51 protein-coding genes and 1 pseudogene (1 of these 52 only partly in view) are annotated in these 56,736 nt (G+C 69.6%); 32 read left to right on the top strand and 20 right to left on the bottom strand.

The window, feature by feature from the left end:
* Nucleotides 1-105 precede the first annotated feature (105 nt).
* Complete coding sequence (locus tag K6T50_RS00005; protein WP_222607412.1) at nt 106-1,659, top strand: replication factor C large subunit; 1,554 nt, start codon at nt 106-108, stop codon at nt 1,657-1,659.
* Nucleotides 1,660-1,740: 81 nt separating this feature from the next.
* Nucleotides 1,741-2,796: a zinc-dependent alcohol dehydrogenase family protein gene (locus K6T50_RS00010; protein WP_222607413.1), complete on the top strand. Its 1,056-nt coding sequence runs from the start codon at nt 1,741-1,743 to the stop codon at nt 2,794-2,796.
* 28 nt (nt 2,797-2,824) lie between these two features.
* On the opposite strand, the gene K6T50_RS00015 is transcribed toward K6T50_RS00010, so the two are convergent.
* From K6T50_RS00015 to K6T50_RS00035, 5 genes are all read right to left on the bottom strand, one after another.
* On the bottom strand, nt 2,825-3,553 hold the full coding sequence (locus K6T50_RS00015; protein ID WP_222607414.1) for an amino acid ABC transporter ATP-binding protein: 729 nt from the start codon (nt 3,551-3,553) through the stop codon (nt 2,825-2,827).
* Complete coding sequence (locus tag K6T50_RS00020) at nt 3,553-4,389, bottom strand: amino acid ABC transporter permease (RefSeq protein WP_222607415.1); 837 nt, start codon at nt 4,387-4,389, stop codon at nt 3,553-3,555. The genes K6T50_RS00015 and K6T50_RS00020 overlap by 1 nt, the downstream gene beginning before the upstream one ends.
* Nucleotides 4,390-4,392: 3 nt before the next feature.
* Nucleotides 4,393-5,202 carry a basic amino acid ABC transporter substrate-binding protein gene (locus K6T50_RS00025; RefSeq protein ID WP_222607416.1) on the bottom strand — a complete coding sequence of 270 codons (810 nt, stop codon included), beginning with the start codon at nt 5,200-5,202 and terminating at the stop codon, nt 4,393-4,395.
* A 147-nt stretch (nt 5,203-5,349) separates the two neighbouring features.
* Nucleotides 5,350-6,225, bottom strand: a complete 876-nt coding sequence (locus K6T50_RS00030) for a COX15/CtaA family protein (RefSeq protein ID WP_222607417.1) — start codon at nt 6,223-6,225, stop codon at nt 5,350-5,352.
* Between the two features lie 90 nt (nt 6,226-6,315).
* On the bottom strand, nt 6,316-7,404 hold the full coding sequence (locus K6T50_RS00035) for a tubulin/FtsZ family protein (protein ID WP_222607418.1): 1,089 nt from the start codon (nt 7,402-7,404) through the stop codon (nt 6,316-6,318).
* 149 nt (nt 7,405-7,553) lie between these two features.
* Between K6T50_RS00035 and K6T50_RS00040 the strand changes: the two genes are divergently transcribed.
* The 12 genes from K6T50_RS00040 to K6T50_RS00095 are packed head-to-tail and all read left to right on the top strand — an operon-like array spanning nt 7,554 to nt 21,544.
* Complete coding sequence (locus K6T50_RS00040; protein ID WP_222607419.1) at nt 7,554-8,216, top strand: DUF7310 family coiled-coil domain-containing protein; 663 nt, start codon at nt 7,554-7,556, stop codon at nt 8,214-8,216.
* Nucleotides 8,213-8,944 (top strand): DUF7311 family protein, encoded by a 732-nt coding sequence (locus K6T50_RS00045; protein WP_222608950.1) that lies wholly within the window; start codon nt 8,213-8,215, stop codon nt 8,942-8,944. Before K6T50_RS00040 ends, K6T50_RS00045 begins: the two co-directional genes overlap by 4 nt.
* On the top strand, nt 8,941-10,827 hold the full coding sequence (locus K6T50_RS00050) for an ATPase, T2SS/T4P/T4SS family (protein ID WP_222607420.1): 1,887 nt from the start codon (nt 8,941-8,943) through the stop codon (nt 10,825-10,827). The genes K6T50_RS00045 and K6T50_RS00050 overlap by 4 nt, the downstream gene beginning before the upstream one ends.
* Before the next feature lie 41 nt (nt 10,828-10,868).
* The gene (locus tag K6T50_RS00055; RefSeq protein WP_222607421.1) at nt 10,869-12,674 is read left to right on the top strand and encodes a type II secretion system protein; all 1,806 of its coding nucleotides are present in this window, start codon (nt 10,869-10,871) and stop codon (nt 12,672-12,674) included.
* Nucleotides 12,675-12,718: 44 nt separating this feature from the next.
* Nucleotides 12,719-13,213, top strand: coding sequence for a DUF7283 family protein (locus tag K6T50_RS00060; protein ID WP_222607422.1), 495 nt, complete (start codon nt 12,719-12,721; stop codon nt 13,211-13,213).
* Complete coding sequence (locus K6T50_RS00065; protein ID WP_222607423.1) at nt 13,188-13,598, top strand: DUF7285 family protein; 411 nt, start codon at nt 13,188-13,190, stop codon at nt 13,596-13,598. Before K6T50_RS00060 ends, K6T50_RS00065 begins: the two co-directional genes overlap by 26 nt.
* Nucleotides 13,595-14,572, top strand: coding sequence for a DUF7284 family protein (locus K6T50_RS00070; protein ID WP_425601408.1), 978 nt, complete (start codon nt 13,595-13,597; stop codon nt 14,570-14,572). Before K6T50_RS00065 ends, K6T50_RS00070 begins: the two co-directional genes overlap by 4 nt.
* Nucleotides 14,569-17,826: a DUF7286 family protein gene (locus K6T50_RS00075; protein ID WP_222607425.1), complete on the top strand. Its 3,258-nt coding sequence runs from the start codon at nt 14,569-14,571 to the stop codon at nt 17,824-17,826. The genes K6T50_RS00070 and K6T50_RS00075 overlap by 4 nt, the downstream gene beginning before the upstream one ends.
* A 34-nt stretch (nt 17,827-17,860) precedes the next feature.
* Complete coding sequence (locus K6T50_RS00080; RefSeq protein WP_222607426.1) at nt 17,861-18,295, top strand: DUF5791 family protein; 435 nt, start codon at nt 17,861-17,863, stop codon at nt 18,293-18,295.
* Nucleotides 18,296-18,313: 18 nt separating this feature from the next.
* Complete coding sequence (locus tag K6T50_RS00085) at nt 18,314-19,204, top strand: SDR family oxidoreductase (protein ID WP_222607427.1); 891 nt, start codon at nt 18,314-18,316, stop codon at nt 19,202-19,204.
* A 17-nt stretch (nt 19,205-19,221) separates the two neighbouring features.
* Entirely contained in the window at nt 19,222-20,412 is a 1,191-nt protein-coding gene (locus tag K6T50_RS00090) for a DHH family phosphoesterase (protein ID WP_425601389.1), read from the top strand.
* 31 nt (nt 20,413-20,443) lie between these two features.
* Nucleotides 20,444-21,544: an aldo/keto reductase gene (locus tag K6T50_RS00095; protein WP_222607429.1), complete on the top strand. Its 1,101-nt coding sequence runs from the start codon at nt 20,444-20,446 to the stop codon at nt 21,542-21,544.
* 123 nt (nt 21,545-21,667) lie between these two features.
* On the opposite strand, the gene K6T50_RS00100 is transcribed toward K6T50_RS00095, so the two are convergent.
* Complete coding sequence (locus K6T50_RS00100; RefSeq protein ID WP_222607430.1) at nt 21,668-21,838, bottom strand: HVO_0758 family zinc finger protein; 171 nt, start codon at nt 21,836-21,838, stop codon at nt 21,668-21,670.
* Nucleotides 21,839-21,966: 128 nt separating this feature from the next.
* On the opposite strand from K6T50_RS00100, the gene K6T50_RS00105 reads away from it, so the two are divergent.
* Together K6T50_RS00105 and K6T50_RS00110 are read left to right on the top strand one after the other, a co-directional pair.
* Nucleotides 21,967-23,142 (top strand): MFS transporter, encoded by a 1,176-nt coding sequence (locus K6T50_RS00105; RefSeq protein ID WP_222607431.1) that lies wholly within the window; start codon nt 21,967-21,969, stop codon nt 23,140-23,142.
* Nucleotides 23,143-23,237: 95 nt separating this feature from the next.
* Nucleotides 23,238-24,137 (top strand): VOC family protein, encoded by a 900-nt coding sequence (locus tag K6T50_RS00110; RefSeq protein ID WP_222607432.1) that lies wholly within the window; start codon nt 23,238-23,240, stop codon nt 24,135-24,137.
* Between the two features lie 197 nt (nt 24,138-24,334).
* Here the strand turns inward: K6T50_RS00110 and metG are convergent, their stop codons facing one another.
* A complete protein-coding gene (gene metG, locus K6T50_RS00115) occupies nt 24,335-26,446 on the bottom strand; it encodes a methionine--tRNA ligase (RefSeq protein ID WP_222607433.1) in 2,112 nt (703 codons plus the stop codon).
* Between the two features lie 300 nt (nt 26,447-26,746).
* Here metG and K6T50_RS00120 point away from each other — a divergent pair, with 300 nt between their 5' ends.
* Together K6T50_RS00120 and ddfA are read left to right on the top strand one after the other, a co-directional pair.
* Entirely contained in the window at nt 26,747-27,217 is a 471-nt protein-coding gene (locus tag K6T50_RS00120; RefSeq protein WP_222607434.1) for a YbaK/EbsC family protein, read from the top strand.
* Nucleotides 27,218-27,326: 109 nt separating this feature from the next.
* Nucleotides 27,327-27,611, top strand: coding sequence for a DdfA family disk-determining factor (gene ddfA / locus K6T50_RS00125; protein WP_222607435.1), 285 nt, complete (start codon nt 27,327-27,329; stop codon nt 27,609-27,611).
* 32 nt (nt 27,612-27,643) lie between these two features.
* Here ddfA and K6T50_RS00130 read toward each other — a convergent pair whose 3' ends face one another.
* Entirely contained in the window at nt 27,644-28,333 is a 690-nt protein-coding gene (locus K6T50_RS00130) for a helix-turn-helix domain-containing protein (protein ID WP_222607436.1), read from the bottom strand.
* A 244-nt stretch (nt 28,334-28,577) separates the two neighbouring features.
* Between K6T50_RS00130 and K6T50_RS00135 the strand changes: the two genes are divergently transcribed.
* The 3 genes from K6T50_RS00135 to K6T50_RS00145 all read left to right on the top strand — a co-directional run bounded on the left by K6T50_RS00135 (nt 28,578) and on the right by K6T50_RS00145 (nt 30,589).
* Nucleotides 28,578-28,868, top strand: coding sequence for a DUF7964 domain-containing protein (locus K6T50_RS00135; RefSeq protein WP_222607437.1), 291 nt, complete (start codon nt 28,578-28,580; stop codon nt 28,866-28,868).
* Nucleotides 28,869-28,983: 115 nt separating this feature from the next.
* The gene (locus tag K6T50_RS00140) at nt 28,984-29,340 is read left to right on the top strand and encodes a winged helix-turn-helix transcriptional regulator (RefSeq protein ID WP_222607438.1); all 357 of its coding nucleotides are present in this window, start codon (nt 28,984-28,986) and stop codon (nt 29,338-29,340) included.
* Nucleotides 29,341-29,428: 88 nt separating this feature from the next.
* Entirely contained in the window at nt 29,429-30,589 is a 1,161-nt protein-coding gene (locus K6T50_RS00145; RefSeq protein WP_222607439.1) for a DNA-methyltransferase, read from the top strand.
* Nucleotides 30,590-30,613: 24 nt separating this feature from the next.
* Here K6T50_RS00145 and K6T50_RS00150 read toward each other — a convergent pair whose 3' ends face one another.
* The 3 genes from K6T50_RS00150 to ppsA all read right to left on the bottom strand — a co-directional run bounded on the left by K6T50_RS00150 (nt 30,614) and on the right by ppsA (nt 35,007).
* The gene (locus K6T50_RS00150) at nt 30,614-31,162 is read right to left on the bottom strand and encodes a YqaA family protein (protein WP_225935426.1); all 549 of its coding nucleotides are present in this window, start codon (nt 31,160-31,162) and stop codon (nt 30,614-30,616) included.
* A 225-nt stretch (nt 31,163-31,387) separates the two neighbouring features.
* Complete coding sequence (mfnA, locus tag K6T50_RS00155) at nt 31,388-32,545, bottom strand: tyrosine decarboxylase MfnA (RefSeq protein WP_222607440.1); 1,158 nt, start codon at nt 32,543-32,545, stop codon at nt 31,388-31,390.
* A 119-nt stretch (nt 32,546-32,664) separates the two neighbouring features.
* The gene (gene ppsA / locus K6T50_RS00160) at nt 32,665-35,007 is read right to left on the bottom strand and encodes a phosphoenolpyruvate synthase (RefSeq protein WP_222607441.1); all 2,343 of its coding nucleotides are present in this window, start codon (nt 35,005-35,007) and stop codon (nt 32,665-32,667) included.
* Between the two features lie 290 nt (nt 35,008-35,297).
* On the opposite strand from ppsA, the gene K6T50_RS00165 reads away from it, so the two are divergent.
* Nucleotides 35,298-35,819, top strand: coding sequence for a hypothetical protein (locus tag K6T50_RS00165; protein WP_222607442.1), 522 nt, complete (start codon nt 35,298-35,300; stop codon nt 35,817-35,819).
* 117 nt (nt 35,820-35,936) lie between these two features.
* Here K6T50_RS00165 and K6T50_RS00170 read toward each other — a convergent pair whose 3' ends face one another.
* Together K6T50_RS00170 and K6T50_RS00175 are read right to left on the bottom strand one after the other, a co-directional pair.
* Complete coding sequence (locus tag K6T50_RS00170) at nt 35,937-36,926, bottom strand: PhzF family phenazine biosynthesis protein (protein ID WP_222607443.1); 990 nt, start codon at nt 36,924-36,926, stop codon at nt 35,937-35,939.
* Nucleotides 36,927-37,070: 144 nt separating this feature from the next.
* Nucleotides 37,071-37,586 (bottom strand): nucleoside deaminase, encoded by a 516-nt coding sequence (locus tag K6T50_RS00175; protein ID WP_222607444.1) that lies wholly within the window; start codon nt 37,584-37,586, stop codon nt 37,071-37,073.
* 211 nt (nt 37,587-37,797) lie between these two features.
* On the opposite strand from K6T50_RS00175, the gene K6T50_RS00180 reads away from it, so the two are divergent.
* A complete protein-coding gene (locus tag K6T50_RS00180) occupies nt 37,798-38,295 on the top strand; it encodes a LabA-like NYN domain-containing protein (protein WP_222607445.1) in 498 nt (165 codons plus the stop codon).
* A complete protein-coding gene (locus tag K6T50_RS00185; protein ID WP_222607446.1) occupies nt 38,292-38,765 on the top strand; it encodes a PUA domain-containing protein in 474 nt (157 codons plus the stop codon). Before K6T50_RS00180 ends, K6T50_RS00185 begins: the two co-directional genes overlap by 4 nt.
* A 172-nt stretch (nt 38,766-38,937) precedes the next feature.
* Here K6T50_RS00185 and K6T50_RS00190 read toward each other — a convergent pair whose 3' ends face one another.
* Together K6T50_RS00190 and K6T50_RS00195 are read right to left on the bottom strand one after the other, a co-directional pair.
* On the bottom strand, nt 38,938-39,798 hold the full coding sequence (locus K6T50_RS00190; RefSeq protein WP_222607447.1) for a presenilin family intramembrane aspartyl protease PSH: 861 nt from the start codon (nt 39,796-39,798) through the stop codon (nt 38,938-38,940).
* Nucleotides 39,795-40,718 (bottom strand): presenilin family intramembrane aspartyl protease PSH, encoded by a 924-nt coding sequence (locus K6T50_RS00195; protein WP_222607448.1) that lies wholly within the window; start codon nt 40,716-40,718, stop codon nt 39,795-39,797. The genes K6T50_RS00190 and K6T50_RS00195 overlap by 4 nt, the downstream gene beginning before the upstream one ends.
* Before the next feature lie 289 nt (nt 40,719-41,007).
* On the opposite strand from K6T50_RS00195, the gene K6T50_RS00200 reads away from it, so the two are divergent.
* The 5 genes from K6T50_RS00200 to K6T50_RS00220 all read left to right on the top strand — a co-directional run bounded on the left by K6T50_RS00200 (nt 41,008) and on the right by K6T50_RS00220 (nt 47,893).
* Complete coding sequence (locus K6T50_RS00200; RefSeq protein WP_222607449.1) at nt 41,008-41,334, top strand: DUF7518 family protein; 327 nt, start codon at nt 41,008-41,010, stop codon at nt 41,332-41,334.
* Between the two features lie 83 nt (nt 41,335-41,417).
* A complete protein-coding gene (gene smc / locus K6T50_RS00205; RefSeq protein WP_222607450.1) occupies nt 41,418-45,005 on the top strand; it encodes a chromosome segregation protein SMC in 3,588 nt (1,195 codons plus the stop codon).
* Nucleotides 44,962-45,858, top strand: a complete 897-nt coding sequence (locus K6T50_RS00210) for a segregation/condensation protein A (RefSeq protein WP_425601390.1) — start codon at nt 44,962-44,964, stop codon at nt 45,856-45,858. The genes smc and K6T50_RS00210 overlap by 44 nt, the downstream gene beginning before the upstream one ends.
* 739 nt (nt 45,859-46,597) lie before the next feature.
* A complete protein-coding gene (locus tag K6T50_RS19225) occupies nt 46,598-47,065 on the top strand; it encodes an AAC(3) family N-acetyltransferase (protein WP_425601391.1) in 468 nt (155 codons plus the stop codon).
* A 183-nt stretch (nt 47,066-47,248) separates the two neighbouring features.
* Nucleotides 47,249-47,893: a DsbA family protein gene (locus K6T50_RS00220; protein ID WP_222607453.1), complete on the top strand. Its 645-nt coding sequence runs from the start codon at nt 47,249-47,251 to the stop codon at nt 47,891-47,893.
* Between the two features lie 239 nt (nt 47,894-48,132).
* Here K6T50_RS00220 and K6T50_RS00225 read toward each other — a convergent pair whose 3' ends face one another.
* Nucleotides 48,133-49,602, bottom strand: coding sequence for a hypothetical protein (locus tag K6T50_RS00225; RefSeq protein ID WP_222607454.1), 1,470 nt, complete (start codon nt 49,600-49,602; stop codon nt 48,133-48,135).
* 103 nt (nt 49,603-49,705) lie between these two features.
* On the opposite strand from K6T50_RS00225, the gene K6T50_RS00230 reads away from it, so the two are divergent.
* Complete coding sequence (locus K6T50_RS00230) at nt 49,706-50,941, top strand: FG-GAP-like repeat-containing protein (protein WP_222607455.1); 1,236 nt, start codon at nt 49,706-49,708, stop codon at nt 50,939-50,941.
* A gap of 921 nt (nt 50,942-51,862) precedes the next feature.
* On the opposite strand, the gene K6T50_RS00235 is transcribed toward K6T50_RS00230, so the two are convergent.
* Complete coding sequence (locus K6T50_RS00235; protein ID WP_222607456.1) at nt 51,863-53,047, bottom strand: trans-sulfuration enzyme family protein; 1,185 nt, start codon at nt 53,045-53,047, stop codon at nt 51,863-51,865.
* 204 nt (nt 53,048-53,251) lie between these two features.
* On the opposite strand from K6T50_RS00235, the pseudogene K6T50_RS00240 reads away from it, so the two are divergent.
* Nucleotides 53,252-53,572: pseudogene (locus tag K6T50_RS00240) on the top strand (antibiotic biosynthesis monooxygenase family protein).
* Nucleotides 53,573-53,636: 64 nt separating this feature from the next.
* Here the strand turns inward: K6T50_RS00240 and K6T50_RS00245 are convergent.
* The gene (locus K6T50_RS00245) at nt 53,637-54,071 is read right to left on the bottom strand and encodes a universal stress protein (RefSeq protein ID WP_222607457.1); all 435 of its coding nucleotides are present in this window, start codon (nt 54,069-54,071) and stop codon (nt 53,637-53,639) included.
* A gap of 95 nt (nt 54,072-54,166) precedes the next feature.
* On the opposite strand from K6T50_RS00245, the gene K6T50_RS00250 reads away from it, so the two are divergent.
* Nucleotides 54,167-55,156 (top strand): DUF8130 domain-containing protein, encoded by a 990-nt coding sequence (locus K6T50_RS00250; protein ID WP_222607458.1) that lies wholly within the window; start codon nt 54,167-54,169, stop codon nt 55,154-55,156.
* A gap of 99 nt (nt 55,157-55,255) precedes the next feature.
* Here K6T50_RS00250 and K6T50_RS00255 read toward each other — a convergent pair whose 3' ends face one another.
* Nucleotides 55,256-55,753 carry a hypothetical protein gene (locus K6T50_RS00255; RefSeq protein WP_222607459.1) on the bottom strand — a complete coding sequence of 166 codons (498 nt, stop codon included), beginning with the start codon at nt 55,751-55,753 and terminating at the stop codon, nt 55,256-55,258.
* A 181-nt stretch (nt 55,754-55,934) separates the two neighbouring features.
* Nucleotides 55,935-56,736, bottom strand: partial view of an S-methyl-5'-thioadenosine phosphorylase gene (mtnP, locus tag K6T50_RS00260; protein WP_222607460.1) — the 3' portion only. The gene runs 77 nt beyond the window's last position; only the last 802 of its 879 coding nucleotides appear in the window; its start codon lies off the right edge, out of view — the gene reads right to left on this strand; it ends in the stop codon at nt 55,935-55,937.

The following is a 56,736-nucleotide window of genomic DNA, read 5'->3' on the forward strand; positions in this document are numbered from 1 at the left end:
GGCATCGAACCGGGTCCCGCGGCCGCGACCGCCCACCGGGGAGATATCACGGCGGTGTCGACGCCGTCCACAATCACTATACGCGGCTCGCTCCTCCCCCCGGTAATGACCGACTGGACGGAGCGGTACCGCCCGTCGTCGCTCTCGGAGCTCCGGGGCAACGACAAGGCGGTGAAGGGGGTCCGCGAGTGGGCCGACACGTGGGACGACCACCGCGAGGCGCTCGTCCTCCACGGCTCGCCCGGGGTCGGGAAGACCTCCGCGGCGCACGCGCTGGCGGCCGACATGGGCTGGGAGACCGTCGAGTTGAACGCCTCCGATCAGCGCACCGCCGACGTGATCGAGCGGTACGCCGGCCGCGCGGCGAACAACGCCACCCTCGGCGGGTCCGCCGGCGGCGACGACACCGGCGGCCGCCAGCTCGTCATCCTCGACGAGGCCGACAACATCCACGGCAACCACGACCGCGGGGGCAAGAGCGCCGTCACCTCGCTGGTGAAGGACGCCGGCCAACCGGTGATCCTCATCGCCAACGAGTACTACGACATGAGCCGCGGGCTGCGCAACGCGACGCAGGACATCGAGTTCCGCGACGTGGGCAAGCGCTCCATCGTGCCCGTCCTCCGTGACATCTGCCGCAAGGAGGGGATCGAGTTCGACTCGGACGCGCTCGACCGCATCGCCGAGCGCAACAGCGGCGACCTCCGCGGCGCCGTCAACGACCTCCAGGCCGTCGCGGACGGGACGGACCACCTCACGCTGGAGGACGTGATCACCGGCGATCGCGACCGCTCGATGGGCGTGTTCCCGTTCCTCGACCTCGTCCTGAAGGAGACCGAGTCCGCCCGCGAGGCGCTCCAGTCCAGCTACGACGTGGACGAGACGCCCGACGACCTGACGAAGTGGATCGAGGACAACATGCTGAAGGTTTACGACGCGGCGGAGGCGACCCGCGCGTACGACCACCTCGCCGACGCCGACGTGTGGCTCGGGCGAGTGTGGGCCAGCCAGAACTACTCCTACTGGCGCTACGCCGGCGACAACCTCTCGGCGGGCGTCGCCGCCGCCCGCGACGGGACGAAGGGCGGGTGGACGCGCTGGGGCCGCCCGCAGTTCTACCACTCCACCTCGAACACGAGCGACGAGGTCGTCCGCGCCATCGCCGAGCGCGGCGGCTTCTCGATGGACACCGCCCGCCGCGCCGTGCTCCCGTACCTCCAGGCGATGACGCACCACTGCAAGCCTCGGGAGCTGACGGTCGAGATGGCCGCCGCCTACGAGTTCGAGGCGGAGCACGTCTCCTTTGTCACCGGCTCCGGGGAGACGACGAACAAGGTGCAGTCCATCGTCGAGGACGCCGAGGACCTGCGCGCCGAGCGCATGGAGGACCACTCCGGGGGCGCGTTCGCCGGGATCGCACCGAGCACGGAGGCCGAGGAGCGTGAGGACGACGACGCGGAGGGCGCGAACGAGGGCGACGACAGCCAGACGAGTCTCGCGGACGCCGGCGGATCGGCGGATTCCGGCGAGTCGGCCGAGGCGGCCGCCGGCGACATCGGCGACGACGCGGGCGACGACGCGGACGAGGACACCCGCAATGTGGACCCGGAGGCCGCCGAGGAGGACGACGGGCAGTCCGGGCTCTCGGACTTCATGTGACCCGCCCGGGGGACTGACGCGTCCGCTCCGCTGCTCGCCGGGACACACCGACTTTTGACCCCCGTCCACGAATCCCGGCACATGCAAGCGGCCGTCCTCCGCGAGTACGGCGAACCTCTCGACGTGACCGACGTACTCGAACCGGATCTCGAACCCCACGGCGTCGTCGTCGACGTGGAGGCCTGTGGCATCTGTCGCTCCGACTGGCACGCGTGGATGGGCCACGGCGAGTGGGCCGACGACCAGGTCCCCCTCGACTACGTGCTCGGTCACGAGCCCGCGGGCACCGTCGTCGCGGTCGGCGACCGCGTCGCCTCCGTCGAGGAGGGCGACCGCGTGGCCGTCCCGTTCAACCTCGGCTGCGGCGCCTGTCCCGAGTGCGTGAACGGCCACGGGAACACCTGCCTCGACGGCCGTGCGCTGGGGTTCGAGCGCGCGGCGCCGGGCGCGTTCGCCGAGCGCGTCCACCTCCTGCACGCCGACTACAACGCCATGCGCCTGCCGGAGGGCGTCGCGCCCCGGGACGTGGCGGCGCTCGGCTGCCGGTTCATGACGGCGTACCACGCGCTGGAGCACCGCGCTCACGTCGGCGCGGGGGAGTGGGTCGCCGTCCACGGCTGCGGCGGCGTCGGGCTCTCGGCGGTGCAGGTCGCCGACGCGCTCGGCGCACGTGTGATCGCCGTCGACGTTGACGACGACGCCCTCTCGCGAGCGGAGGCCGCCGGCGCCGACGAGACCGTCCGCGGCGACGCGGTCGACGTGCCGAGCGAGGTCGAGGCGATCACCGGCCGCGGTGCACACGTCTCGATGGACGCGCTCGGGCGGGCGGAGACGTGTCGCAACTCCGTCGCCTGCCTCCGCGAGCGCGGCACGCACGTGCAGGTCGGGCTGACGACCGACGCCGAGAAGGGCGAGGTGTCGCTGCCGACGGACGCGATGACGCGCTGGGAGGTCGACTTCCTCGGGTCGCGCGGGATGCCGCCGACGCGATACGACGAGCTGCTCGGGCTGCTGGAGGCCGGCGACCTCGATCCCAGCGTGCTCGTCGGCCGCGAGGTCGGACTGGACGAGGTACCGGAGCGGCTCGCCGCGATGACCGACTACGAGACCGAGGGGGTCGAGGTACTGACGTTCTGAAGAAGGGTGTCGCCGACGGCGACGGCCGTTACAGCAACTTCGACAGGAACCGCTGACCGCGCTCGGTCGTCGGCTGCTCGAAGAACTGCTCGGGCGGCGTCCGCTCGACGACCCGGCCCTCCGACATGAGGGTGATCGTGTCGGCGACCTCGCGGGCGAAGCCCATCTCGTGGGTGACGACCATCATCGTCATCCCCTCGTCGGCGAGGTCGCGCATGACCTCCAGCACCTCCCCGACCAGCTCGGGGTCGAGGGCGCTGGTGACCTCGTCGAACAGCATCACGTCGGGGTCCATCGCGAGCGCGCGGGCGATGGCGACCCGCTGTTGCTGGCCGCCGGAAAGCTCGCTCGGGTACGAGCCGGTCTGATCGCCCAGCCCGACGCGTTCGAGCAGCGTGCGTGCCTCCGCCTCCGCATCCTCGCGCTTCTCGCCCTTTACCTTGATCGGCGCGAGCGCGACGTTCTCCAGCGCCGTCTTGTGCGGGAAGAGGTTGAACGACTGGAACACCATGCCGATGCGCTGGCGGAGCTCGTTGATGTCGGCGTCCGGGTCGGTCAGGGGCACGCCGTCGAGGCGAATTTCGCCCGACTGGATCTCTTCCAGTCGGTTCGTACACCGAAGCAGCGTCGACTTCCCGGAGCCGGAGGGGCCGATGACGACGGCCACCTCCTGTTCGTCGATCTCCAGGTCGATGTCCTTCAGCACGTGCGTCTCGCCGAAGTACTTGTTCACCTGTTCGAACTCGAGCAGGGACATCAGTCCTCACCTCCGTGGGTCGCGGGGTCGGCACGGTCCTCCAGCGTCCGGATAACCTTCCCGAGCGGAACCGTGATCATGAGGTACGCGATCGCGACGAGGACGATCGGCGTCCACGCGTCGAACGTCGCGGAGTTGATCTGTCGGAACGCAGAGAGCAGTTCGGGGATCGCCAGCACCGTTAACAGCGAGGTGTCCTTCACGAGGATCACCTGGTCGTTGCCGATGGCGGCCAGCGAGTTGCGCCACGCCTGCGGGAGGATCACCTCGCGCATCGACTGGATGTAACTCATCCCAAGCGAGCGGGCCGCCTCCATCTGGCCGTCCGGGATCGACTCGATGCCCCCCCGGAGCGCCTCGCCGACGTATGCGGCGTGGTTGAGCGTCAGCCCGATGACCGCCGCGTAGTAGTTGAACCCCTGGATGGGGAACTGGCCCGGCGGCCACAACTGGGGGATGCCCAGGTAGATGACGAACAGCTGGAACAACAGCGGCGTCCCTCGGAAGAACTCGATGTAGCTCTTGGCGATCGAACTCGTCACGCGCGTCTTCGAGACGCGTGCCAACCCGACCATGACGCCCGCGATCACCGACAGTACGCTGGAGACCAGGACGATCCCGATAACGCGCAGGAACGCGAACGTGAACTGCGGGTAGATGATGTTGACTAGCAGCGCGTAGTCGACGCGGACGAACAGGATGTACGCGATGAACGCGGTGACGCCGAGCGCGAACACCGTGGTCCCGACGATACCCAGGCGACGGAACGTGCGGTCGTTGAGCTGTTCGAGGACGCCGCGGTCCCGCTCGGCCGCGCGCCCGGTGTCTGTCGCCATCGGTTACCCGGCGAAGTACTCGCTGTAGATCTCGTCGTACGTCCCGTTGTCCTTGATCGTCGCGAGCGCACCGTTGACCTCCTCGAGGAGTTCGTCGTCGTCCTCGCGGAACGCGATCCCGTAGTTTTCGACGGTGAGCGTGAGGTACGGCGGCGCCTCTTGACCGGCCTCGCTGGCCGCGCCCTCGCCCTCGACGAAGCGGACCTGCCCCTCGCCCTCGCCGTTGACGAACTCCGCACTGACGGTGTTGTCGTTGATCACGGCGTCGACCTGGTTGTTCAGCAGGGCGCTGAACGCGTCGGGGATCTGATCGTACTCGTTGATCTCGAGGTCGCCACCGAGTTCCTCCTGGAGAGACTGGGCGGCGGCGGCGCCGGTGGTCCCCTTCTGGACGCCGACGCGGACGCCCGCCATATCCTCCTGGGAAGTGATGTTGGAGTCCTCGCGCACGACGATGGTCTGGTATGCCGTGAAGTACGGGTCAGAGAAGTCGACCTCCTCATCGCGCTCGTCGTTGATCGTCATCGCGGACATGATGACGCGGAAGTTCCCGTTGTTCAACGACGGGATGATCGTGTCGAACGACGTCTGGACGAACTCGTGTTCGTAGCCGAGCTGGTCGGTGAACACCGCCTGCGCGATGTCCACGTCGAAGCCGGTCAGCTCCCCGTCGGTCGTCTCGTACTCGAACGGCCGGTACGGGATGTCCGACCCGATGGTGATCGTCTCGCTGTCGCCGCCGCCGAGGCAGCCGGTGAGCGCCAATCCGGCACCCGCGGCGCCGGCGGACTTCAGGTACGTGCGTCTGTCCATAACAGGGGTAGCTACTGCCGCCCGGCTATTAGTCCCCTTCGGTGGGTCGCGACCGCGTAAGAATTTCCGGCGACGCCTCGGCCGACCGCTCGCGGCGTCGTCGCCGGCGCGTCAGTCGTCGCGGTCGCGTCAGTCGTCGCTGCCGCGTCAGTCGTCGGTCGAGCCGTACACGGGCTCCGAGACTTCGGGTTCGACGCCGCGCAGCGCCCACGCCGCACCCGCCGTCAGCGCCACCGCGGTCGCGATCACGAGCCAGTTCACGACGCGGACGCCCGCCGAGTACACGACGAGGTCGCGACCGAGCACCATCCCGACGAACAGCAGCGCGCCCGCGGCGCCGGTCGCGACTCGTGGGATCAGCTCGTTCAGTTCGCCGAGCCAGCGCGTCGCCGCCAGCAGCGACGCGAACGCCGCCAGCGACACGGCGAAGAAGACCGCTTGTTCGACCGGGGAGTACGACGAGACCGGGTCGATCCGCGCGAGCACCCACGCGGCGAGCAGCCCGACCAGCCCGACGCCGACGGCGAGGCGGCCACGCGAGAGCGCGTCCCGGGAGAACCGCCCGTCGTACGCGAGCAGCGTCGCGTACGACAGCAGCGCGAAGATCGAGAAGCCGGTCAGGAAGTGCGCCGCGTGCACCGGCGCGGAGTAGCCGCCCGGTAGCGCGCCGTTGAGCGTGACGGTGATCGCGCCGAAGATCGCCTGCAGCGGCGTGAGCACCGTCGCGAGGGTGACCGCGAACCGACCGCGGGTCGACACGGCTCCCCGTGCGCGCCACGCCCACACCGCCGTACCGAGGATCAGGAACCCGGTGATCATCGCCCACAGCCGGTGGAACCACTCGATGAACGACGGGATCGACTGCGGGAGCACGCCCCCGTCACACAGCGGCCACTGTTGGGCACACGCCAGTCCGGAGCCGGTCGCGGCGGTGTATATCCCGAGCGAGATGAGCGTCAGCGCCATCCCGGTCGTGAACGCCGCGTACCGACGGAAGCTGAGCCAGTCGGGTCCGCGTGACATTGGCCGATACTCGGGGTCGCGGCTACTTAGAAAACGCGGTCGCCACGTCGATCCGATCGCGTCCCGACTCCGCTCGTCGGTTTCCCCGGCTCAGATCAAGCTATCGAGGTCGTCGTTCTGGAACAGCTTGTCCGCCTCGTCCTGCTCCTGTTCCTGTCGCTGTGCCTCCTCGCGGGCCTCCTTCGCCTGCTGCATGAACTCCTCCAGCCGTTCGGAGCGCTCGACGCCGCCCAACAGCACCAGCGACGCGAGCCGTTCGGAGTCGATCGGGAAGTCGCCGCCGCGGACCTGCATCGAGCCGGTCTCCTCCTCGAGCCACTTGCGGGCGCGCTCGACGCCCTTGCGCGAGATGCGTTCGGGTTTGCCGGCGACGACGAGCAACGCGGCGTCGGCCTTCGTCGCGTTCGGTAGGCTCGTTCCGGTGAGCAGCGCGTTTCGGGTGACGCTCGTGACGACGTTGACGTTCGTGTCGGCGTCGTCGTCGGCCTCGGCGCTGGCGTAGCCGAGCGCCGCGACCCCGCCCGACCGGAGCGTGTTGATCACCTCGCTGGTGTCGACGACGGACTCGCCGACGCCCTCGACTGCCTCGCCGGAGGCGAACAACAGCCCCACCCGGCGGGCGATGGACCTGTTGATGCTGTCGAACCCCTCCTCCAGGCTCTCGCCCGAGGAGTGCCACGCGTCGTTGTCGATGAGGATCGTCGCGTCGGCCTCCCGGGCCAGCGTCTTCAGCGACCGACCGGCGTTCACCTTGTACATCGCGCCCTCGCCTCGTCCGGGGAGGATCCCGAGCCCGTACACGGGAATCTCGTACACGCGGTTCAACTCCTTCGCGAGCACCGGGGCGCCGCCCGAGCCCGTGCCGCCGCCCAACCCCGCGACGACGACGATCGCCTCCGCCTCGGCGGTGATCCGGCCGTCGAGCGCCGACAGCACCTCGCCGATGTCCGACTGCATCACCTCCGCCCCCAGCTCGTTGTCGCCGCCCACGCCGTGTCCCTTCACGCGGTCCTGTCCAACGAGGACCGTATCGATCGACAGCGGCTGCAGGTCCGCCTCCGCTGTGTTGACCGCGAGCGCCCCCCGAACGGACTCGAATCCCATGTCGTGGTCGAACTCGACCAGCGAGGAGGTGACCTTGCCGCCGGCCTGGCCGACGCCGATGAGGACCGTTTTCATACACACGCAGTTGGCGCAGCCCACCGCTTGAATCTTCCCACGGTTGCGGGTGTCGGGGCGAGCCACGGCGACGTTCCTCGATCGACCCTCCGCAGTCGTCGACATTCACCGCCCCGAAGTTCAAATACGAACACGCGGCCATCCCCCGCATGTCGCGCGATATTCCGAGCGGATCCCCGCCGGACGACGAGCATCCGACGGACGCCGACGGCGGCTCCGTCCCAGGGAGAGCCGCCGTCGACGACCTCAGAACCAGGCTCGCGGCCGTCGAGCGAGCGTGCTCCGGCGACGCGGACGTCGGTCCGGCAGACCTCGGGGACGCCGCCGAAGCCACCGCGGAGCTGCAGAATGCGTCGGAGCGGATCGACGAACTGGAGGACCGCGTCGCCGAACTCGAATCGGCGACCAAGGCCCTCCGTGGCTACGTCGGGTCGATACGCGCGGTGAACGAGCGCGTCGAACGACGAGCCGACCGGGCGCTCGCGGCGTCCCGCGCGGGGCCGTCTCGGGAACGGCAGGCGACGGACCGATCGGCAGCAAAACGACCGGCAGCCGAGCGACTGCCCGGAGAGTCACCGAATGGGAGCAGACCGGTCGAAGGCGCACCGGCGAACGACGGGGAGCACCAACCGGACGATACCGGGGGAGGGGATGTGTTCGTCCCAGACGACTGGCGAGATGCGTCCGGCACCGACGGGGACGGGGTGTCCGGCGCCGACGGGAACTCCACCTACGAGGGATCCGATCGCGAAGACGCTCCCGGCGACGACGACGCGGCGCCGTTAGTCGAGCGACTGCGCGAGGCGCTGTGATCCGCGTCGTCCTCGCGGTCGTGATGGCGACGGCGCTGTGTGCGGCGTCGCTGCCGGCCGTCGAGACCGCGCGCGTCGAGCGGACGACGGCGGCGCTCGATCGCGTCCCGGAGCGGATCGACCGCGCGGCGCTGTCGACGCTCGCGGCGGAGCCGGCGCGACGCTCGGCGACCGGATCGGCGCCGACCGCGCGACGCGTCGTGTCGTTCTCCGTTCCCGGCGGCTCGCTCGCCGCCGCGCGCGTTCGAGCGCTCGCGCTTTGTTCGGGCGACGAGCTGGGGACGGCCGTGTTCGTTCACGCCGTCGGCGACGGGGCACCGTCACGAACGGCGCTGTCGGCACCGTACGATCTCCCGGCAGGCGGGATCGCGCTCGACGGGCGTCAACGCGTGTCCCTCTCGCTGGTTCCCGTCGGATCGGGGACGGACGGGCGCGAGCGCCGCATCCGGGTCCGGCTGCTCCCCTCGCCGACCGCGGACACAGGTTCAAGTACCGAAACGGGACCACCCCGGCTATGCGATCCTTCGACGGCCTCCGTGACCGCGTCGCCGGCGGGCGGAGCGCCGACGGACGCGAACCGACCGGCCGCGGAACCGACGAACGAGGCGTCGACTCGGGCGGGTCGTCCGAGGGCGGCTGTCGCTGTCTCGTCGAGTTCGACGGCGGTTCGGGTCCCGCCTCCGATTCTGGGGTCGGTTCCGGATCGAGGAGCGCCGGCGGCCCGATGAGCGGTTCGACGGTGCTTCGCGTCGACGCGTCGAGGTGTTCCGGCGGCGACCTCTCGGTGGATTCGGCGTGCAGGGCGACGGTGATCGACGCGCTCGCCGACCGCGACACCGACCTCGTTCGCGTCCGGAGCGGCGGTCTCGACAGGTTCTACGAGGGAGATGCCGCGGCGCTGTTGCTCGCCGCCGGCCGGTTCGCGGACGCGGTCGAAGGATACGATCCCGACATCGCGAGTCGCGCTCGCTCGGCTCCCGTCGCGGTCGCTCGCGAGGCGGTCGGGCGCGCCGGACCGGTCGCGCGACTCGCCGCCGAGACGGGGTTCACGGAGTGGGCCGACGGGGCTATTGGTAGGGACGACGCCGGGACGCCGCCGAAATCGCTCCCGGCGAGCGTCGCGCCGGCGGGGGCGCTGGGGCGAACGCGGCCGACGCGCCCGTCCGACGCCGTGTTTCGCGGGACGACCGACCTCCCCACGGGCGGAAGCGCGACCGTGTACGACCGCCCGGACGGACTCCCGCACTATCACCTCACGCCGGCGACGCGGGCGTTCTCGACTGACGCGCTCGACGTGTTGGCGGCCGCGACGGACGCGCTCGCGACGGGCGAGGTCTCACACGGGCCGCGGTCCCATCGACGCGCCGTCCGACATGCCGCCTCCGACCGGAGGTCTGGATCCACTGCCGCCGGGGACCCTCCCGACCCGCTCCCGACCGGGGCGCTAACCGAGGCCCTTCGCCGCCATACGCGGGGACTCGGCGTGCTGGACGAGCTGTTCGCCGACGGCCGCGTGACCGACGCGTTCCTGTCGGCGCCCGCGGCGGACGGGCCGGTCCGGGCGGTCGTCGACGGCGAGGCGATGACGACGAACGTCCGGCTGTCGGCCGCCGACATCGACGCGCTCGCGTCCAGGGTCCGTGCGGCCAGCGGCCGGGCGTTCTCCCGCGCGTCGCCGACGGCCGACGCCGCGCTCGGCGATGTCCGCGTCGCGGCGGTCACCGATCCCGCGAGCGACGGTCGGGGGTTCGCGCTCCGCCGCCGCGACGACGATCCGTGGACGCTTCCCCGGCTCGTCTCGGTCGGATCGCTTCCGCCGTGGGCCGCTGGATTGCTATCCGTCGCGGTCGAACGTGGGGCCGCGATCCTCGTCGCCGGTCCCCGAGGAGCTGGAAAGACCTCGCTGCTCGGCGCGCTGTGTCTGGAGGTTCCCGTCGACACCCGGACGGTCCTGATCGAGGACACCCCGGAGCTCCCGGTCGCGGCGATCCGCGACGCCGGCCGCGACGTGCAACCGCTTTCGGCCGGAACCGACGGCGACGACGCGCTCGCTCCGACTGAAGCCGTCCGGACGGCGCTGCGGTTCGGCGAGGGCGCGCTGGTCGTCGGCGAGGTTCGCGGGTCGGAGGCGCGGGCGCTGTACGAGGCGATGCGCGTCGGCGCCGCCGCCGACGCGGTTCTCGGAACGATCCACGGGACCGGCGGTCGGGCGGTCCGCGAGCGCGTCGTCTCCGACCTCGGCGTGCCGGCGTCGTCGTTCGCCACGACGGACCTGGTTGTCACGCTCGGCCCCGACCGCGCGCTTGCCTCGGTCGAGGAGGTGAAAGGTCCGGCGCCCGGCGATCTCACGACCCTCGTGGAGCGCGACGGCGGGGGAGGCGCCGGGGACGACTGCGGGAAGGGCGATGGCGGCGAGAACGCTCACACTGCGGCGAGGCCGACGGGGAGGATCGACCGCGGAGAGAGCCGCGTCATCGCCGATCTCGCTGGTCCGGGTGAGGCGTACGCCGACGTTCGCGAGGCGGTCCGACGCCGGGCGCGGACGATCCGAACGCTCGCGGACGCCGGCAGGACGGACACCGGCGGGATCGACGCGGCGGACGACCGATGATATCGTGGACGGCTCTCGGTCGAGGAGTCGCGCGTGCGACCGTGATCGCTTCGCGCCGGTGGCCGGAGCGGTACGTCGATCGAGTCGAACCCGACGGGAACCTCGAACGGGCGTGCGCGTTTCTCGGGCTCTCAGTCGACGCCGAACGGATCGCCACCGCGGCCGCGACTGTCGGCGTCCTCCTCGGGGCGTGTACGTTCGTCGGCGCGTTGGGGTGGTCACTTCTCGACGGCAGCGCGGGGACGGCGCTCGCCGTCCCGGTCGCCGTCGGGTTCGCGGCGACCGTCGGCTGGGTCGCGTTCTCGGGGATCCGCCGCGCGCCCGTGCTCGCAGCGGCCGTCGCCAGGACACGCGCCGTCGCGGACGCGACGACCATCACGAGTGCGCTGTCCCTGTCGCTCCGGCTCACCCCCGTCCCCGAGCGGGCGGTCCGGTTCGCCGCGGACGGCGGGGGCGGCCCACTCCATCGGAGCCTGGCCGACCACGCCGATCGCGCCGCGGTCGCCGGCGCCGGCGACGGGGGCCTCCGGGAGTTCGCCGCGGAGTGGCGCGAGTGGTTCCCGGCGCTCGACCGGTCGGTCGCGCTCCTGCTCGCTGCCGCCGACGCCGACACGGGCGGGGACCGGACCCGGCTGCTGGAGCGCGCGGTCGCGGCCGTCGAGGACGACCTGCGCGATCGGACGGCGTCGTTCGCCGGCGACCTCCGCGCGCCGGTCACCGGCCTGTACGCCTTCGGGGTGCTGCTCCCGCTCGCGCTCGTCAGTACGCTTCCGGCGGCGGTCGCAGCCGGCGTGACGATCCCGCCGTTGGCGTTCGTCGCGACGTACGACCTGGTGTTGCCCGCGGCGCTCGCGGTCACGGCCGGCCGACTGCTGCTGCGCAGGCCGGTCGCCTTGCCCGCACCGCGTGTCGACGCGACGCATCCGGACGTTCCCGACCGACGGGGAGTCGCGTTGCTCTCGGGCGCGACGGCTGCCGCAGTGGGATGGGTCGCGGCTCCGGTCGTCGCCGGCGGGTGGGCGAGTCCGGTGCTCGCCGCCGGCGCGGGCGTCGGGACCGGCCTCTGCGTCCATCTTGGCCCGCGCCGGGAGGTGCGGCGGACGATCGAGGAGCGGAACCGCGGGCTGAGCGATGCGCTCGCACTCATAGGCCGCCGTGTAGCCGACGGCGAGGCCGTCGAACGCGCGCTTCCGGCGGTCGCGGCGTCGCTGTCGGGACCGACCGCGGATGCCCTCGCGGCCGCAAGTCGCCGGATGTCGGCGCTCGGGATCCCGGTCGGCACAGCCCTCGCCGGTGAGGGCGGTCCGTTCGCTCCGGAGCGCGGGGCCGGCGGCCGAGCGGCCGCCGCGGTGGTCGCGATCGCCGCCGCGGCGACGGAGGGTCGGCCCGCCGGCGACGCGCTGGTGGCGCACGCCGACCGGCTCGACGCGCTCGCGGCCGCCGAGCGCGACGCGCGTCGGGAGCTGGCTGCCGTGACGGGGACGCTCCGCGACACCGCCGCCCTGTTCGGGCCGCTCGTCGGCGGCGCGACGGTCGCACTGGCGGGGCGGCTCGACGGACTCGAGGGGCTCGGCGGGGCCGGCGGGATCGGGTCGGGTGTCGGCGAGGTCGGGCGGGCAGCCGGCGGCGCGGTCGCCGGGGAGGCTGCCGCGCTCCCGGCGTCGCTCGTCGGACCGGTCATCGGCGTGTACGTCCTGGCGCTCGCGGCCACGCTGACCGCGTTCGCGACGGGGCTGGAGCGCGGGCTCGACGTGACGGTCGTCGGCTACCGCGTCGGGCTCGCGCTCGTCGCCGCCAGCGGCGCGTTCCTCGCCGGGCACGCCGCCGTCGCGATGCTCGTCGCGTGACCCCGCACGAGGGTTCAAATACCGGAACGGGACCACCCCGGCACATGATCGACGCACCACTCGACGTCTGGTACGCCTGGCTCGGGCTCGCCCTCGCCGGCGCGGTGACGCTGGGGGTCGTGGCCGGACTCCCGACCGCTCCGCCGCCGGACGCCGTCTCCGTCGCCGCGACCGTCGACACCGTCGCCGCCGCCGACGCGCCCGCGACGGCCCGCTACCGGATCGCCGCCGACCGCGTCAGGGTGACGACCCGCGGCGTCTCGTTGCGCTCCGACGGCGGCAGCGCGTTCGCCGGCTTCGGGACGGACGCGGTCGTCCCGGTCGAGCCCGACGGCCCGCTCGCCGGCGTCGCCCTCGGCGACAGCCCGCGCCATGCGTTCGATTCGCCCGGGGAGTTCGCCGTCGCGGTCGCGACGGCGCGTGCCGAAGGGTCGCCCACGGAGACGGACTCGGGTGGCGATTGGACCGCGGGCCGGACGCTGCACGCCCGGCACGTCTCGTGGGGGGAGACGGATGTCACGCTCGTCCTCGTCGCGTGAGCGCGCGTTCGCCGAGCCGACGGTGGCGCTTGCTGCGGTGCTCGCGCTGTCCTTCGGGATCGCCGCCTACACGGTCGTATTGGGCGGCGTCGGCGATCGACGGCCGACCGCCGAGCCGACGCTGGAACGCGTCCACGACGAGATCACGGTCGGCGGCGTCGCGGACCCGGAGCGGTTCGACCGAGCCGGCGCCGTGATCGCTCGGACGGACACTCGTGCGAACGCCACCCTGCGCGTCGCCGGGCGACGGTGGCGCGTCGGGCCCGCGGTTCCCGAGCGAGCCACGGCCGCCGCGAACCGCGCGACCGCGAGCAGACGCGTCGGCGTCGCGCTCGCACCCGGACGCGTTCGACCGGGGCGGCTCCGGGTCACGGTGTGGCGATGACCGGGTCGCTGCTCGACGTGTGTCTCGCGCTCCTCCTGATCGGCGCCGCGGCCGGAACGCTCGTCGGCGCCGACGCGGAGGCAGCCATCGCCGCCGACATCGGAGTCGCGTCGTCGCGTGCGAGCGGAACCGCCGAGACGCTCGCGTCGTCGACGGCGGCGGTCGAGTACACGCTCGCTCCCGATCGCGAGGGAACGGGAACCGACGGTGCGGCCGCATCGCCGGAGGCAACGCGGGTTGCCCACGCGACGCTGGCCGAGCATCTCGCGCGCGCAGCGGTCCGGTCGACGACGTTCGATGCCTCGGGGCGGGGTGACGACACGACACCGGCCGACGTGTCGGTGCCGTCGGCGACGGTCACGGACTACCGACGGACGGTCCGTGAGACGGTCGCCGGGGCGATCGGTCCACGGACGAGGGTGCGCGCCGTCTGGCGTCCGCTCCCGTGCGACGACCGAGGGGGCGCGGATCGAGACGGGGCGGACCGGGGCGGAGCGGATCGAGGCAGTACAGGCCGGGAGGAAGCCCATCGGATCGGCGGCGAGGTCACGGTCGGCCCTCGGCCGCCCGCGTCGGCAACTGTCCACGCCGCTCGGTTCGCCGTTCCGGTCGCCCCGTCGTCGGAACCGACTCCGAGCGACCGGGTCGACGCTGACAAGCCCTCGCGCGCCGCCGTGCGGACGGTCGCTGTGCTGTTCCCGCCCGACCGCGTCGCCGCGGCCGCCCGCGGCGACTCCGCGGCGGCCGCCGCCGTGACCGAGCGGTACCGTGCGGTTGGCGACGCCTTGGGCGTCGACGCAGTTGGCGCGCTGAAGCGCGGCGGGCCGCGCGAGGCGAACCGAGCGCTCGCGACGGCCCTCGCCGAGCGATATCCCGCGGAGCGACGCTCGACGGACGACGCCGTCGACGGGTCCGACTCGTGCGTCGGGGACCCGAACCGCGTGACCGTCGTTGTCAGGACGTGGTCGCCGTGAGCGCCCGGACCGACTCCGGCCGTTCGGTCGCCGCGACCCGCCGACTCGGCGTCGGAAGGACCGCCGTGGTGTCGTGCGATGACGGTGCCGGTAGCGGCGGCGACGGCGACAGAGGGATGGTTCCCTTCGCGCTGATCGCCGTCGTCCTCCTGCTCGGCAGCGTCGTCTACGCGAACACGCTCGCGCTCGGCGGGCCGGTCGTCGTCGACACCGCCGCCGACGACGCGCTGGATCGGGCGGAGTCGGTCGGCAGGCCGGCCGTCCGCGCAGCGGCGACAGCCGCCGCGCGGGAGGCGGCGCTGCATCCGGTGACGACGCCGGCGAACACGACCGTCGGACGCGCGCTTGACCCCGACCGGCCGTTCCGGGACGCGCTCCGGCTGCGGATCGCGCTCGCATCCGCCGAGGCGCTGGCGAACGCGCGGACCGACGCCGGCGGCGTGACCGCGACCGCGTCGCTGCCGGCGGTCGATTCGCCGAACGACGTCCGGGCCGCCATCGAGCGCGTCTCGGTCGCGCCGCTCGCGAACGGAACCGCGATGCGCGTCACCGTCCGGAACGTGACGCTTACGGCGACCCGCGGGGGCGAGGCCGTCGCGACGCGGAAGGTGAACTACAACGTCGCGATGGCGCTCCCCGTCCTCGCGATGCACGACCGAACCGTGGCCTACGAGACGCGGCTGAACCGCTCCCCGTTCGAGGGGCCGGGGCTCGGTCGGGCGCTCACGTGGCGCCTGTGGTCGGTCGCGCAGGCCCGCGGTACCGCGCAGTACCTCGGCGCTCCGATCTCCAATGTGCTCGCGTCCCGGCACGTGGAGCTGTCGACGAACGCCGCGTCCCTGCGCGCACAGGGGACAACGTACGGCCGCAGCGACCCGGCGGGACGCGCCGCGATGATCAGGGCGACCGGCCGCGTCGGGGCGCAGGATCTCCTCGTGCCGGCGATGGACAGCGGCCCCTCGTGGACCGGTCGCGTCCTCGACGCGGGCGAGACGGCGACGGCGCGGACGGACGGATCGCCGTCGACCGAACCCGCGGACGACCGCTGGGGCCCGAGCGGCGGCGCCGCCGGCGCAGACGACATCTCGGTCGGGGTGAACGCGACCGCGGATCGGGCGTTCATCGCGTTCCTCGACGACGACTCCGCAGACGGGTTCGACGCCGCGGTTCGCGGCGCGTACCGCTCCCAAGCGACGCGACGCGTCAGCGTGATCGGTGCCACACGCGCACAGCGCCCGCCGCCGTCGTCACCGGGGCCCAATTGGGCGCTCCTGTCGGAACGGGACGACCAGCGGATCGTCGTGGTCGACCGCGAGTCGCGCCGTGACGGCTCCGCGAGGTCGGTCGCCGACGAGCGACGGACGGTCGCCGTCCGACACCGGGTGACGCGACGATGGACGCGGAGCGGGTCGATACGGACGACGACGGCGACGTGGACGGATCGCTATCGCGTTCGGGTCACGCTGTCGGTCGAATACGCGCCGACGACCGGACCGGAGCGACCGACCGCCCCGACCTACGTCCGTGGCGGCCCGCTCGACGGGCCGAACCTCGCGGACGTGCCGGCGGCCGCGCGGGCGGAGTTGTTGCCGCCGGGGGCGGCGGATCGGGAAGCACGAGCCGCGATCCGCGCCCGGACGAACGAGGCCGGATTCGGACACGCGACGGCCGATCGAACGATCGTCCACGGCGACCGACCGGCCGGACTCGACGACTGGGTCTACCGGGATCTGATCGGCTTGCGTGAGCGGGTTCGGAACGTCTCCGTTCCCGTGTCGCGCTCGGCCGTCGCCGCCGGGGAGGCGAACGCCGCCCGACGGCTGGCGACGGCGATCAGGAGCCGACGGGCAACGCTTGTCGACGCGCCGGAGACGTACGACGGCGCCGCCGACCGGGCGCGTGTAGCTGCCAGGGCGGGGTACGTCGACGCCGTCCTCGCCGATCTCGACGCGCGGGCCGGCGGCTCGACCGCGCGAAACGAGGAGTATCTCGATCGGATCGGGGAGATCCGTGGCGACGCGGACGACCGAATCGACGACCTCGCCCGTGTCGCCGCCGCCGCCACAGCGCCGGAGCCGGCGCCCGCCGGACGGTGGCACGCCGGCGAGGTGACGCTCACGCCGCGCGGGACACCCGGATATCTCCCGGTGACGGCCGTCGACTCCGAGCACGTCGGTTCGCTGGCGCCCGGGGAGTCGGTCCACCCGCTGGCCGCGCGCAACACGAACCTGTTCGCCGTGCCGACCGGCGACGCCGCGGACGCCGTCACCGACGCCGCGCTTCCCGAGAAGCGCACCGCGTCGCTTCCGGAGGCAGGACGGGCGCTCGTCGCCGCGAACCGGACCGCCGCGGCGACGAACACGAGTTCGTCCCCGGACGGCGACCACGACAGCGCGCGAGCAACGCTACAACGACGGGTGACGGACGAGCTCCGTGCGGTCGACTTGCGCGCCCTTGCGGTACTCGACCGCCGGACTTCACTCTCTCGTGAAGACCGGATCGCCGCGGTTCGCGCGGCGAATCGAAGATGGTCGGCGCCGGGGGAACGAACAGCCGCGGTCGTCAACGGCTCGTACGCCACCGCGGTCGCGCGCGCCGCGACCGTCCGCGCCGGCCCCGGCGACGGCGACGAGATCGACCGGGATCGGCTGGCGCTCCGGCTGCGTGTCGAGACCGCCGACACCGCGACGAACGCCAGCGTCGACGTTCCCGAGGGGATCCGCGCCGGTACCGTGGACGAGACGCGGGCGGCGCGGCGCGCGGCGTTGCGCCGGGCGGCCAAGCGGGCCGGCTCGAACGCCACGGAACGGCTCCACAAGCGCTACGGGAAGGGAAAGCTCGGACCGGTGCTCGCCGGACTCCCGGTCGCGCCGGTCCCCGGCTACTGGTACGCGACGGTGAACGTCTGGGACGTGGAGGTCGCCGGCGCGTATCCCCGGTTCGCGGTCACCGCCCCGGTCGGCGGCCCCGACGGCGGCGACGGGCGAGTCCGCTACGTCCGCGACGGCCGGAACGTGACGGTCGACGTGGACGGCGACGGGAGTGCCGAGCGGCTCGGGCGCAGCGAGCGTGTCACCTTCCGCACGTGGACGGTGGTCGTGGTCGTCGTCCCGGCCGGCCCGTCCGGCGTCGGCGACGTGGACGGGAACGCCGACGAACGATCCGCCGGCTGGCCGTGTCCGTCGGTGCCGAACGGCAGCGGGACGGCGACAGCGACCGACGTTCCCGGCTGCCCCCGGTCGGGCGGGGAGTGACAACGGTTTTGGCGTCGGGGCAGGGAGCAGAGGTATGCTCTACGACGCCCTCGCGGAGCCGGACGGGGCGACACCGGGGGACCTGCTCGAGGCGTACGCGACCGAGCTGGCGGCGGCGCTCGACGGCGCCGACCCAGCGGCCGTGGCCGCCGAGACCGGGGTCGACGAGTCGGTCGTCGCGGCGATGGCCGCGGGCGACGCCGACGCGATCGCGGCGGTTCGGCTTGCCGACGCCGCGGCCGTCCTCGAACGCGAGGAGGGCGTTCCCGCCGACGACATCGCCTACGAGGTGCGCGATCACGTGATGATGGAGATGGTGACGGCCATCCTCGACGTGGACACGATCGCCGCCGAGATCGACGCCGACCTCACCGGTCAGGAGGTCCAGCAGGCGCTGGAGGGTCGCACGCGACTCACGCTCGGCGAGTTGGCCGAGATCCAGGCGCTCATGATCGAGCGCACGCCGTAACCTCGGGAGGCCCGAACCATGCACGTCACGATCATCGGCTGCGGCTACGTGGGCCTCGAACTCGCACGCCAACTCCTCGCCAACGGCCACGATGTCGTCGGCGTTCGCCGATCGGAGTCGGGATCGGAGGCCGTCGAGGCGACCGGCGCGACGGCCGTCGCCGCCGACGCGACGGACCCCGACTCGCTGTCGGCGCTGCCCGACACGGACGCCGTCGTGTTCGCCGCCAGCTCCGGCGGCCGCGGCGCCGACGCCGCCCGCGCGGTGTACGTCGAGGGGATCCGGAACGTGATCCGGGAGTACGGCGCCCGCGAGTCGCCGCCGGACCGTCTCGTGTACACCTCGAGTACCGGCGTGTACGGCGACCACGGCGGCGACTGGGTCGACGAGGAGACGCCGCTGGACCCGACCACCGACAAGACCCGCGTGCTCGCCGAGGCCGAGCGCGTCGCCCGCGAGGAGGCGGCCGCCGTCGGAATCGACGGCACGGCCGCTCGCTTCGCGGGGCTGTACGGTCCCGACCGCTACCGGCTGGATCGGTACCTCGACGGCCCGGTAACCGCGGGCTACCTGAACATGGTCCACCGCGACGACGCCGCCGGCGCGGTGCGGTTCCTGCTGGAGGCGGACCTCGCGCGCGATAAGGTCGTCCTCGTCGTCGACGACGAGCCCGCCGACAAGTGGGCGTTCGCCGACTGGCTGGCCGACGAGTGCGGCGTCGAACAGCCCGAGAAGCGCACGAAGGAGGAACGGATCGCGGCGGGCGACCTCTCGACGGCCGCCGAACGGCGGATCCGCACGAGCAAACGCTGCTCGAACGACCGGCTCCGGGAACTGGGATACGAGTTCAAGTATCCCACGTATCGAACCGGATACCGGGCGGCGATCGAGGCGTATCGGGGCGAGTAAGCGACTGGTACCTTCATATGTGGGGACCGAATAGCGCCGCTATGGCACAGGTGGGTACGCGGGCCATCCAGTCGGGGTGGGACGTGGTCTCCGCCAATCCGCGGCTGGTGGTCGCCGTCGCCGGCGGCGCCCTCGCGCTCGTGGCCGCGCTGGCGCTGTACCGGCGGCTCCGGCGGACGCCCGGGGAGCGCTTTCGGGCGCTGCTTGCCGGCCGCGAGTCGATCAGCGTGCTCCTCCACCCGAACCCTGACGGCGACGCGATGGCCGCCGGCATCGCCGTCGCCGAACTCGCCGAGAGCGTCGACACCGAGGTGGTCGTCCAGTACACCGGACAGGTTCGCCGCCAGGAGAACCGCGCGTTCCGGACCGTCCTCGACGTGGAGTTGGACCGGATAGATCACGTCTCGGATCTCGCCGCCGAGGCCGTCGTCCTCGTCGATCACAACGCCCCGCGGGGGTTCGCGGGCGCCGACGGCGTGCTCCCGTTCGCGGTCGTCGACCACCACCCCGGCGAGGGCGGCGGCGACGCGTACACGGACGTTCGCACCGATTACGGCGCGACCGCGAGCATCCTCGCGGAGTACTTCCGCGACACCGGCGCGACGCCGATCCCGCCGGACGCCCACGAGACGGAGGTGACCGGCGCGACGCTGTCGACGCGGACGGCGACGGGCCTGCTGTACGGCATCATCTCGGACACGAACCGGCTGACGAGGGGGGCCTCCGCGGCCGACTTCGCCGCGGCGGCCTACCTCCAGCCCGGCGTCGACGAGGACAACCTCGAACGGATCGCCGACCCGGCCGTCAGCACGGAGGCGCTGGACGTGAAGGCCCGTGCGATCGCCGGCCGCGAGGTCCGCGGCTCCTTCGCCGTCAGCGACGTGGGGCGGGTCTCCAATGTCGACGCCATCCCGCAGGCGGCCGACGAACTCGTCGGGCTGGAGGGGGTGACCGCGGTCGTCGTCCTCGGCGAGCGGGACGGAACGATCCACCTCTCGGGGCGCTCTCGCGACGACCGCGTCCACATGGGTCGTGCGCTGGAGGCCGCCGTGAGCGACGTGGACGACGCCTCCGCGGGCGGGCACGCCCGGATGGGCGGCGGCCAGCTCGGCCCGCAGGTCACGGCCGACGGGAGCGAGGAGGTCCCCGTGATCGGCCGCGAGGAACTGATCGACCGACTGTTCGACGCGATGGACGGCGAGCGGTAGCCCTTTTCTCGTTCGCCTCGCATCCACCGACATGGCAACCTCCGGCGGCACGTGGGCGTACCGCGACCGCTTCGGCGACCGCTTCGGTCGCACCTTCTTTCGCCGGTTCGGTCCCGGCGTCGTCTCCAGCGTCGGCCTCGGCACGTATCTGGGCGAGCCGACCGACGCGGTCGACGACCGCTACCGCGAGGCGCTGGGTACGGGACTGGAAACCGGTGTCAACCTCGTCGACACCGCGAGCAACTACCGCTGCGGTCGCTCCGAGCGGGTCGTCGGCGACGCCCTCCAGGAGTCGTCGGTCGACCGCGACCGCGTCGTCGTCGCGAGCAAGGCCGGGTTCCTCCCCTTCGACGGCGAACGGCCGGACGACCCGAGCGCGTACGTCCGCGAACGGTTCGTCGACGCCGGCCTCGTCGACCCCGCGGACCTGGCGCGGGGGAGCCACTGCATCGCCCCCGGGTTCCTCGACGAGATGCTGGACCGGTCGCTCGACGCCCTCGGCGTCGACACGATCGACTGTTACTACGTCCACAACCCCGAGACGCAACTGGCCGTCCGGGACCGCGACGCCGTGTACGACCAGCTCGGCGCCGCGTTCGAGACGCTGGAGCGCCGCCGCGCCGCCGGCGACATCGGCGGCTACGGCGTCGCGACGTGGGAGGCGCTTCGGGTCCCCCGCGGTCACGACGCGTTCCTCGACCTCGCCGAGATACTCGCGCGGGCGGAGGCCGCCGCCGACCGTGTGGGGGTCGACGACCACGGCCTCCGGGCGGTACAGCTCCCGTTCAACGTGCGGATGGCCGACGCGTTCACCCGCGAGCGCCACGACGCCGACGCCGAGGGCGGACCGGTGAGCGCGCTGGAGTTCTGCCACCGCGAGGGGCTGTCGGTGTTCGCCAGTGCCAGCCTCGGACAGGGCGACCTGACGAAGGAGGGATCGATCCCAGAATCCGTCGAAGCGCAGTTAGCCGGGGACTCGCCGGCCCAGCGGGCGCTGAACTTCGCGCGCTCCGCGCCCGCGGTGACCGCGGCGCTGGTCGGCTGCAGTCGGGTCGAACACGTCCGCGAGAGCGTCGCCGCGGGGACGTTCGACCCGTTGGGTGCGTCCGCGTTCGACTCGGTGTTCCAGTGAACGGGCGAGAAACGGGGTCGGGACGAAATCGGAACCCTGGACGGGGTCGTGAACCACGGGAAGGCGAAGAACGGATTCGCGGAGGGGCGGGTCGATCGTCGCGTTCGGGGAGGGGGGCCGCGATCAGCGCAGCTCCTTCCACTCGCGGTCGCAGTCCGGACAGGTTCGAACGGAGTACACTTCCTCCGGCGGGTTCTCCTTCGCGAGCGACGTGCCGCACTCGGCACACAGCAGCCGCTCGTAGTTGTCCTTCTCCAGCTCACCCTCGCGGAGCCCCTTCCGTGTAGATTTCACGTGGGTGCGTTGACGCGGGGGCGTGAAAAACACGGCGTTGCACACGACTCCCGCTCGACGCGTGCGAGTCACACGCACGACGACGGCGAGTCGGAAGGCTTGAGCCCCGAGGCTCGAAGAGTTCGACCGTGTCACGGGGACGGCTGTTCGGAACGCTCTGCGGGGCGGTGTTCCTCGTCAACATGGCGAGGGTCGTGTTCGCGCCGCTGCTGTCGGAGTTCATCGACACCTTCGGGATCGGCGAGGCGACCGCGGGGCTGCTCGTCACGCTCGTGTGGGTCGGCAGCGCCGCCCCCCGGCTCCCGGTCGGCTGGGTGCTGACCCGCGTCCCCCGTCACTACGTCGTCCTCGCGGCCGGCGTCGTGCTCACGCTGGCGTCGACGTTCGCGACGCTGGCCCCGGGTATCGACGTGTTGATGATCGCCGCTGTCGGCATGGGGCTCGCCTCGGGCGTGTACTTCATCGCGGGCAACACGCTCGTCTCCGAGCTGTTCCCCGAGACCGTGGGACGGGTGATGGGTATCCACGGCACCGCGAGCCAGCTTGCTGCCGTCTCGGCCGCGCCGTTCGTCACCGTCGCGCTCGGCCTCGGGATCGAGGCGGTCGCGGGGTGGCGGGCGGTATTCGCCGCCCTCGCGGTCGCCGCCGCGCTCCTCACGGCGCTGGTGTTTCTCACCGCCCGCGGCGCCGAGCTCCCCGAGGCCGGCGCCGAGGACCGCGACCTCCTGGGCGCGGCCCGAACCGAGTGGCGGACAATCCTCACGGGGGTGCTCATCCTCGGCGTCGCGGGCTTCGTCTGGCAGGGCGTGTTCAACTTCTACGAGCTGTACATGCTGGACAAGGGGCTCTCGCCGTACGTCGCCCGCAACGCGCTCACCGTCGTCTTCGGCGCCGGCGTCCCCGCGTTCCTGATCTCCGGCCGGCTCGCCGACCGCCTGCCGCACGTCCCGTACCTGTTGGGCGTGCTCGCGGCGTTCATCGCCTGTCTGTTCGCGCTGGTGTCCGTCTCCGGGCTCGTTCCCCTGCTCGTCGTCTCGGCGGTCACCGGCTACGTCATCCACTCGTTGTTTCCGGCGATGGACACCTACCTGCTCGACACGCTGCCGGACACGACCCGCGGCTCCGCGTACGCCGTCTACTCGGCGTCGATGATGATCGTCCAGGCGGCCGGCTCCTCGGTCGTGGGCACCCTTCGCGGCGCCGGCTTCGCGTACGACGCGGTGTTCGGGGCCGCCGCCGCGGGTCTCGTAGTCCTGCTCCTCGGGATGATGATCGCACAGCGAGCGTCGTGGCTGCCGGAGTAGGGGTCCGAGTCACCCCTGTCCCGGAACCGTCCCGGGCGGGGGATCGATCCGCCGGCGACGCCACGACTATCACCGTGGTTCGCCCTCGATCCGATATGTCACCGACCACTGACGCGACTGACCGCATCGACCCCGCCGCGCGGATCGGCCGCGTGACGCTCGCCGTCTCCGATCTCGATGCGGTGATCCCGTTCTACCGCGATGTCGTCGGTCTCCGGGTTCGCGAACGGGACGACGGCCGCGCGGTCCTCGGCACCGACGCCGTAGGAGGGACCGGGGGCGCCCCCGACGGCGAGGATCTCCTGGTCCTCGACGCGGCCCCCGACGCCGGCCCGCGTCCGCCCGACGCGGCTGGACTGTTCCACACCGCGTTCCTGTTCCCGTCGCGGGGAGCGCTCGGCGACGCGCTCTCTCGCGTCCGCGACGCGGGCGAACGACTCACCGGCGCCTCGGACCACCGCGTCAGCGAGGCGCTGTATCTGCGCGACCCCGAGGGGAACGGCGTCGAACTGTACCGCGACCGCCCGCGCGAGGAGTGGCCCGAGGCGGACGGCGAGGTGCAGATGGACACGTTACCCCTCGATGTGGACTCGCTGCTGGCCGACCGCGCGGGCGACGCCGACGACGCCGGCGACGCGGCGCCCGCCGACACCGCCGTCGGCCACGTTCACCTCGAAGTGACCGACCTCGACGCCGCCGAGGCGTTCTACGTCGACGCCGCGGGGTTCGACGTGCGCCAGCGCTGGGAGTCGGCCGCCCTGTTCGTCGCCGCCGGCGGCTACCATCACCACGTCGGCCTCAACACCTGGAACCGCCGCACTGCGCCCGCGTCGGGTACCGGGCTCGTCGAGTTCGAAGTGATGGTTCCCGACGGCGACGGGTTGGAGGCGATCCGCGGTCGACTCGTCGACGCCGGTGTCGAGGTGCACGACGGCAGCGACGGGTTCCTCGCGGTCGCCCCCGACGACGTTCGCGTTCGCTTCGCGTCGGCGTAACCGTCTCTACTTCTCGAGACGGCTTCCGTACTGGCCCCTCTCGTCCGGACAAGACCATTTGATATCGCGATATTCGATTTACTCCGGTGTTCGCTGCACACTCACGGATCATAGGGTTCGCCCGGGAAACAGCGCGAAGGCCGTCAAACCGTGAGATCTGGAAAAACAGTGCCGGTGGCGACGGCTGGCGTGCGGGGTTACCGGATCGTCGTCCCGAGCGACGAGTCGCCGTGGGTCGTCAGCAGGTCCGCGTCCTCGCCGGCCGCGAGCACCATGCCGTTCGACTCGACGCCGAACAGCTCCGCCTTCTCCAGGTTCGCGACGATCACGACGCGAGTGCCGGGAAGCGACTCGACGTCGTGAAGCTGTTTCAGGCCGGCGACGATCTGACGCTCCTCGACGCCGATGTCGACGGTGAGCCGAACCAGCTCGTCGGCGCCCTCGATCCCCTCCGCGTCGACGATCTCCCCGACACGGAGGTCGAGGTCCTGGAACTCGTCGAAGCTGATGCGGTCGTCGGCGACGGGTTCGATGTCGCTCATGGCCGACTCGGCGTCACCCTCGCCCTCGTCGCTTTCGGTTTCGTCCGCGTCGGCGTCGGCTCCCGTCGCGTCGGCCGCCGCCTCGGCGACGCGCGATTCGAGCTTCTCGTTGAGCTCCTCGACGCGCTCGTCCTCGATCTTCTCGTAGAGTTCCTCGGGCGCGCCGAAATCGCGCGGGGGCGCCTCCAGCGCGGCGTCCGTGGTCACGTCGTGGACGGAGCCGTCCTCGTGCAGCTGGTCCCACAGCTCCTCGCTCGTTCCGGGGGCGATCGGCTCGAAGAGGACGGCGACGGCCTTCGCGATCTGGACGCAGTCGCGGATGACCTGTGCGGCGGCCTCGTCGTCCTCGCCGAGGAGGTTCCACGGCTCCTCGCGCTGGATGTACTCGTTTCCGAAGCGGGCCAGCTCGACGGTCGCGGTCCCGACCTGCCGGACGGAGTAGTCGTTGACGCCGGCCTCGAAGTCCGCGATCGCCTCCTCGATTCGGGCTTCGACCTCCGGACTGACCTCGGCCTCGGGGGTGCCCTCGAAGTTGCGGTGGGCGAACAGCAGCGAGCGGTACAGGAAGTTCCCGACCGTGCCGACGAGCTCGTTGTTGACGCGGTCGCGGAACTTCTCCCAGGAGAAGTCCACGTCCTGCTGGAACCCGCCGTTCGTGGCGAGGTAGTAACGCAGCAGGTCCGGGTGGAAGCCCTCGTCGAGGTACTCCCTTGCCCACACCGCCCGGTCGCGGGAGGTCGAGAAGCCCTGCCCGTCGAGCGTCATGAAACCGCTCGCCATCACGGCGCGCGGCTCCGCGAAGTCGGCGACATGCAGCATCGCGGGCCAGAAGATCGTGTGGTGTTGGATGATGTCGCGGCCGATCACGTGAACGATCTCGCCGTCGTCGCGCCAGGCCTCCTCCCAGTCGTACTCGTCGGCGCCGACACGCTCGGTGTACTGCTTCGTGGAGGCGATGTACTCGATCGGCGCGTCGACCCAGACGTAGAGGACGAGGTCGTCCTCGCCGGGGTAGTCGAACCCCCAGTCGAGGTCGCGCGTGATACACCAGTCCTGGAGCCCGTCCTCGAGCCACTGGCGCGGCTGGTTCCGGGCGTTCGAGGTGCCCTCCAGGCGGTCGAGGAACCCGTCGAGGTACTCCGAGAGCTCGGAGACGCGGAAGAACTTGTGCGCGCGATCGCGGTACTCCGCGGGGTTGCCCGAGATGGTCGAGACGGGGTCCTCGATCTCCCCGGGTTCGAGGTGGCGGCCGCAGCCCTCGTCGCACTCGTCGCCGCGGGCGTGCGCGCCGCAGTACGGGCACGTCCCCTCGACGTAGCGGTCGGGGAGGGGCTGTTCGTCGACGGGGTCCCACGCGACCTTGATCTCCTTCTCGTAGACGTACCCCTCCGACTCCAGTCGGTCCACGATCTCGTAGGTGAGTTCGCGGTTCGTCTCGTCGTGGGTGTGGCCGTAGTTGTCGAAGTCCACGTCGAACTTCGGGAACGTCTCGCCGTACTGTTCGTGCCACTCCAGGGCGAACGCCTCGGGGTCGACGTCCTCCTGGATCGCCTGGACGGCGATCGGGGTGCCGTGCATGTCCGACCCGCAGACGAACGCGGTCTCCTGGCCGAGCGATTCCAGCGCCCGCGAGTACACGTCGCCGCCGACGTACGTCCGGAGGTGGCCGATGTGGAGGTCGCCGTTGGCGTACGGCAACCCGCACGTCACCACCGCCGGCGCGTCCGTGGGGAACGCCTCGCGCGTGTGTGTGTCCTTGCTGCTCATGGATGTCGTGTCGTGGATGCGGGCCTAAAGCCCGCCGAAACGGGCGAACGATCCCCGCCCGTGGGCGTCGTCGGTCCCCCGACGGCGCGCCGGGGTTCACGTCGCCGCCGCCGCGACCCGACTACGGGACGCGACGGACGCGAACGCTCCACCCGGCGCTGGAGAACTCGCGCATGCGCATCGGGGTGGCCGGGGGAGTCATCGTCGACTGAAGGGGACCGATCGTATTTCCCTCTGACGGTCGTGTAGTTCGGTGTCAACTCCCGCAGCTACTTGAGGATCGATCGGCTCCACCGTGGTATGCACGCCAGCGCGGCACGGTTTGCCGAGCGCGTCAGCGAGGAGTACGGCTTCGACCCCGAGATCGAGGAGTTCCCCGAGGGGACGAAAACCGCGGCCGACGCCGCCGACGCCGTCGGCTGCTCGGTCGACCAGATCGTCAAGAGCATCGTCATCGTCGCCGACGGCGAGGTGATCGTCGTCCTCACCGCCGGGGACAACCGCGTCGACACCGACGCGCTCGCGACCGAGATCGACGCCGAGTCCGTCCGGACCGGGAACCCCGAGGAGGTGAAGGCGGCCACCGGTTGGAGCATCGGCGGGGTCCCCCCGTTCGGACACGAGTCGCCGGTGGCGACCTACCTCGACGAGTCGCTGCTCGACCACGACCGGATCTGGGCGGCCGCGGGAACCCCGGACGCGGTGTTCGAGCTCGCTCCGGCGGAGTTACGGGAGATCGCGGATCCGGTGACGACGAGAGCGTTCGAGTAGCGTAAATCACATTCTGCGATATAGAATTCGAGGCCGCACGACACCCTCGAACTGTAGGGACTCGAACTATCCGAGAAGGGGTCGTACGGACGGTGGGAGTCCACTGAAAATGAACGAACCGCCGATCAGCGAGACGAACGGCGATGCCGAGGGCGGACGACAGCTATCGCACGTCGTGATCGAGTCCGTCGCCGAGGCGACCGACACCGACCCGTTCCGACTGCCACCGCTTCACGACGCGGTCGATACCGATGCCCTGAGCCGCCTGTTCGCGACGGACGGGCACGCCGGGTCGCCGACGGACGGGCACGTCTTGTTCCGGTATCACGGATGCGACGTCACGGTCCACGCGAGCGGGCGGGCGACCGTCGAACCCGACGACGACGGCGGCTAACCCGCAGGCGCCGCCCCTCGTCGCTTCTCGATTCAGCGCTCCTCGAACAGCGTCGTGATGAGCGCCCGCTCCGCGGCGTGGATGTGCTCCGAGAACGTCGCCGACGAGATGCCCAGCTCCGCCGCGATCTCCTTCCCGCTGCTCTCGCGGGGCCAATCGTAGTAGCCGGCGTCGAAGGCGGTCCGGAGGACCTCGAGTTGTCGTTCGGTGAGACGCGTCTCCAGTCGCCGGTGCAGCGTCGCCTCCGAAAGCAACGGGGTCATCGACGGCTTCGAGCGCTTCGACGCCAGCGTCGCCTCGGGCGTCTCCTCGAGAAACCGCTCGACGATCCCCGCGGCGTCGGCATCCGACGGGATCTCGGCGACGATGGTGCCCCGGCCCGCCGAGCCCCGCACCCGTCGCGGGAGCGCGCCGAGTTCGGCCAGCCGACGGGCCGGACAGCCGTCTGACACCATGAACTCGAACAGACTGCCGTCCCGGTAGGACTCGACCAGCGAGACCTCCGTGCCCTCGTGTTCGGCCGCGAGCGCCGCGATCTGTTCGGGGTCGCCACCCGTCACGTTGAAGAACTCGGCGTACCGGCCGTCCGCTCGCGGAACCAGTTCGGCGAGCTCGAGCGTACAGTCGGCGACCGCGGACGCCCGAACGAACGGATACGCCGCTCGCTCGAATCGGAACTCGACTTCGAGCACGGAGCCGTCGTCATCGTCCGTCTCCGTCATATGTTCACAGTTCTCATTCTGGTCGATGAGTCTTTCGGGCGTCCAACCCGAACCGGACGAGCCGCACGCCCGCGCTCGGCCGATAGTGAGCCTCTCCGTCGTCGTGCCCGCGTCGGTGAGCGTCACCGCGGCCTCGAATTCGCCGGACTCCTCTGGGGTGTCGACCGAGGGGTGTTCCTTGTGAGTCCCGGCAGGTCGAATCAGAGTCGAACGGTTCAACCTGACCCCGGTCGTTGCTCCGGGCGTGACAGTCCTCGATTCGCTTCCGCCCCGACCGCTCCGGTCGTCGGAACTCCAGTCGCTTCGCGACGCCGCCAGCGTCACCGAGGCCGCCCCGCTCGGCATAGATGACGACGACATCCGAGCGCTCGCCGTTCAGGCGGGCGAGACGATCCACGGCTTGGGATACGATCCGGACACCGGCTGGACCGTCGTCGACAGCCGCGAGGCCGGCGATCCGGAGGACCTCGCGGCCGTGCGCGACTCGCTGAAGACCTGGGAGGCGAGACGCGCGGCCGTCGACGACGAGGAGTGAGACGACCGCCGGGTGGCGGTCCCGGTTCGGTCCGCTGACATCGTGACACGTGCTTGTCTCTCGTTACCCGGTTCGGATCCGAACTGCTATACCCCTCGGACGGGTACGAGGGTACATGGCAGTCGAAGAGCCGCAGACGGCGGAGTCCGTGGAGTCGCTCGACGCCGGGCCCTGTCCCGTCGTCGACGCGCTCGAACAGGTCGGGTCGAAGTGGCGTCTCGTGGTGTTGCACGACCTGCTGGACGGCGAGAAGCGGTTCAACGAGCTGAAGCGCTCGACCGACGCGAGCGCGCGGACGCTCTCGCGCGTGCTCGACGACCTCCGGGAGATGGACTTCGTCGAGAAGCGCATGGAGCCGGACGCCCCCGTCGCGACGTACTACTCGCTGACCGCGAAGGGCGAGTCGCTGTCGGTCGTGTTCAGCGAGGTGGAGTCGTGGGCGGGCGAGTGGCTCGACACCTGCGCCGAGTAGCGGGTTCGTCGCTCCCGCGGCCCGGTATCGCCCGCCGGAATCGCCGGGGTTTATTCGCCCGCCCCACGCGGGCCGATCCGATGACGCGATGAGCGGCGACGACGACCCGCACGCCACCGAGGGCGACGGCGGCGAGGCCGACGGCGTCCCCGGCGTCGGCCCGTCGTTCGAGACAGACCACGTCGTCGGCGTCGGCGACGCCCGCGCGCTCGCGCTCCCCGACGAGTCGGTCGATCTCGTCGTCACCTCGCCGCCGTACCCGATGGTCGAGCAGTGGGACGAGATCTTCGCGCGCCTCGATCCCGCGATCGGCGAGTCGCTCACGGCGGCGGAGTCGGGGGGAACCGACGCCGGGGCGGCAGCCGAGCGCGCGTTCGACGCGATGCACGGGGCGCTCGCGCAGGCCTGGGAGGAACTCGCGCGCGTGCTCGCGCCCGGCGGCGTCGCCTGCGTCAACGTCGGCGACGCGACCCGCTCGGTCGGCGGCCGGTTCCGCCTGTGGGACAACGCGACCCGGGTCGCCGACGCGCTCTCGGCGGCCGGACTCGACCGGCTCCCGGGCGTGCTGTGGCGCAAGCCGACGAACGCGCCGACGAAGTTCATGGGCAGCGGCACGCTCCCGCCGAACGCCTACGTCACGCTCGAACACGAGCACGTGCTCGTGTTCCGGAAGGGGTCGCGCCGCTCGTTCGACGCCGGCGACCCCGCGCGCTACGCGTCGGCGTTCTTCTGGGAGGAGCGCAACCGCTGGTTCTCGGACACCTGGGACGACCTCCGTGGCGCCGAGCAGGCGCTCGGGGGCGACGCCTCCGCGGTCGCCCGCGACCGCTCGGGGGCGTTCCCCGTCGAGCTTCCCTACCGGCTGATCTGCATGTACTCGACGTACGGCGACCGCGTGCTCGATCCGTTCTGGGGCACGGGTACCACGACGCTGGCGGCGATGGCCGCCGGCCGCGACTCCGTCGGCGTCGAGCGCGACCCCGGGCTAGTCGCGTCGTTCGACGCCGACGCGCGGTGCGCGCCCGAACTCTCGCGCGAGCGGGGACGCCGCAGGCTCCGCGATCACCGCGCGTTCGTCGCCGAGCGCGACGACCCGCCGTCGTACGACGCGACCCACTACGGGTTCCCGGTGGTGACGAAGGCCGAACGCGACATCAGGCTGTACGCCGCGACCGACGTGGCGTCCACGGCCGGCGGCTACCGCGTCGAACACGAGCCGATCGAGGCGATCGGGTCGTCCGCGGAGTGAGTTTCCGGCGACGCGAGTCGCCGATCAGAACAGGCCGAGGGTGAGCGACCCCGCGCCGAACAGCCCGAGCGTGACGAGCAGCCGGCCCACGCTACCCACGAACGTCGCGAGCGCGAACCGCCAGTAGTCGCGTTCGAGGACGGCGAACGCGTAGATTGAGATCGTGTCCGGGAAGAACGGCACCGAGAGCGCGATCGCAAGCCCCGCGTAACCGTAGCGGCGCGCCAGCTCGGCGGTCGTGCTCTCGGACCACTCGATCACGTCGAACCGGGAGCGCCGGAGCCACCTGATGATCGGCCCGGACTGCTTGGCCTCCTGCCCGATGTGGAACGCGAACACGGAGCCGGCGGCCTTCCCCAGCCCGGAGACGAGCATGATGATCGAGAGCTTCACCCACTGCGGGAGCCCGAGATCCAGCGGCGCGAGGAGGACGACCTCGCTCACGCCCGGGAGCGCGAACGCGATGAGAAACGAGTACACGAAGATGATCCCCAGCCCGGTCCAGCCGGTTGCGGTCTCCACGAGCCGCGTGAGCCAGCCGAAGTCGGGCCACCAGGACGGCTCGCTCGCCAGCGGAACCGCGGCGTCGAGCGGGGCGAGTCCGACGGACGCGGCCGTGGCGAGGGCGTCGGCCGCCGCTGGCGTCGACAGCGCGGCCGAGAGGGGGACCGGAAGCACGTTCGGAACGGAGTGATACCGCAGAATAAGTCCGGTGGTTCCCGGCGAGGATTGGTGTCGCCGCGCCGTCCGTTCGGCGCCGGTTTCTTCGGGAGGCGGAGAGCCGTCCGCCCGCTCGCACTATCGCGGGGCGTCGAGGTCGTCGAGGTCGTCGAGGAACGCCGAAAGCGACCCGCGGGTGACGTGCGGCATCACGACCACGCGGGCCTCGCCGGCGCCGGTGCGAGAGATGCGCCAGCCGCGCTCGCGGACCGCCTCGAACGTCGCCCGCGGGAGATCGAACGCGACGAGCGGGAGCTCCGGGTCGACGACATCGAGCTCCCGGCTGCGCAGCTCCTCAGCGAACCACGCGGCGAGCTCGCTCGCGCGTTCGTACTCGGCGCGGTAGCCGTCGGGCCACAGCTCGTCCATCGCGGCGGCCGCGCTCGCGACGCCCGCACCCGAGCGGGTGCCCGTGAGGCTCGCCTGCGAGGCCGTCTCCAGGTACGGCGTGTCGACCGCGAGGGCGTCGAGCGCCGTGGGGTCGCGCGCGAGCAGCCCCCCGGCGGGCACCGCCGCGCGCCCGACCTTGTGGGGGTCGATCGTCAGCGTCTCGACGCCGTCGACGTCGAACCCCCAGTCGTGACCCGAGAAGGGGAGGTGGAACCCGCCCCATGCGGCGTCGACGTGCAACGGGACGCCGGCGTCGACAGCCAGGTCGGCCATCGCGGGGATCGGGTCGACGCGGCCGTACTCGGTCGAGCCCGCGACGGCGACGACGAGCGCCACGTCGTCGTCGACCGCGGCGGCGACGGCGTCCACGTCCGCGCGGCCGGCGTCGTCGGTCGGAACCGTCCGGAGTTCCACGCCGAGCACCGACGCGGCCTTGTGGAAACTGAAGTGGGCGGACTCGGGGGCGACGACGACCGGGTCGTCAGACTCTGCGCGCTCGCGGGCCGAGCGCACCGCCTGGATGTTGGACTCGCTGCCGCCGCTGGTGACGTAGCCGTGGGCGGCGATGTCGCCGTGGGAATCGGTGTTCTCGCGGACCCCGATATTCCCGCGGGCCTCGGTATCGCCGTCGACGCCGACCGCGTCGGCGAGTCCGGTGATCTCCGCGAGCGAGGCCACTGCCTCGCGCTCCAGTTCGGCGATCGTTTCGTATGTCGCGGGGTCGCCGGGGTTCGCGGCGAGGAAGCGTTCGGCCGCGCGTCGGGCCGCAGGGTGCGGCTGCGTACACATCGAGGAGAGCACGCGGTCGAACGACTGCGGGCGGCGCTCGGCGACGGACGGCTGCATTGCCACGAAGACGGAGGGAGCGGGAGTTAGGGGTTGCGCTTTCGGGCGTCCGGGACGTGCGGCGACGCGCGTCAGGCGCGCGCGCGGCGACCGACGCCTCAAACGCGACCGCCCGTCGATCAGCGCACGTCGTCGAGGATCAGCTTCTGCTCGGTGCGCTTGACCTCGTGTTGCACGTCGCGGACGGCGTCGATGTTCGCGGAGATGCTCGTGACGCCCTGCTCGACGAGGAAGTCGACCATGTCGGGTTTCGAGCCCGCCTGCCCGCAGATGCTCGTGTCGACGTCGAGCTCGCGGCACGTCTCGATCACGTCGCCGATGAGCGAGAGCACCGCGGGGTGCAGCTCGTCGAAGCGGTCGGCGACGTTGCCGTTGTTGCGGTCGACCGCGAGCGTGTACTGCGTGAGGTCGTTCGTCCCGAAGGAGGCGAAGTCGATGCCGCAGTCGGCAAGCTCCTCGATCGCGAGGGCGCTGGCGGGCGTCTCGATCATCACGCCCCAGCGGCGCTTCTCGGTGTCGATGCCGACGGCATCCATGTGCTGCTTGGCCGCCTCCACGTCCGCTGCGTCGTTGACGAGGGGAAGCATCAGCTCGACGTTGTCGTAGCCCATCTCGTACAGCCGGGCGAACGCGCGCAGCTCCTGGCGGAACACGTCCGTCTTGTCGAGCGATCGACGGATGCCTCGCCACCCCATCATCGGGTTGTGCTCGTCGGGCTCGCTCTCGCCGCCCTCCAGCTCGCGGAACTCGTCGGTCGGCGCGTCGAGCGTCCGCGCGCGGACTGGGCGGGGGTAGAACTCCTCGGCGACCTCGCGGATGCCCTCGACCAGCTCCTCGACGTACGCGTCGGCGCCGTTGTCGGCGATGTACTTCTCGGGCGTGACGCCAAGCGACAGCACCATGTGCTCGATGCGCAGGAGGCCGACGCCGTCGGCGCCCGTCGCGGCGGCGCGCTCGGCGGCCTCGGGGATGGAGACGTTCACCTTGACCTCCGTCGCGGTCATCGGCTTGACGGGGGTCTCCGGACGCACGGCCTCCACGGGCTCGTGCTCCTCCTCGCCGCGCTCCTCGGCGCTGCCCAGCCGGATCGTGCCCTTGTCACCGTCGATGGTGACGACTTGGTCGTCCGAGAGGGCCGTGGTCGCCGAGCCCGTACCCACGACCGCGGGGACGCCGAGTTCCCGCGAGACGATGGCGGCGTGGCTGGTCATGCCGCCCTCGTCGGTGACGATGCCGACCGCGCGCTTCATCGCGGGCACCATGTCCGGCATCGTCATCTCGGTGACGATGAGGTCGCCCTCGCCGACCTGATCGAGGTGGTCGAGCTTCGTGACGATCCGGACCTCCCCGGAGACGATCCCGGGCGAGGCGCCGAGCCCGCGCAGGATCACCTCGTCGTCGTCGGCCGTCCCCGTCGCGTTCGCGTTCGATCCCGCGCCGTCCGCGTCGACGCCGCCGTTCGTCGCGGCCGCCCGCTCCGTGTTCGACGGGGTGGTCCCGGCATCGCCGGTCGAGTCGGAGATCGTCGTGATCGGGCGCGACTGGAGCATGTACACCTCGCCCTCGTAGATCGCCCACTCGACGTCCTGGGGGTTCCCGTAGTGGTCCTCGACCCGTCGGCCGAGCTCGACGAGCCGCTCGATCTCGTCGTCGGTGAGCACGCGCGCCTCGCGTTTCCCCTCGGGCACCTCGCGCTCGACGGTCTCGCCCGTCTCGGCGTCCTTCTCCATCAGGAGCTTCTTGTCGGCGACGGTGACCTCGTCGACGGCCGCCGTCTCGCGGTCGACGACGTAGTTGTCGGGGGAGACGGAGCCTGAGACGACGGCCTCGCCGAGCCCCCACGCGGCCTCGATGATGATCTCCGGTTCGCCGGTCGAGGGGTGGGAGGTGAACATGACGCCGGACTTCTCGGCGTCGACCATCCGCTGGACGACGACCGCGATGTCGACCTCGCTGTGCGGGAACCCCTGTCGCTGCCGGTAGTAGATGGCGCGCTGGGAGAACAGCGACGCCCAGCACTCCTTCACGCGTTCCAGGAGCGCCTCCTCGCGAACGTTGAGGAACGTCTCCTGCTGGCCCGCGAAGGAGGCGTCGGGCAGGTCCTCGGCGGTCGCAGAGGAGCGGACCGCGACGAACGCCTCCTCGCCGTCGCCCATCGTCCGGTAGGCCTCGAGGATCTCCTCGCGCACGGACTCTGGGAGTTCCGTCCCGAGAATGAGCTCCCTGGCGGTCTGCTCGGCCGCCCGCAGGGCGGCGGAGTCCTCGGGGTCGATGTCCATCGCGGCGAACAGCTCCTCGTCGATGCCCGCCTCCTCGATGAACGTGCGGTAGGTGCCCGCGGTCACCACGAACCCCGGCGGGACCGGCAGGCCGGCGCCGGTCAGCTCCCCCAACGAGGCCCCTTTCCCGCCGACGGTGTCCAGGTCGTCGGCGGAGACGTCGTCCAGCCAAAGTACAGCCATTTCGTGTTCGGAGGGACCGAGGACTGAACCAAGAAGGTATCGACCGACGCAACGGAGCGAAAGTCTATACTCGGTTCTGAGTACTTCTCGACGGATCTCGCGGCGTTTCGCGAACGCCCGGACCTGACGCCGTCTCGGCGGTATTGGCGTTCGCCTCGTCGACGCCGGCATCGGGGACGGTGCCGCCCGAACGACCTGCGGGCCCCCGGAACGTCGTGACATCTCCAACGAACGGCGTGACCTCCCGAACGAACCGCGGGGTTTTCGACGGGTCGTTCCCGAGAGGGAGTGTGAGCGAGAGCACGGAGCCCGGAGCAGCCGACGACGGGCCGGCCGAGGAGCCGTACCTCGCGGCGGCGGCCGCCGACCGGTGGGACGTGCTCCGGTACGAGGAGGGGCCGGAGCCGGTCCACCGCGTCGTCCCCGCCGGCGCCGGCTCCGAGGTCGTCACCACCTACGAGCGCCGGGCGCGCTCCCGTCGTCGCCTCGTCCTGGCGCTCGTTCCGGTCGCGGCCGCCGGGTTGCCCGCCGCGGGCTGGCTCCTCGGCGGAACGCTCGGGATCGCGCTCGGCGCCCTCCTCGCGGCGGTCACGGCCGCGATCATCGTGCGCCGTCACGTCGCCGAGGACGACGACGGGATGACCGACGTGCCGGAGGTCGTCGACGCCAGCGCGGACGCCGCGACCGCCCGCGCGTACGGGCTGGAGAACGAGGCGACGATCTCCGACGCCGAGGCGTACCTCGACGCGAACCCCGACGCGGAACCCGACCGTTCGCCCGAGGATGCGCTGGAGGCGGCACAGGGACGATAATCTCTCCGAATAGTTGCTACATCTTGCGAATTTCTCAAAAAGTACTGTTTTATCGATAACCGCAAGACAGCAAACGGATTCGGAATAATACTCGGGAGTTCGGTTGTCTCGTGTAACTCAGACCTCGATGATCTCGTCGTCGTCGCTCTCGGGAACCCGGATCCGTCCCTCGAAGGCGGTGACCGCGTCGCCGCCGACGATCGGCGCGCCCCCGTCACCGGCGCCGGCGCGCACACGGACGAGTCCCGGCCGATCGACGTAGTGGCCCTGCTCGAACACCATCTCGTCGGGCGTTCCCGCGTCGCCGGCGGCGTCATCGCCGCCCGGGACGTTGCTCGTGTCGCCGCCGCTGAACGCGGCGAAGTGATCGAGGTACGCGCCGCAGGCGCCGCTTGCGGTGCCAGTCACCGGGTCCTCGTCGATGCCGCTGCCAGGGACGAAACACCGACCGTGGACGGTGGAGTCGGCGCCGAGCGCGTCGAACGTGAACGCGTAGATGCCGGCGGCATCGTGCTCGTCCGCCAGCGCCGCGACCGCGTCGAAGTCCGGCGACATGTCGCCGAGGTGTTCGAGGAAGTTCACCGGGACGATGAGGAACGGCAGGCCCGAGGTGGCGTACGCGACGGGGAGTGCGGCGCCCACGTCGCGGAACGCCTCCGGGGTGACGCCGAGCACGTCGCCGAGGCGGTCGTAGTCGACCTCGATCTCGTACACCGTCGGCGGGTTCTGCGTCATCCACACGCGGCCGTCGTCGGTCACCTCGATCTCGATGACGCCGACGTTCGTCTCCAGCGAGTGCGTGCCGGCGTCGATCTCGCCCGTCTCGAACAGCCGGGCGTGGGCCGCGATCGTCGCGTGCCCGCACAGGTCGATCTCCGTCGTCGGCGTGAAGTAGCGGACGCGTCGGTCGGCCTCGCTCGACGACCGAACGAACGCCGTCTCGCTGGCGCCCAACTCGTTGGCGATCGCTCCCATCTGCTCGTCGTCGAGCCCGTCCGCGTCTGCGACGACGCCCGCGGCGTTGCCGGCCATCGGCTCGGACGTGAACGCGTCGACGAGCGCGGCCTCGCGGCGCGCGTCGCCGGACCCACCGTCGGATTCGGTCATGCACCCGTCTCCGGGCGGCCGCGACAAAACACCCCGTGGTTCCGCGGTCGCCGCGTCCTCTCACGCGACCGTGCACCGCTAGACTGCAGGTGACTTGTTCGCCCTCGTCAGTCTCCGATCCGGACCGCAGTCGGGCGGTCTCGATCAGTCCAGGGTTCCCGACGCGCCGCCGAGATCCAGATGGACGGCGTCGCCCTCATCGGGGAGAACCGGGCCGGCGGCGAGCACGTCGCTGCCGAGGCGCTCGTACACCTCCGCGGAGGGGAGACACGAGTCCGCGCCGTACAGCTCGGCGCCGCGCTCGGCGGACGTCGAGTGGACGACCGCGCCGAGGCCGACGTGGGCGATGCCGCCCGCGCACATCGGGCACGGCTCGGTGCTGGTGTACATGACCAGGTCCCGCCGTTGGGCGGGCGAGAACTCCCGGGCGGCGCGGTGGGCGAGCGTCAGTTCGGGGTGGCGTCGCACGTCGTTCTCGGTGTTGACGGCGTTGCGCTCGGTCATCGTGATCTCGTCGGTGGTCGCGCGCACGAGCACGGACCCGTACGGGTCGTCGCCGCGCTCGGCGGCGCCGCGGGCCAACTCGATCGCCTCGCGGACGTGGTCCCCGTGGCTGAGGTCGGCGAAGCGGTCCGGCAGGGCTTCGAACGAGGATGCCATACCCGTGAATGGCCGCCGACGGAGGTGTAGCTGTCGGCGACACGTCGGTCGCGCGCGACGTCGAGTGCCCGACAGACGCGAGTAACGGATTTCTCCGATCCGGAGAGCAGTCGGGCGATTCTCCGACGAAAACGCAGCCGATTCGACCGACGCTGCGGGGACGCGAGTCGCGCCCCGACACGACTAAACGGCGCGTCCGACACGGTCAGGTATGACCGAGATCCACGAGGGGCAGCGGGTGGCCGTGTTGGCCGACTCGCAGAACCTCTATCACTCCGCACAGAGCGTGTACTCGCGCAACGTCGACTACTCGAAGATGTTGGAGAAGGCCGTGATGGGCCGGCAACTCACGCGAGCGATCGCGTACGTCATCCGCGCCGATTCCCCCGACGAGGAGTCGTTCTTCGAGGCGCTTCGCGACATCGGCTTCGAGACGAAGATCAAGGAGATCAAGACGTTCGGCGACGGCTCGAAGAAGGCCGACTGGGACGTGGGGATCAGCCTCGACGCCGTGACGCTCGCGGACCACGTCGACACCGTCGTCCTGTGCACCGGCGACGCCGACTTCTCGCGGCTCTGTTCGCACCTCCGCCACGAGGGCGTCCGCGTCGAGGTCGTCGCCTTCGAGGAGTCGGCGGCGGCCGACCTGAAGGCTGCGGCCGACTCGTTCATCGACATGAGCGAGCGCGAGGACACGTTCCTGCTATGAGCGGCGACACGACCCTCGACGACCTCCGGTCGGTCGCCGACTACCAGTTCGGCGCCGACGCGGGGGCCGCGCTGTTTCCGGTCGACGAGGACGTGACGGTCCGGCGGTCGACGAGCGGTCGCCCGCGACAGGTCACCTGCGACGCCGGGCGGATCGTCTCCTACCGGACGGACGGCCGGTTCACCCTCGGCGTCGAGGGCGGCCGCCGACTCCGATCCGTACTGCCGCACCCCGATTACAGCGTCGTCGTCGGCGACGAGTCGGCGCCGTTCGTGCGCGACGGGAAGAACGTCTTCGCGAAGTTCGTGAGCGAGGTCGGCGACGCGGTCCGCCCGCGCGACGAGGTGGTGGTCGTCCACGAGGACGGCACCGTGCTCGGCGTCGGCCGGGCGGAGCTGGCCGCGGCGGAGATGCACGACTTCTCGACGGGGATGGCGGTGAAAGTCCGGTCGGGCGCCGGCCCGGAGTGACCTGCGCCCGGAGACGGGTTCCCGCGTTCCCCTCTCGGGGACGTAGTGGCGACCCAAGCACGCGGGTCTCCCGCGTCCGCGGCTGAGGACAGAGTCGGAATAAATGTGTCGGCGGATCGCCCGACTGCGGACCGATTCGGAAACGGTGACCCCGGCACGGCTCGGGCCGCCGTCACGCGATCAGGAGCGCCAGCCAGCCGACGAGCGCGCCGCCGTTGACGAACGGGAGCCCGGCGTGGACGCCGCGGACGCGGTGGACGAACACCTGTAGCGCCGCGAGGCCGACGAGCGACCCGAGAAGCGGCGCGGCCGCGGCGAGCGTCCCCGGAGCGGCGACCCCGACGCTCGCGGTCAACATCGCCGGGAACAGCGCGTCGCCGGCGCCGAGCAGCGTCGCCGCGGGCGTCCCGCCGCCGGTGACGGTCGCGTTCGCGTCGTCGTACCGCTCGTCGGTCGGGACGACGAACATCGACGGCACCCGGAGCTCGGCGCTCGCGTCGGCCATGTCGAGCATGTGGCCCGAGCTGTACACCGCGTAAGCGTCGTAGCCGGCAGCGAGCACCAGCGCCCCGGCGGCGTACGCCGGATCGAGGCTGGCGCCGAACAGCGCGGCGCCGCCGGCGACGCCGACGACCGCGACCGCGTTGCGGACGGCGGGACGGGGGAGGCGCCACGCGAGCAGCGTTCCGACCGCCGCCGCGACGGCGCCGGCGACGGGGCCGACGAACGCGGAGACGGTGAACCACTGGGCGGCGCCCAGCGACGCGAGCATCACCCCGCGCACGAGCCGGCGGCTGGCGCCGTACCGGACGACCGCCAGCGAGAGGACGGTGCCGACCGCGAGCCCCAGGACCAGCGGGACGAGCGCGTCGCCGCCGCTCCCGTAACTGACGCCCGACCCGGCCAGCCGCGGCGCCGCCGCGAGCGCGAGCAGTTGGACCGCGAGAAACAGCGCGCCGACGCCGACGGCGCCGCGGACGCGCGGATCCCGGACGGCGGCAGTCAGTCGCCCGGCGTCCGACCGACCCCTCACAGGTACTGCGCCAGCCCGAGCGCCTGGACCAGCGGGACGCCGGCGACGAGCGAGCCGACCAGGTAGCCGCCGATAGCGCCGCCGTTCAACAGCGGGAGTCCCGCGTGCGGGCGCCCCTTCAGCACCATCCGCAGGAGGACGCCGAGGCCGACGAACGTCCCGACGATGGCGAGCAGCGTCGGCAGCCCCATCGCGGGAACGACCGGGAGCCCGAACGCGGGGGCGGGCGACCAGAAGGCCGCCGAGGCGGCCATCACCGCGGGCATCACCGCGTCGCCGAGGCCGATGAAGAACACGTCGCGCTCGTCCTCGTCGGTGCCCTCGGTGGCGCCCTCGGTCGACCCCTCCGCGAGCAGGGAGTACGACCACTCAAGCGGGATGACGAGCACGACGGGGATGTTGAGATCGAGCACGCCCTCCGCGAGGTCGAGCATGTGCTCGGTGCCGTACACCGAGATGGCGTCGTACACCGCGAGCACCGTCAGGAGCACGATCGCCGGCAGGAGGCCGAAGGAGATGCCGAACAGGCCGGCCGCGCCGGCACCCATGAGCGCGCCGGCGGCGTCGATGACGTACCACTCGGGGTACACCAGCAGCGCGACGGCGACGAGCCCGGCGGCGGCGACGGCGGCGAGTCCGGGGAGGAACACCGAGAAGACGTACCACGAGAGCATTCCGGAGGAGGCGACGATGACGAGCCGGACCGCCCAGTCGAAGTCGTACTTGAACGCCGCGAGCATCAGCGCCGTGACCACGAGGATCGCCCCGAGGTACAGCGCGGAGTTTGTCGGGTTCTGCGGGTCCTCGACCGTCTGGTAGCCGGCCGCCTCGAACGTGGGCGCCAGCGAGACGGCGCCGACGTGGACGACGAGGAACAACAGCCCCGCGAGGAGGACGCCGCGGACTGCGCGAGCCTTCATTGCCCGCCGGTAGGGGTGGCCCGCGTTTGGTGGTTGTGGTTGCGGGCGAGGGGGGACGCCGGTCCGACCGCCCGTTCGCAAACGCGACCGCCTCTGTCCGCTGGGCGCGCTCGGACGCCGGGCGCGCCGCCGTACGGGATTCGATATAGCGTGGACGGATTTACGGGCGAGGAGAGGTCGAACCGACGAGAGACGTGTTCGATCGGTCGATTTCGGGCAATACGGGCAGTCTCCCTGGTCATTCCTCTGTCTGACGCGGGTTTATACGGATGGACGGCCGTGCCCGTGTATGGGAAATCGGGTCGATGATCTCGAGGCGCAAGTCGCCGAGCTACAGGCGGCGGTCGACGGACTGACCGAGGAGTTGGTGGAGGCGAAGGAACGCATCTCACAGTTGGAGAATGCGACCGAGGTGGAGGAGGAGTCGACCACGAGTCGGAACCCGAACGCGGAGTTCGTGCCCAACGAGTCGGCGACGAACGGCGCCGGCGACGACGAGCGCGTGATGGCCGACGACGAGAGCGACGCGCAGAAGGCCGCACGCGGAAGCGACGGCGAGGCGGCCGAGGAGTCTGACTCCTCGGACGACGACTCCGACGACATCATCGTCGCGTAACCGCCCCGGTCGCGTAACCGACCTCGCCGGCGTCGCCGAACCGCGGCGGCGCGGCGGGTACCACACCACCGTTCCACTCACGCATGCACATCACGGAACTCGTACTGGACAACTTCAAGAGCTTCGGGCGCCGGACGCGAATCCCCTTCTACGAGGACTTCACGGTCATCACGGGCCCGAACGGCTCGGGCAAGTCGAACATCATCGACGGGGTGTTGTTCGCGCTTGGGCTCGCGCGTACGCGCGGGATCCGCGCGGAGAAGCTCACCGACCTCATCTACAACCCGGGCTTCGAGGACGGCGAGGGCCCCTCGGGCGAACGCGAGGCGAGCGTCGAGGTCGTCCTCGACAACTCCGACGGGAAGCTCGACCGGTCGCAGGTCGTCAGCGCCGCCGGCAGCGACGACATCGGCGACGCCGAGACGATCACCATCAAGCGCCGGGTGAAGGAGACCGACGACAACTACTACTCGTACTACTACCTCAACGGGCGCTCGGTCAACCTCTCGGACATTCAGGACCTGCTCGCGCAGGCCGGCGTCACCCCGGAGGGGTACAACGTCGTCATGCAGGGCGACGTGACGGACATCATCAACATGACGCCCCACGAGCGCCGTGGGATCATCGACGAGATCGCCGGCGTCGCCGAGTTCGACGCCAAGAAGGAGGACGCCTTCGGCGAGCTGGAGACCGTCGAGGAGCGCATCGACGAGGCCGACCTCCGGATCGAGGAGAAAGAAGAGCGGCTCGACCAGCTGGCCGACGAGCGCGAGACGGCCCTCCAGTATCAGGACCTGCGCGACGAGAAGGAGGAGTACGAGGGGTACCTGAAGGCCGCCGAGCTGGAGGACAAACGCGAGGACCTCGACGGCACCCGCGAGTCGATGGAGCGGCGCGAGGACGAACTCGAGGAGCTGCGCGCCGAACTCGACGAGCGGCAGGCGCGCGTCGACGACCTCGAGGCCGACCTCGACGAGATCAACCGCGAGATCGAGCGGAAGGGCGAGGACGAGCAGATCGCCATCAAGTCAGAGATCGAAGAGATCAAAGGCGAGGTCTCGCGGCTGGAGGGGAAGATCGAGAACCAGGAGGAGCGCGTCGAGGAGGCGGAGACCGAGCGCCGCGACGCGTTCGTCGCCATCGACAAGAAGAGCGAGGAGATCGACGAGCTCGACTCGGAGATCCGCGAGACGAAAGTCGAGAAGGCGAACCTGAAGTCGACGCTCACCTCGAAACAGACCGAGCTGGCCGACGTTCAAGACGAGATCGACAGCGTCGACACCGAGTTCGACGAGCTGAAGGCCGAACTGGCCGACAGGAAGGAGACGCTGGAGGAGCTTCGCGCCGAGAAGAACGAGCTCCAGCGCGAGAAGGACCGACTGCTCGACGACGCGCGCCGACGGTCGAACGAGATCGGCGACGTGGAAGACGAGATCCAGGAGACGCGCGAGGCGATCCCCGACCTGAAGGAACGCGTCTCGAACCTCCACTCGGAGCTCGACAAGGCCGAGAAGAACAAGGCCAACATCGACGGCGTCATCGAGGACTTACGCGGCGAGAAGGCGGAGTACCAGGAGGAACTCGACGAGGTCGAGGAGGACATCCGCGAGAAGCAACAGGAGTACTCCCAACTCGAGGCGCGGGCGGGCGACTCCGGCGACACGTCGTGGCCGCGGGCGGTGACGACGATCACGAACGCCGAGTTCTCGGGCGTCCACGGTCCCGTGGGCGAGCTGGCGTCGGTGCCCGGCGAGTACGCGAAGGCGTGTGAGACCGCCGCGGGCGGCCGGCTCGCGAACGTGGTCGTCGACGACGACGGCGTCGGCTCCGACTGCATCGACTACCTGAAGCAGCGCAACGCCGGGCGCGCGACGTTCCTCCCGATCACGAAGATGGACGACCGCGGGCTCCCGTCGCTGCCGAACGACCCCGGCGTCGTCGACTTCGCGCGCAACCTCGTCGACTACGACGGCCGGTACGAGCCGATCTTCTCGTACGTGCTCGGGTCGACGCTGGTCGTCGAGGACATGGAGACCGCCCGGCACCTGATGGGCAACTACCGGATGGTCACCCTCGACGGCGACCTCGTCGAGAAGTCCGGCGCGATGACCGGCGGCTCCGGCGGCGGTTCCCGGTACTCCTTCTCGAAGTCCGGGAAGGGGAAGCTCGAACGCGTCGCCGAGGAGATCCACGGACTGGAGGACGAGCGCCAGCGGATCAAATCCGAGATCGCCGACATCGACGGCGACCTGGAGGACGCCCGCTCGCGCGCCTCCGACGCCGCCGAGAAGGTGCGCGACATCGAGTCCGACATCGAGCGCGCAGAGGAGAAGCTCGGATCGAAGGAGGAGCGGATCGACGAGTTGGAGGACCGACTCGACGAGCTGCGCGAGGAGCGCGAGTCCGTCGACGAGGAGATGACCGAACTCGACGGGGAGATCGACGCGGCCGACGAGGAGATCGAGGCCGTCGAGGCCGGCATCGAGGAGCTGGAGTCCGAGCTGGCCGACTCGAAGATCCCGGAGCTGTCGGCGAAGGCCGACGACATCCGCGAGGAGATCGACGACCTCGAGGAGCGGATGGACGACCTCGACGGCGAGTTGAACCAGCTCCAACTGGAGAAGCAGTACGCCGAGGACGCCGTCGACGACCACCACGACACCGTCGAGGAGGCGCAGTCGAAGAAGGCCGACGCCGAGGAGCGGATCGACGAGTTCGAGGAGCGGATCGCCGAGAAGGAGTCGACCTTAGAGGAGAAGCGCGACGCCATCGCCGAGCTCGAGGACGAACTCGCGGACCTCAAGGAGGAGCGCGAGGCCGTCAAGGAGTCGTTCCGCGAGGCGAAGGCCGCCCGCGACGAACAGGAAACCGAGGTCGAACGCGTCGTCTCGAAGCTGGAGTCGCTGCGCGAGACCGCAGAGCGCCTGGAGTGGGAGATCGACTCCCTGGAGGAGCAGGTCGGCAGCTACGACCCCGAGGAGATCCCCGACCACGACACTGTCGAGTCGGAGATCGACCGGCTGTCCGCGGAAATGGAGGCGCTGGAGCCGGTCAACATGCTCGCGATCGACGAGTACGACGACGTGCAGTCGGACTTGGATGACCTCCAGGAGCGCCGCGACGTGCTCGTAGAGGAGCGCGAGGCGATCGAGGAGCGCATCGACCGGTTCGAGTCCCAGAAGAAGGCGACGTTCATGGACGCCTTCGAGGCGATCGACGAGCAGTTCACAGACATCTTCCAGCGGCTCTCCGCGGGGACCGGGGAGTTGGTGCTGGAGGACCCCGAGGACCCCTTCGAGGGCGGGCTGACGATGAAGGCCCAGCCGGCGGACAAGCCGGTTCAGCGCCTCGACGCGATGTCGGGCGGGGAGAAGTCGCTGACGGCGCTGGCGTTCATCTTCGCCATCCAGCGGCACAACCCCGCGCCGTTCTACGCGCTCGACGAGGTCGACGCCTTCCTCGATGCGGTCAACGCCGAGCGCGTCGGCGAGATGGTCCACGACCTCGCGGGCGACGCGCAGTTCGTCGTCGTCAGCCACCGCTCGGCGCTGCTGGAGCGCTCCGAGCGCGCCATCGGCGTGACGATGCAGTCGGACAACGTCTCGGCCGTCACCGGCATCCAGTTGGGTGACGACGGGGAGCCGGTCCCGGAGGCGAGCGCGGATGATTGAGGCGCCCGGCGACGCGGGGATCGCCTCGCCCGGCGAGACGGACGACGACGAGGTCGAGCCGGTCGAGCTGCTCGTCAACCTCGCCGAGGAGGGCGAGATCGACCCGTGGGACATCGACGTCGTCGAGGTCACCGACGCGTTCCTCGACCGCCTCGACGAGGCGGACCTCCGGACCGGCGGACGGGCGCTCTTCTACGCGAGCGTCCTGCTCCGGATGAAGTCCGATGATATGCTCGCCGCGGACGACGAGGACGAGCCCGAGGACGACCTCGAACCGTGGGAGCGGGCCTTCGAGGGCGACGGCGCGATGGTCGACGACGCGCCGATCGACGACGGCTTCGACCCCGTGAACGCGCTCGAGGAGGAGATGGACCGGCGGCTGGAGCGCAAGAGCACCCGCGGCTCGCCCGAGACGCTGGACGAACTCGTCCGGGAGCTGCGGGAGGCCGAGCGGGGCACCTGGTGGAAGGAGTCGCGCCAGTACGACACCAGCGAGTCGCCGCGGGGGTTCTCCCGCGGCACGCAGACGCTGGAGTACCACGGCGCCGACGACCTCCGCCGCGAGGGCGAGCCCGGCGAGTCCGACGTGACCGGGACGACCCACGAGGAGGACATCGAGTCCGTCATCGACGACGTGCGCGCCGCGTTGCACCCGCAGTACGAGCGCGGGCGCGCGGAGGTGCTGTTCCGGGAGATCGCCGACACCGGAAGCACCGCCGTGATGACGTATCTCGCGCTGTTGTTCCTCGCACACCGCGGCGAGATCACGCTGGAGCAGGACGACCTGTTCGGCGATCTGTGGGTTCGCGACGCCGGCGTCGCCGCCGCCGGCGACGAGGCGATCGCGGACTGACGACGGAGGGCGGACCGTCAACCGCAGCGGGGTCCGTTCGTGGCCTCGTCGGAACCCCAGCGAATCGGACGGATCTCTGTCGTCCCGCGTTCACGGCCCGATCCGGCCCCGTTCAGTCGGCGTCGAATTTCGTGCATTGTGATCGAGCTTCGAGCGTTGTGTCGGCGATGGCGAATTCACTTGCCGTCGGGCGCCGGGTCGTAGGTCGCTTCGAGCGAGGCGACGACTGGACTCCATGCCGAGCGCTGAACCGCCGTTACGGCTGCATCGGATCACCGTAGACTCACCTTGTCGCAAATGAATACATTCAGTTGATAATAACTGGCTAAACGGGGTTCCGTTGTAAGTCAGCTATAACATTACGTTCTCGTCGTCTGGCGATCGTGTGACGCTGACAGATCGGTCAGTCCGTGAGATCCAGCGGTGGTCGACAGTCGGGAGACGACTGTACACGAACCGGGTCGCCGAGCGCGTGAGGGACACGTCAGCCTCGCCGTTCCCGTTCGCCGAGTTCCGATCGATCCTGAGTGAGTACGACGACCCGGTCGTCTTCGTCCACATCGGACTGAGCGACGTGAACGCCGCCTTCGCCGGGTGCCCCTACGAACGACTGTGTTCGGCGTTGACAGCGGAGTTCGAGAGCGTGTTGGTTCCCGGTTTCACCCCGAGCTTCCGGGAGTCCGGCGTGTATCACAAGGAGTACTCCCGGCCGCAGGTGGGAGCGTTCCCCGTCCTCTTCATGGACGACGCCGAGTACCGCACGAACGACGCGTTACACTCGATCCAGGTCGCCGGCGAGTATCGGTTCGACGGGTGTACCCACCAGAACACGTTCGGACCCGACGGGTGTTACGCACGGCTCGACGAGGACAACGTCCTGATCGCGAACATCGGGACGAACAGACTCGTGTCCACTCAGTTCCACTACATTTCCCTTCGGGACGATCCGCCGTATCAGACCACGGACACGCACTCCGGCGTGATCTATTACGACGAGTCAACCCATCAGCGCGTGTCCCAAACGAACGACACGTTCGAGTCCATCTACACCTGGAACCGGTGGAAGATCGAGCGCTACCTCGACGAACAGGGAGTCTTGGACGATCGGACCAGAAACGGACTGAAACTTTCGTTCGCGAGGGCCGGGGACATGCGCGAGGCGCTCGAGCCGAAGCTCGAACGGGACCCCTACTACATGGTTACCTGATGTGGGTGCCCAGCGGTGACCCACCGACCGATTCGACGGCGGTAGCTGTCGGATAGGGGGCTAGATCGGGCGAGTCAACGATCCCGCACCGGCGACGTCCGGCGCGTCGGAGGGACCGTTCCGGGCGACGAATTCGACGGACGCACCACAATCGAGTTAGGCGTGAACTCGCGAGATCGATGTGTGAGTTCTCCGATATCGATCACTCGTCGTCGAACGCTGTCCGCGATCGGGGGCGCATCGGTCGCGAGCGCCGCGGGTTGTCTCGGCGGCGGGTCGACGAGCGACAAGACGGTTCAGTCGCTCCCGCGTCCGACCCGTGGCGACGACGATGCGGCGGTGACCGTCGCCGTCTTCGAGGACTTCGCCTGTCCCCATTGCCGGACGTTCGCCACGCAGGTGTATCCCGAGATCGAGTCGACCTACATCGAGGAGGGGATCGTCCGATACGAGCATTACGACTTCCCGATCCCGGTCGACGACCGATGGTCGTGGCGCGCGCCGATCGCCGCCCGCGCGGTCCAAGACTCCGCGGGGACGGGGGCGTTCTTCGAGTTCGTCGAGACGCTGTTCGCCGACGGATGGTCCGAGGGCCGTCACCAGTATACCGACGACCTGATCGGCGTAATCGCCGGCGACGTGGGGGCCGACGCCGACACCGTTCGCCGGGCCGCTGCGGACGGGCGGTACCGGCCCGTCGTCGAGGCGGACAGGGAAACCGGAACCGAGCGGGGCGTCGGCGGGACCCCCGCGGTGTTCGTCGACGGGACACCGATCGAGGAACCGACGTATTCCGCGATCGAGTCGGCGGTCGAGGACGTACGGTAAGCGCAGATCTCCGAGAGAGGATCCCGCTCCACCGTGACGGAGGATCCAGCTCCACCGTAACGGCGGAGCCCGCTCAACTGAGACGAAGGTCCCGCCCCATCGGTACCGGCGGACCCCACGCACGAGGAAGCACGCGAACGCGTCTCTCGACGAGTCCGCGAGACCGTCCGAACGTATTCGACCCGTAGACGTGCCGGCGAACGCCCCTTGGGTCGTCCGTCGAATCAGTTGGCGTCCGATCAGCCGAACGTGACGACCGGTCGCGAGACGATCCACAGCGACACCACCGTGTACGCGACCATCACGACGAGCAGGGGCGCGTGACCGGCGAGCGTGTGGTCCGGGTAGCGCCGACTCGCGACCTCGTGGGCGGCGATCACCGCGAACAGATGGCCCACGACAACCAACACGACCTGGCTCGCCCAGAACGCAGGGAGGGGGAGCCACGCGAGCGGGTCGACCGATCCGACTCCGACGCCGAACGGCTCCAGGACCAGCGGGACGAGTTGCCCCAGCGACGCCGCGACGTACGGGTAGTTGTGGGCGACCTCGTAGGCGGCCGCGATCGGGACGAGCGTCGGCGCGAACGCTCGCGCCGCGGAGACGGTCGACTCGGTCGCGACACTGCCGTCCGTCGATGCCGCGGCCGAGCCGTCGTGACTCGTGCCGACTCGTGCGGCGACCCCGACGACTGCGAGGAACGCGCCGACGAACGCCCCGAACCCGAGGACGAACACCAGGAGGCTGCCCTCTGGCCCGGCGCCGACGTTCGCGCGGAGCACGTCGAGCAACGTCCGGAACTCCGGGGTGTTGGTGAAGCCGTCGAAGCTGACGACGTACACGGTCGCGACGATCAACAGCACCGTCCATCCGTTCGCCGCCGGGTGCAGCGTCCCTGCCCACGGTGTCCGCAGCCGGTATCCGGCGTCATCGGTGCCCCCCTCACGACGAACGGGCGCGACGCGCGCGAGAATCCGGTAGAAGGCGCCGACGAAGTCCCCCCGGTCGAACCACTCGCGGCCGAAACAGACGCCGCCGACGAGCATGACCGCGGCGTACGCCAGCACGAGCCCCGCGGTCCCACGGGGGTCGCGCGGGGCGCTCGTCAGCGTCGCCAGGACGCCGATCCCGAGGAGGAACCCGACGAGGGCGACCCCGTCGGCAACGCGGTCGGGGACACGGCCGACGACTCGGATCTCTTCGCCTTCCAGTCTGCAGAGGCCGTCGTAGACGGTCCGCCACGGCGAGAGCGTCGGCCAGACGGTTCCCCCCAGCGTCGCGACCAGCGCGAGGCCACGCAGCCACAGCGACCAGACGACGATCGTTACGGCGTTCTCGGCGGCGGAGGTCGGCCCGACGAGTCCGTGGGCGAGCGCCCCGGCGAACGCGGCGAGGAACCCGACACGAAGCGTCGCTCGCAGCGCCGGCGGGGGGGTAGGAAGGCGAACGGCCATCAGCGAGCGTGCGACCGAAGACGCTTGCAGGTCCGGCACGACGCCGTCGGATCGCTCGGCGAGCGCGAGCACGAGACCGGAGAAGAGCACCGTCGCGGCGGCTCCACCGAACAGCAGCAGCGGGGGGATCGGCGCGTCGTACCGCGTCGCGCCGACGTTGTGCGCGGAGACGGAACCGCTCGCGATCGCGAGCACCGTCGCTACGACGGCGACAGCGGTGACGAGACGGATCCGATCGGTCCGTCGCGGACGCATCGGTGTCGTATCGGAGCGTCCGCCGCAAAACGGGATTGGTTCGGCCGTCGAACGGCGGGCTGCAGTGGGGTGACTTATTCGCCCTCGGCTCCCGCTAGCGTCTATGCGCGGTCGGACCGTTGTGGCGCTGGCGGCCGTTCTCCTCGTGATAGTCGGCGGCGTCGTCGCGGTGACGCTCGGCGGCACCGCGGGAGACGTGTCCGAACGGTGGGTCAGCGACACCGGGACGAGCATCGGCGCGAACCACCACGCCGTCGCCGCCGCACGGATCGGCGACGGCGGGCTCGTGTACGCGCCGGTGAGCGGCAGCAGCGACACCGGCGAGTGTCGCTTGGCGGCGCTGCACGCCTCGAACGGGACGACGACGTGGAACGTGCCCGTACCGGCCGAGCACTGCACGATCCACGCCGTCGCCGACCCCGCGGTCGCCGATTTCGACGGCGACGGCGTCCGCGAGGTGCTCGCTTCGTCGACCACCGAGGAGCTGCGGGCGTTCCATCCGACGACCGGCGACGAGGAGCTGTCGGTGCCGCTGTCGGAGTACGGCTACACGCGGCCGGCTGTCGTCGACCTCGACGGCGATGGTACCGCCGAGGTGGTCGTCGTTGACGTCGACGGGAGCGTGTTCTCGTATGCGGCGAACGGGACGCTCCAGTGGCGGCAGAACCTGTCGGGAACGACGTATGCCCCGCCGGTCGTCGGTGACCTCACCGGTGACGGGACGACCGAGTTCGGCGTCGCGCTCGGAACGAGCACGGTCGCGGTGTTCGACGCCGGCGGCGAGCGTGTCTGGGAGCGCGAGGCGTTCGGCGAGTCAGTCGGGTGGACCGCGAGTGCGGATCTCGACGCCGACGGTACCGCCGAGTTCGTCGTCGCCACGACCGCCGGCACGGTCGCCGCGTTCGACGGAGCGACGGGCGAGGTGATCTGGAGGCGCTCCATCGGCCCGTTCGCCGCGGTCCACGCCATCGGCGACGGCGACGGCGACGGTGACCCGGAAGTGTACGCGACGAACCGCGCCGCCGAGTTGCGCGCGCTCGATGGGGAGACGGGGACGGTCGAGTGGGAGACGACGCTGACGAACGAACCCGTTCAAATGACCCCGCCGCCCTCGCTGGGAGATGTCGACGGCGACGGCGATGTCGAGTTGGTCGCCCCCACGAACGACGGGCTCGTGAGCGTCGTCGACCCGGTGGACGGGTCCGTCATCGGGACCTACGAGCGCGAGGTTTCGGTCTTCACGCACGCGACGCTCGCGGATACGGACGACGACGGTGCGGCGGAGGTGTACGTCATGTACGGTGACGGGAGAGTCGTGGCTCTAGAAGTCAGCGGTTGAGCCAATCAGCGATCCCGTTCATGTCGTCAGGACGCTGTGCGTTCCGGCTACTGACGGAAGTCGAATATCTCCCGAACTGAGAACGACCGGACCGGTCATCCGGTCAGGTCGGGTGAATCGCTCGCGTCGCACACGGATACTTTCCCCCAGTAGTCACCTTTCAGTCGCCCCGCGAGAATCTGCCAGAAGGTAGTAGAGAGGCGGTCCACGGGACAGAGAACGAACTCGTGAACGAGTCTACGCTATTCCCTGTCGCTCCTCTTCGAGTCGTTGGCACCCGACGACCAACGAATCGGGGAGTCTGCTCGCACGTGATTGTAAGGTACTGATGACGCTCGCGACTTCGTCGAACTGTGGCCCACGAGTAGCGGTGAAGTGGTCTTCCGACCACTCGATAAACCCCGCCTCGGCCAGCATCGGGAGGTGAACGTGGTGTAACTGTAACCGGAGTTCCCTCGGGTCGGACGGAACGTTCGGCATCATCGCGCTTTCCGGGAGCGGCACCGACTCCTCCGGCGACGCGTCCCCGAGTGCGGCGATGAGTTGCCGACGTGGTTCGGCCGAGAGTGCCCTGAACACCGTATCCCAGTTTTCACTGACTCGTTCACCGTTACGACGGTGTGACGGGACCATCGCGTCATAACATTCCAAATTTTCTATTTATATCTATTGATAAGTTGCTTTCAACACAGTGATAAATTAGCCCCCGATCGTAGCTAATGCGCCGTCGATCGACGGCTCTCGAATGCGTTTCCGATGATGAATGACCGGCACGATCAACGTACCAGTGGTTCCGTGTGAGATGATATGGAAGGCGCCGGCGAGTCGGTCGGTGCAAAATTCAGGGGCTGTATTCAGCATATCATCGTTCATCCCTCTGCTACTCTGAATTGTGACCAGCTACGGTGTACAGAACTGAGCTTACGGGAGCGCCGTCCGAAAGTCCTCACAGAGGTCTTCGGCGTCTTCGAGGCCGATGGATACCCGGACCAACGTCTCAGGGGTCTCTGCTGAATCCTCACTACGACTGAACTCGTCGGGGAGCATTAGTGACGGCACTTCGACGAGGCTTTCAGCGCTACCGAGGCTGGCCCCCGGCGTGAATAGATCAAGCCCCTCAACGAACGCCTCAAGTTCAATGCGTGTTCCGTCGAACTCGAAGGACAGCATCCCGCTGTACCCCGACATCTGCTCACTTGCAAGATCGTGTTGTGGGTGACTCTCAAGCCCTGAATAGTACACACGAGTTACCCGGTCGTGACTTTCGAGGAATCGGGCGACGTCCATCGCGTTCTTCTCGTGATGCTCCATCCGCGCAGGTAGTGTCTTGATACCCCGCGCAACGAGGTAACAATCAAACGGTGAGAGCATATTCCCAAGTCCAACGCGCTGTGCGAACGCTAATTGCTCGAAAACCCCCTTGGCGTCGGTGATAACTGCACCGCCAATCGAGTCGGAATGTCCGTTGAGATACTTGGTAGTGCTGTGAACGACAATGTCGGCGCCCAGTTCAAGCGGGGCTTGGTAGTACGGACTCGTAAAGGTACTGTCCACGCCGAATACGGCGTCGTAGTCATCGGCGATGTCGGCTATCGCTTGAATGTCGCACAACCGCATCAAGGGGTTCGATGGTGTTTCAACCCAGATCAAGTCAGTATCCGCATTGACTGCATCAGCGACGATGTCGGGGTCACGAGCGTCAACAAAGTCGATGTCCGCCCCGAGGTGTCCGGCCATGTGTTCCGTGAGTAGTTTTTCAGTTCCACTATAGATGGAGTCTGAGGAGACGACGTGGCCTCCCGGCGGGACCAGCGACAGCATCGTCGTCGATGTGGCGGCCATTCCGGAAGCGAATGCCAACCCGTACTCTCCTCCTTCGAGGCGGGCTAACTGCGCTTCGAGGGCCGCCCGAGTCGGATTGCTCTCGCGAGAGTAGTCGTGTTCGTTGCCGTTCTCTCCACTGGCCCACTCGAATGTTGTCGAAAGGTGGATCGGCGGGACGACATCGTTCGTTCCACTTCTGTGAGGATGCGTCTCAGATTCCGCTGACCCGACGGCGAGGGTCGCAAATCGATTTCTGTCGGAGTGATCGGTTTGTCGTGACATCTGTCATTCACCACCAACCCCTCCCGATCCGTTTAGAGCGGTGCTCAGAGATATCTTCTCAGTCACAATGGATAGTTATGAAGTTTCCAGCGAAGGTGGCCAGAAACCAAACCTCGCCTCGTGTGGTCCAATAGTCGTTGACCGCTGCCCGCTGTTTACTCCGACAGGAAGCGTCTTGTTCGCGTAGACGGGTGAATACTCCAGATGTATTTGGTAACGTTTCGTCTCGACCCGGGTGAGTACGATGCGGAGTTTCACGAGTTGAACGATACGATACAGGCGGCTGCCGAGGACACGAAGGGGTATCTGGGCAAGCAGCCGTGGCAGGCACCGGATAGTGAGGAAGTTCTCGTCATCTATCACTGGGAGTCGTTAGATGCGATCGAGTCGTTTGGATCGGGTGCAGACCACAAACGTGCGAAACAGCGGTAGACGGAGTGGTATGACGCGTACGAAGTGACCATTACGGAAGTTTTCGACACGTACGGGAGCGGGTTCGGCGAAGACGCGAGTCCGCTTAGGTAGGGGTACCAACTTGTTCCGAATAGTGAAGGGAACTCAGCTATCTCTGCCGAATCGGATGCCGGCCTCACGTGTCTCCGGCGCCCGCACCCCCGACCACGAGTGTCGGGGTATTCGTCAGTCTTACTACACGTTCTGTCGTGCTTCCGGCGGTGGCAATGCGTGAGAACCCGGTCCGGCCCTGCGTCCCCATGACGATGAGGTCGACCTCGTAGTCGGTGGCGGCGTCGACGATTTCCTCGCTGGGCGTCCCACGTCGAACGTGGCGCTCGACGCGTACGCCGCGCTCGTCGCCCAGTGCGGCTACCGTGTCCAGCACCTCCTCGCCGATCTCTTCTTGTTTCTCGACCACGAAATCCCAGTGGCCGCTCGGCCCTGTCTGTTCGACGACGAACAGCGCGTGGACCATCGCGCCGAACTGCTCAGCGAGATTCATCACGTGTTCGGCTGCTAGGTCGCTGTGGGCGCTCCCGTCGATCGGAACGAGGATACGCTCGTACATGCGGCCATCAGCGCGCGGCACAAGAATAAACGGTGAGGGTCGGTCACTAATCAGTACGCAGAAAGTACTTATCAGCGGACAAATGAGACCGCCCCATGCGCCGGCGAACCCTCCTCGCTGGCATCGGCGCTCTCTCAACTGGCTGTCTGGGGGCGCGGTCCCCGCAACCGAGCAGTACGCAGTCTCAGACAGGAGCCAGCGAGCCGCCAACGTCGACAGCCAGGCCACCGTGTGTTAGCGGGACTGAAACGCCGTCCACCGATTCTTCCGACGAATCGGCGACGGACGGTGAGTACAGGCTGTCCGGACTGTCGGAGTCGACAAACACCGACGGTCCGGCGGTGACGTACGTCCTCGAAGCGTCGGCCTTCTACTCCGGTGATGCCGTCGAGAGGAAAGCAGAACGAACGGGTGAAGAGCAAGTTGTGACGGATATCTCCGCGGTTTCTGATGACGAGGTTCGTGATGCGATCGAGACCGCTATCCGGACCGGATCGTGGCGCTCGAACACGCTTCCTGACGGGCTGGCCGAGACTGTCTCCCGTGTTGACTTCTTTATCGGCGTCTCCGTAGACGACACCTACACCCACATCGGACTCGAACTCTACCGTCTCCATCCTGACCAGCCGCCCGCTGTCGAGTTCAGCGCCGCGATCGTTGATGACACCGTCTCCGATGAGAGTCCCGGAGCGATCGAACTGAAACTGACAAACCGGAGTTCGACGACGCAAACGGTGTTTTCGGGGACGGTTCCGCCGTTCGGGATGGTATTTGCTGAGTCCGGTGAGGGGGATGACGAGTTCTTACTCTGGCGGAAGTACGAGGAGGAGGGGTGCGTCAACTTCACTGAAGACAGCTGGATGAGGTGTGATGTCGGGAAACTCACTGAGTTACAACCCTGCCAGAGTGTCACTCGTCGATACGAAGTCCTCCCGAGTGTGACGACCCGCCATCCCGAGTACACGGTGCCGCCCGGACCGGGTACGTATCGTATCACCGACTCGCTCACCTACTACGAGGAATCCGGAGCGCCGGAATCGGAACTCTCCTTCGAGGTTCGGTTTTCCCTCGACGCAGTGAGATAGACCGCTCGACGACCTGTGCGACTGTAGCCCGAGTTCACTCAGCGCACTGAGAGATCTTGGTGAGAAGCGGGTCGGATTCTCCTCGACGCGATACTGTTGTTACCGTCGTTGAACCGAAATCGAGGAGCTCGAAACGGCATCGGCAGTCGTCGTCTCGTTTTCTCGTAGCCGGTACCGCAAGGTGATCTCCCAATGTTCCTCGAACTCTGTCGTCGGCTCACCAGTTTGGCCGTGTGGAGGGCTATCCGCGTCCGTCGCTGAAACGGAGACCGCGATCTCTTCCATGCCGAGGTCCTGATCGGTAACGACGAAATCGGCATCCGCGTCGGGAGCGTCGTACACGTGATCAGGGAACGTCGCGTCGTCAAGCATTCCGGCCACCTGAATACGGAACGCGGATTCAATGCAGGCGGGGAGAGTCGGGATCACTCTCGGCTCTCCGTCGGTCCCGGACAGCGTATAGAGATCCCAGCTGTAGTCTGTGAACTCCTCACGGATCTGCTCGCCGAAGTCGACCGTCCGCTGATATTCCGGCGGCTCCGGATCTTCTCCCGGTAACTCGATCTCGATCTCCGGTTCGGATCGGTCATCTGTCATACTACTGGGGTAGCAGTTCAGAGTTCAAAGAAGGTTATCAAATATTGCCGATTTGATATTTGTTTGCTTGGCAACGTTGTATTCGCAGAGGCTTCCTACCTGCCTATTCAGTTACGAGAACCGAAGTGTGGTGTGCTGGAGGTGTTGTTCTCCCCGAGGTACTCGCCTCGCTCACGCTTCGCTACTCGTCCAGGTATTCGTCGACGAACAGCCCGACGCGCTCGCGTGTCTCCTCGGGGACCGCCTCGGCGGGCGTGTTGATCGTCCCCTCGAGCGACCCGTGGGCCTCGCAGTCCATCTCGTCGGGGAAGGTGCGGACGGCCTCCTCGACGGTCTCCTTGATCGCCTCCTCGTTGGCGGCGGCGTTCTCCAGCACCTCCTCCAGCGTCACCTCGGCGTCCTGCTTCCACACGTCGTAGTCGGTGACGCCGGCGACCGTCGCGTACGCCATCTCGGCCTCGCGGGCGAGTTTCGCCTCCGGGATCGCGGTCATCCCCACGAGGTCCCAGCCCTGGTGCTTGTAGAACTCCGACTCGGCCTTCGTGGAGTACTGCGGCCCCTCGATGCAGACGTAGGTGCCCTCGTCGACGACACCGGAGTCGGAATCGAGGGTGTCGAGCGCGCGCTCGGCCGCCTCCGAGAGGTGGTCGGCGAGCTTCGGAGAGTACGGCCGCGTGAACGGCTGGTGGACGACGATCCCGTCGCCGAAGAACGAGAGGTCGCGATGCTTCGTCCGGTCGTAGATCTGGTCGGGGATGACGATCGTCTGCGGGGGAAGCTCCTCCTTCAGCGACCCGACGGCGTTGCTGGCGATGACGTACTCGACGCCGGCCTGCTTCAGCGCGTAGATGTTCGCCTTGTACGGGAGGTCCGTCGGCGATCGCTGGTGGTCGGGGCCGTGACGGGGGAGGAACACGACCTCGCGGCCGGTGTCCCCGAACTCGCCGATCTCCAGGTCCGCGGAGGGTTCGCCGAAGGGGGTC

Origin of the sequence: Halobaculum magnesiiphilum (genome assembly GCF_019823105.1) — an archaeon.
GTDB lineage: Archaea > Halobacteriota > Halobacteria > Halobacteriales > Haloferacaceae > Halobaculum > Halobaculum magnesiiphilum.

What these genes read in the sequence shown, in the direction of transcription:
- K6T50_RS00070 (WP_425601408.1), top strand. Translation starts at nt 13,595, where the DNA reads ATGACCGGGTCGCTGCTCGACGTGTGTCTCGCGCTCCTCCTGATCGGC.
- K6T50_RS00235 (WP_222607456.1), bottom strand. Translation starts at nt 53,047, where the DNA reads ATGTCACGACAAACCGATCACTCCGACAGAAATCGATTTGCGACCCTC.
- mfnA (WP_222607440.1), bottom strand. Translation starts at nt 32,545, where the DNA reads ATGCAGCCGTCCGTCGCCGAGCGCCGCCCGCAGTCGTTCGACCGCGTG.
- K6T50_RS00010 (WP_222607413.1), top strand. Translation starts at nt 1,741, where the DNA reads ATGCAAGCGGCCGTCCTCCGCGAGTACGGCGAACCTCTCGACGTGACC.
- ddfA (WP_222607435.1), top strand. Translation starts at nt 27,327, where the DNA reads ATGAACGAACCGCCGATCAGCGAGACGAACGGCGATGCCGAGGGCGGA.
- K6T50_RS00170 (WP_222607443.1), bottom strand. Translation starts at nt 36,926, where the DNA reads ATGACCGAATCCGACGGTGGGTCCGGCGACGCGCGCCGCGAGGCCGCG.
- K6T50_RS00090 (WP_425601389.1), top strand. Translation starts at nt 19,222, where the DNA reads ATGTGGGGACCGAATAGCGCCGCTATGGCACAGGTGGGTACGCGGGCC.
- K6T50_RS00095 (WP_222607429.1), top strand. Translation starts at nt 20,444, where the DNA reads ATGGCAACCTCCGGCGGCACGTGGGCGTACCGCGACCGCTTCGGCGAC.
- K6T50_RS00225 (WP_222607454.1), bottom strand. Translation starts at nt 49,602, where the DNA reads ATGCGTCCGCGACGGACCGATCGGATCCGTCTCGTCACCGCTGTCGCC.
- K6T50_RS00230 (WP_222607455.1), top strand. Translation starts at nt 49,706, where the DNA reads ATGCGCGGTCGGACCGTTGTGGCGCTGGCGGCCGTTCTCCTCGTGATA.
- K6T50_RS00040 (WP_222607419.1), top strand. Translation starts at nt 7,554, where the DNA reads ATGTCGCGCGATATTCCGAGCGGATCCCCGCCGGACGACGAGCATCCG.
- K6T50_RS00120 (WP_222607434.1), top strand. Translation starts at nt 26,747, where the DNA reads ATGCACGCCAGCGCGGCACGGTTTGCCGAGCGCGTCAGCGAGGAGTAC.
- metG (WP_222607433.1), bottom strand. Translation starts at nt 26,446, where the DNA reads ATGAGCAGCAAGGACACACACACGCGCGAGGCGTTCCCCACGGACGCG.
- K6T50_RS19225 (WP_425601391.1), top strand. Translation starts at nt 46,598, where the DNA reads ATGGACGACGCCGAGTACCGCACGAACGACGCGTTACACTCGATCCAG.
- K6T50_RS00025 (WP_222607416.1), bottom strand. Translation starts at nt 5,202, where the DNA reads ATGGACAGACGCACGTACCTGAAGTCCGCCGGCGCCGCGGGTGCCGGA.
- K6T50_RS00050 (WP_222607420.1), top strand. Translation starts at nt 8,941, where the DNA reads ATGAGCGGTTCGACGGTGCTTCGCGTCGACGCGTCGAGGTGTTCCGGC.
- K6T50_RS00015 (WP_222607414.1), bottom strand. Translation starts at nt 3,553, where the DNA reads ATGTCCCTGCTCGAGTTCGAACAGGTGAACAAGTACTTCGGCGAGACG.
- K6T50_RS00065 (WP_222607423.1), top strand. Translation starts at nt 13,188, where the DNA reads ATGTCACGCTCGTCCTCGTCGCGTGAGCGCGCGTTCGCCGAGCCGACG.
- K6T50_RS00195 (WP_222607448.1), bottom strand. Translation starts at nt 40,718, where the DNA reads ATGAAGGCTCGCGCAGTCCGCGGCGTCCTCCTCGCGGGGCTGTTGTTC.
- K6T50_RS00080 (WP_222607426.1), top strand. Translation starts at nt 17,861, where the DNA reads ATGCTCTACGACGCCCTCGCGGAGCCGGACGGGGCGACACCGGGGGAC.
- K6T50_RS00005 (WP_222607412.1), top strand. Translation starts at nt 106, where the DNA reads ATGACCGACTGGACGGAGCGGTACCGCCCGTCGTCGCTCTCGGAGCTC.
- K6T50_RS00250 (WP_222607458.1), top strand. Translation starts at nt 54,167, where the DNA reads ATGCGCCGGCGAACCCTCCTCGCTGGCATCGGCGCTCTCTCAACTGGC.
- K6T50_RS00020 (WP_222607415.1), bottom strand. Translation starts at nt 4,389, where the DNA reads ATGGCGACAGACACCGGGCGCGCGGCCGAGCGGGACCGCGGCGTCCTC.
- smc (WP_222607450.1), top strand. Translation starts at nt 41,418, where the DNA reads ATGCACATCACGGAACTCGTACTGGACAACTTCAAGAGCTTCGGGCGC.
- K6T50_RS00130 (WP_222607436.1), bottom strand. Translation starts at nt 28,333, where the DNA reads ATGACGGAGACGGACGATGACGACGGCTCCGTGCTCGAAGTCGAGTTC.
- K6T50_RS00085 (WP_222607427.1), top strand. Translation starts at nt 18,314, where the DNA reads ATGCACGTCACGATCATCGGCTGCGGCTACGTGGGCCTCGAACTCGCA.
- K6T50_RS00110 (WP_222607432.1), top strand. Translation starts at nt 23,238, where the DNA reads ATGTCACCGACCACTGACGCGACTGACCGCATCGACCCCGCCGCGCGG.
- K6T50_RS00175 (WP_222607444.1), bottom strand. Translation starts at nt 37,586, where the DNA reads ATGGCATCCTCGTTCGAAGCCCTGCCGGACCGCTTCGCCGACCTCAGC.
- K6T50_RS00035 (WP_222607418.1), bottom strand. Translation starts at nt 7,404, where the DNA reads ATGAAAACGGTCCTCATCGGCGTCGGCCAGGCCGGCGGCAAGGTCACC.
- K6T50_RS00255 (WP_222607459.1), bottom strand. Translation starts at nt 55,753, where the DNA reads ATGACAGATGACCGATCCGAACCGGAGATCGAGATCGAGTTACCGGGA.
- K6T50_RS00145 (WP_222607439.1), top strand. Translation starts at nt 29,429, where the DNA reads ATGAGCGGCGACGACGACCCGCACGCCACCGAGGGCGACGGCGGCGAG.
- K6T50_RS00185 (WP_222607446.1), top strand. Translation starts at nt 38,292, where the DNA reads ATGAGCGGCGACACGACCCTCGACGACCTCCGGTCGGTCGCCGACTAC.
- K6T50_RS00180 (WP_222607445.1), top strand. Translation starts at nt 37,798, where the DNA reads ATGACCGAGATCCACGAGGGGCAGCGGGTGGCCGTGTTGGCCGACTCG.
- K6T50_RS00030 (WP_222607417.1), bottom strand. Translation starts at nt 6,225, where the DNA reads ATGTCACGCGGACCCGACTGGCTCAGCTTCCGTCGGTACGCGGCGTTC.
- ppsA (WP_222607441.1), bottom strand. Translation starts at nt 35,007, where the DNA reads ATGGCTGTACTTTGGCTGGACGACGTCTCCGCCGACGACCTGGACACC.
- K6T50_RS00140 (WP_222607438.1), top strand. Translation starts at nt 28,984, where the DNA reads ATGGCAGTCGAAGAGCCGCAGACGGCGGAGTCCGTGGAGTCGCTCGAC.
- K6T50_RS00245 (WP_222607457.1), bottom strand. Translation starts at nt 54,071, where the DNA reads ATGTACGAGCGTATCCTCGTTCCGATCGACGGGAGCGCCCACAGCGAC.
- K6T50_RS00200 (WP_222607449.1), top strand. Translation starts at nt 41,008, where the DNA reads ATGGGAAATCGGGTCGATGATCTCGAGGCGCAAGTCGCCGAGCTACAG.
- K6T50_RS00060 (WP_222607422.1), top strand. Translation starts at nt 12,719, where the DNA reads ATGATCGACGCACCACTCGACGTCTGGTACGCCTGGCTCGGGCTCGCC.